This is a genomic window from Ruegeria sp. HKCCD6426 (genome assembly GCF_057221115.1).
The window spans coordinates 1-57,671 of sequence record NZ_JBWVBF010000009.1 but is presented as its reverse complement, the minus strand read 5'-3'; the positions used below and the strand labels follow the sequence as shown (position 1 = coordinate 57,671).

Genomic DNA, 57,671 nt, shown 5'->3' with positions numbered 1-57,671 from the left:
AATACCGCAACAGCAACGGCAGTTTTGCATTTTCCAACAAGGCCATATGAAACGCTTTGTGGGCGTCTTCGAAGTCAGGCGCACCCTTTTGACTGGCCTTTTTCATATGGTGATGGCGCAAGACTAGCCTGTCCTCCCAAGCGCCATCTGCATTGGCGATGGAAGCGCGCAGCGCTGTTTCCTCGAGGTTGCATCGCAGCAATAGGATTTCCTCGAAGTTGCATTTGCTGACCGGCGCCGCCCGAAATCCGCGCTGATCGATCCGCTCAACCAACATGTCAGAGGTCAGAAGGCTAAGCGCTTCGCGAACCGGGCTTGCGCCAGTGTCCAGCAAACCACGGAGTTGTTCGATCTTGAGCTTCTGTCCCGGAGGTAACTCGCCTGTCAGGATCATATCGCGCAGCCGTCGATATGCACCATGAGTGGCTGATTTCTCTTTGCCCTCGGTATCAAGCATGACGTCCATATCCGGCTATTCCTCTGTGAATGCGCATTCTTCGGGGTACTTTTAACTGAGGGCGCTCGTTCCGGTCGATAGGCTGACTGAAAGGTTCAGCGAACCTTCGTTGATCATCCAGCGCCGAAGTACAAAGTTGCGCGCACCGCTTTGGTGCATCGGATCGTCCTCGGCTAGTTTTCGGGCGGCCTCAAGACTGTCAGCACGATAGATAATCAGGCCCATTCCTTGCATGTGTTCACCAGTCTCATCCGACATTGGCCCTGCAAAAGCCAGCTGTCCCGCGCGTTCAAGCTGCGCCTGATATGCCAAATGATCGGGAAGCGACGCCTTCACATCTTCGGGTGCTTTGGCTGGCGTACTCATTGCAACATAAAGCTCCAAAGCCAGTGCGCCACGGCTCTTTGCTTCTGATTTGTAGTCTGCCCAGGCAACCATCAATCGCCTCCAAAAATATCGATATTATTTGACATATGGCAAAATAGTCGGCAAAAATCAAGCGAACTGACATGGATGGTGAAAATGAAATACGTGGTGGGAGAGACTCCGGAGGGCACAGCGGTATTTGCCGTGAACGGTGAAAACGCGGTGAATCTAACGGCTTTGGACCCTGCCGTCGGTCCTGATTTGATGGGTTTGATCGGCAAGCCTGAACTGGCCGAATCGCTGGCTGGAAAAATCGACTCTGCAGAATGTGTGCCTGTATCCTCTGTCGCGCCAGCGTTGCCCGTGGCGTCACCCGGCACGATCATTTGCATGGGTTTGAACTATACAGATCACATCAAAGAGGGCGGGTACGACATCCCGGAGTATCCAACGCTGTTTATGCGCGGGAAGAACTCGATCATGGCTGCAGGGCAACCTATGGTGCGGCCTGCGTGTTCGGAAAAACTCGACTACGAAGCCGAGCTTATGCTGATTGTTGGTAAACGTGGTCGTCATATCTCGGAAGAGGACGCGTTGGACTATGTTTTTGGTTACACCGTGTTCAATGACGGGTCACTGCGAGACTATCAGCGCAAAACCGTTCAATGGACGCCAGGCAAAAACTTTGATGACACGGGCGCGATCGGTCCCTTCACCGTAACACCAGACGAACTGCCCGAAGGAGCGTCAGGTCTGAAGATCGAAAGCCGTGTGGGCGATGAAATCCTTCAAAGCTCGAACACTGCCAACATGATATGGGGTGTTCGTCAGGTCATAGCGACGATTTCGGAGTACACCACTCTTGAGCCCGGAGACCTCATTGCTCTGGGAACACCACCGGGTGTTGGGCACGCCAAGAAGCCAAATCCTCGTTGGTTGAAGCCTGGCGAAACCGTCGAAGTCGAGATTGAAGGCATAGGCGTCTGCGCCAGCCCGATTATCGACGAAAAGGATGCCAGATCGAAGGTGGCCGCAGCATGAGTGCACCGACCGGGGCAGAACTGGAGGCACTTCGCGCCAAGGCGCAGCAAGATCATCGCGATCTGCGTGAGCGTATTCCACGTCTTTCAGACGACGCAATTGCCTTGATCCTGCGCGAATCCAGATCTCATTACGCTTGGACTGACAAGCCAGTTTCTGACGAACTGCTTGAAGAGATCTATGACATCACGATCAACGGCGCGACCAGCATGAATACGTTGCCCGCGCGCTTCGTTTTCGTGAAAAGTGCAGAAGGAAAAGAGCGGCTTGCCAAGTCGTTAAAACCGAAGAACGTGCCAAAGATGATGGATGCGCCGGTCACGGCGATCATTGCCTATGACAAAGACTTCTGGAAGGAATTGCCCTTTCTTTTCCCACACGAAGATCGTCGGCCATTGTTCGAAAACAATCCCGAATATGCAGCCGACACTGCGTTTCGCAATGGAACGCTTCAGGGCGCCTACTTCATGATCGCTGCCCGGGCTGTCGGGTTGGACGTTGGAGCGATGTCAGGATTTTCGAACAAAGTCGTCGACGATGAATTCTTCGCGGGCACGACACTCAAGTCGAACTTTCTTTGCAATCTGGGCTACGCGGACGAAACCGGTTTGTTTCACAAGCTGCCGCGTTTTCCGTTTGAAAAGGTTTGCTCTTATGCATGAGGAGGTTACGCCGTGGCAATGAAAGTGAAACCTGTCGTGACTTACCGGACGACAGCTCAGTGCCCGACACACGCGCGTACCGAGATACCTATTCGCGATCTGGAAGTGGTAATCGACGAGCCCCTCGAACGGGGCGGCACAAACCTTGGTCCGTCTCCGACCGAAACGGCCATGGCGGCCTTGATCGCGTGTACGAACGTCATTGGACACAAGAACGCGCACCGTTTGGGAATTGATCTTGGCACAGTGACGATAGACGCGAAATGCAGGTTGGATCGGCGCGGTGTTCTGATGGAGGAGGAGATCGTTGTTCCGTTTCCGGAAATCGAGCTCACCGTGAATTGCGAAACGCCCGCTAGGCAGGAAGAACTGACAATCGTGGGCGAGGAGACAGCCAAGTATTGCGCCATTGCAAAACTGTTTGAAGCGGCAGGCACCGACCTGACCGTCAACTGGGTCAAAGCAAACAAATAAAAAAGACCCGACTTTCTGGGAGGAGAGAAATGAAAAACTGGACCAAACGCAGTCTAATAGGTGCCGCTGTAGCTAGCGTTATGGCGCTGCCTGTTGCCGCGGAAGAAACCATTTCCGCTGTCGTGATAGATGGCTACCCCGATCGTGCGCTGTGGGTGAGGGAATTCACTAACTTCTTCATTCCAGAAGTGGACAAACGGCTGGCCGAGTCCGGTAATTACAAGATGAACTGGCAGGAGAACTATGGCGGTTCGATCGTAAAGCCCAAGGGCGTTCTGGAAGGCGTACAGCTGGGTTTGGGGGACATTGGCATCGTCACAACCATCTTCCATTCATCCAAGCTGCCTAGTCAGGGGATCTCGGGCTCGACACCATTCGTCGCGTCGGATGCCCGCGCGGTGGCCAAAGCCGTGGATGAGATCGCGCGAGAATACCCGGCTATGCAGAATGAGTTCGCTGCGCAAAATCAGGTCTATCTGGCGACGGGCGTTGTGCTCGACACATATCAGATGTTCTGCTCAGAGCCGGTCGAGAAAGTTGCAGACCTTGAAGGACGCAAGATCGCGGGAGCCGGCCTGAACCTGCGCTATCTCGAGGGTATCAAGGACGCGGCGGGCGTTCGCGGTGGCCTGACAGATTTCTACAACATGGTTCAAACCGGCCTTGTCGATTGCGTGATGATTTGGCCGGAAGCTTCCAAGACGTTCAAGATCGTAGAAGTGGCCCCTTACATGTTGAAGGCAGACCTTGGCGCAGTGAATACAAAAACAGTCACAGTCAACGCCGATTACTGGGCAAGTCTGCCTGACGAGGTCAAAGACGTACTCCAGGCTGTGGCTATCGACTACCGTGACCACGTGGCAGGCATTGCAATGGATCGAGCCGCTGCGTCACGAGATGCCTTTGTAGAAGCTGGCGGATCGATCATTGAAATCTCGGACGAAGACCGCGCTGCGTGGGCAAATGGGATGCCCAATGTTGCGCAGGAATGGGCTGCAACGCTCAATGAGAACGGCGAGCAGGGCACGGATATGCTGGTCGCTTATCTCGGCAAGCTTCAGGATGCCGGTTTCACTGGTGTGCGCGACTGGACGGCCGAATAATCGTTCGGCGACCCGAGAAAGGGGCCATACATGCTGAAGACCGCAGTTGCCGTTCTGTCGCGGGTCGCTAATTCGCTTGCAATAACTGCCAACGCTTTGGGCACGCTCGTCGTCCTTGCGTTGGTGGTCATTCTGAATGTCGACGTCGTTGCGCGCGGGCTGTTTTCGGCTCCGCTGCGCGGCACCTATGAAATGGTGCAGTTTTCGGTCGTGATGATCGTTTTCCTGCAACTGGCCGATGTGGTCAGAGTGGATCGGCTGACACGTTCGGACGGGTTCCTGAACCTGATGTACCACCGTCGCCCCGGCCTGACAGCGAACCTGCGGCGCATCATAAACGCCATCTCGGCGATCTTCATGGCATTGATTGCCTATGTGACATTCCCTGAATTTCTTCATATGTGGGAGACGCAGGACTACTTCGGAGTTCCGGGTCTTTTCACACTCCCATGGTGGCCGGTCAAATTGGTCATCGCGTGCGGTACTGCGCTTGCCTGCGTGATTTTCCTGCTCAAGGTCGTCACGGCGCAGGACCGCCCGCAACTTATTCGCACCCCAGAGCATGACGAGGCGGAAGAATGACGCCGATTGAGATTGGCCTGATCTCGGTCGTCGCCATCGTCTTTCTGATTTACGCGGGCGTCTACATTCCGATTGCTCTGGGCGTGGTCTCATTCGTGTCAATCTGGCTCATGCGGGACAACTTCACGCTTGCGCTCAACCTGCTGAAGGTAGCGGTCGGCGACAGCGCGATGGAATACAGTTTCGCGACCATTCCCTTGTTTACCTTTATGGGGCTCATCGTCTCAAAGGCAGGGTTAGGCAGGGACATCTACGAAGTCATGACCATGCGGTTTCGCAAGGTCAAAGGCGGTATTGGGATGGCAACCGTCGGGGCCAATGCCGTTTTTGCCGCGGTGACAGGGTCATCAATCGCCTCGGCATCCGTGTTCACCAAAGTTTCGGTCCCGCAGATGATGGCGCAGGCCTATAACCCGCGCTTTGCCGTCGGAGTAGTGGCCGGGTCCTCGGTCTTGGGTATGATCATTCCACCGTCGGCTATGCTGATCATCTATTCCTTTGTCGCTGAACAATCTGTGGGGGACATGTTTCTGGCGGGTGTCATTCCGGGGATCATGCTGGCCATCGCTTATGTCGGCGCGATCTGGATCATGGGACGCTTCACCCCAACATTTGTCGGTGGCCGGGTCGTTGCAGACACCGAATGGATGTCCGGTCGCGAGGTCGCCTCCAAGACACTGCCGACGCTGTTCATCATCACTATCGTTCTTGGCGGGATCTATACGGGTTGGTTGACCGCAGTCGAGGCAGGTGCCGCCGGAGCTTTTGTTGCGCTGATCATTGCTGTTGCCCGCAAGTCGATGTCACCGCGCGCGTTCTGGGATGCATTGCTGGAAACCGGTCACATCACGGCGGCGATCCTGTTTCTGATTACCGCCGCTTCGATCTATAGCCGTATGCTTGGTCTGGCTGGCTTGCCCAATCAGTTGCAGGACCTGCTTGCAGGGAACTCGGCATCCTTCTGGTCGATCATGTTACTCTACGTTGTGTTGATGCTATTTCTGGGAACATTGCTCGACACGGCGTCGATCATTCTGATCGTTGTTCCGTTGTTCCTGCCCATGGCCGAAGCCTTGGATATGTCACTGATCTGGTTCGGGATCATCACTGTTGTTGGAGCTGAAATCGGGCTTTTGACCCCGCCTTTGGGCATTTCGTGTTTTGTCATCAAATCCACGATCAACGATGACCGCATATCACTCAAGGACGTATTCATGGGCGCATTGCCCTTCGCGTTCGTCATGCTGATCGTTCTGTTCATTCTGATCGAATTCCCGATCCTCAGCCTTGCTCTGATTTAAGGAGGCCAAGATGCGCTCTGTCACCAAAGACAATATCACCGATGTCTTCATGGGTTATCTGTCCAAAGACACCGATCCACGGATGCATGAAATCATGGGCTCCCTGGTAAAACACCTCCACGACTTCGCGCGAGAAACCAATCTGACACATGACGAGTGGCGGGCCGGGATTGCGTTTCTGGAGGGCTGCGCCGCCGTGGAAACCGAGGACCGGCATGAATTTGTGCTGGCCTCGGACGTGTTGGGTCTATCGTCATTAGTCGATATGCTGCATTCTAGAACAGAAGCGACCAGTTCGTCTGTTTTAGGTCCATTTCACGTCTCGGGCGCACCCCCGCTGCCAATCGGTGGTGATATGAAGCGTCACTACGACGGGCCAGTTCTCCTTGCTGAAGGCGTGATCCGAGATACGGAAGGCAATCCGATTGCCGGAGCAGAACTGGATATCTGGCAAACGGCACCGAATGGTCTCTACGCAAGTCAGGACGAAGAACAGGACACCTATTCATTCCATGGTCTGATGACGGTTGGAGAGGATGGCCAATATGCGTTCACCACAGTCAAACCAGTCGAATACACGGTGCCATCGGATGGGCCCGTCGGAGACATCCTGCGGGCGTGTGGTCGCCATCCCTGGCGACCGTCGCACCTGCACTACATCGTCAAAGCTCCCGGCTATCGATCTTTGGTGACCGAGATATTCCCGGACGACGATCCCTATCTGGATCAGGATACCGTCTTTGGTGTTCGCGACGATCTGGTGATGACCTATGTTGAACGCCCGGCATCAGAGTTTCCCGATGGCATGGAGCTTTCCGGTAAGATCACCGAACCTTTCTTGCACGTGCATTTCGACGTGACGCTTGCCAGAGTCTGAACGATATTGAGGAGGCTTGAGGTGTTGAAACATTTCTTCATGATAGGTGCCGCGCTCTTTTGCAGTACCGCCATCGCAGAAGAGCGACCGATCTTTGACGTGCATATTCATTACAGCCACGATGCTGTCAAACTGGTTCCGCCCGAACAGGTGTCCAAAATCCTTCGGGATGCGGGCGTGCGAAAAGCCCTAGTTTCCAGCTCGGATGACAATGGCACTCAACTGTTGTTGGCCGCAGCACCCGATATCGTTGTTCCGGCGCTGCGCCCCTACCGTCGTCGTGGTGAGATCAACACCTGGATGCACGATGAAACTGTAATCGACTATCTGGAAGAAAATCTGGCAAACAACAAATACGAAGCCATCGGCGAGTTTCACGCTTACGGAGACGACATTAAGACGCCGGTCATCCAGCGTATGATTGCACTGGCTAAAGAGCGGAACCTAATTCTACACCACCACGGCGATCGAGAGGCAGTTGACCTGATCTTCGAAACCTGGCCGGAGGCAAGGGTATTGTGGGCCCACTCTGGCTTTGATGATCCAGCGAGTGTTGTTGACGCGCTTAACACGTATCCAAGGCTTTGGGCCGACTTGGCGTTTCGTTCGGACATGGCCTCACGAGGCGGTATCGACCCGGATTGGAAGGCGGCTTTCGAAGCCTATCCGGATCGTTTCATGGTTGGAACGGATACATTTGCCCCGGAACGTTGGTATTACGTAGGACCACATGCCGATTTTTCGCGCGAATGGCTGGATTTACTGCCGGACCAGATTGCGGACAACATCGCCTATGCCAACGCAGAACGTTTGCTGGCATCAAAATGACCCACTGCTCTGTCTGGTTTCTGATATGGTCCAGCGCGGCCGTTGCTTGTGAAGCGACGGGGCAACGCATGAGTTCGGAAGTTCAAAACGCACCCGAGATTTATCTGGCCGTCGACGAAATTCCGTTGGCCCAACCGTTTTCCGTTTTGGTTTCAGTTTGCGATGAAACTGCCGTGCGCCAAATGCGTGTGGATGCAATCATGCCTGCTCATCAACACGGTATGAACTATACTCCTAAGGTTACCGCATTGGGCGGCGGAGTGTTCCGAGTTGATGATATGCTGTTTCACATGCCGGGTTTGTGGGAGCTGCAAGTCGATGTTGACATCAGTGGCCAATCGGTCTTCTACACGTCAGAAATTGCTCTGAAATGAAGCTGTTGATGACAGCTGCGCTAATGGTCCTGACCGGCGCAGTGCGTGCAGAGGTCTTGTTGTCTGGAGACGAAATTGAACAAACGCTGTCCTTTGGGCCGTGGCCACCAACCTTCCAGTCGGATCCAAGCAATAGGGTTTCCAAAGACGCCAGAGCGATCAAGCTCGGACAGGCTTTATTCAACGATCCGGTGTTGTCAGTCGACGGTGCATTTTCTTGTGCAAGTTGTCATGAACCTGAACAGGCATTTACTACGCCGGAGGCGCGGGCACTCGGCCGTGTTCTGTTAAATCGAAACACACCATCACTGCGGAACCTTGCCGGACTTCGCTGGTATGGGTGGGGCGGAAAGAGCGATAGTCTTTGGGCAGCCAGCCTGCATCCGATTATCGAAGAGCAAGAGATGGCGCACAGTACCGAAAGCCTAAGAAAAGCTATCTCTGAAAGTATCTACATTGATGATTTTGAAGCCATATTTGGCAGCATCCGAGATCAAGGCCCAGAACTTGTTCTGGTGAATACTGCAAAAGCTCTTTCGGCTTACTTGGAGACCTTAACTACCGAACGGACGCAGTTTGACGATTTTCGCGATGCCTTAGAGCACCGAGATATTGCAGCGGCTAAGGAATACCCCGAAGCAGCCCAGCGAGGTCTTCAGCTCTTCTTGGGGCGCGGAAAATGTGTATTCTGCCACAACGGTCCGAGATTCTCCAATAACGAGTTCCACGACGCGGGCGCGCCATATTTTCTGAGTGAAACCGAAGTCGACGAAGGCCGGTTCGGTGGATTGAACTTTTTGCTCTCAAGCCCCTACACACTGGACGGCGACTGGAATGACGATCCGGATAAGAAAGGCGCATGGGCGGTTCGCAGTGTGCGCAGAAGCCATTCAGATTTTGGAACCTTTCGGACGCCCAGCCTGCGTGGTTTAGCCGAAACTGCGCCTTATATGCATGACGGCAGTTTGATCGAATTGGATGCGGTGATCAGGCACTACAACAAAATTGATGCAGAGAGACTTCACACCGATGGCGAAGCCATACTCTCAGAATTGAATTTGTCCGAGCAGGAGATCGCGGACCTAGTTGCGTTTTTGGAGAGTCTGTCCAGCGTCACGCCGCCTTGAGATGCTCCAACGCAGCCTGCGTGCCGCCTGTGTTATGAGGCACGCCGCTCTTGGCGAGACCCATTTCTACGCCTGAGAGTGTGGCCATCAACATCAGGTCGTTAAAGTCGCCCAAATGACCTATGCGAAATACCTTGTCGGCTACTTTGGACAGGCCATTTCCTAGCGAAATATCATAGTGCTCCAGCGCCGTCGCTCGAAACGCGTCGGCGGAGTGACCTTCAGGGACCTTAACCGCAGTCAAGACGCCCGATTCCTGACCTTGATGAGTGCACAAAACTTCAAGACCCCAGGCGCGCACGGCGGCCCGTGTTGCGGCTCCGTGACGGGCATGACGGGAGAAGACGTTGTCCAAGCCCTCCTCGTGCAACATGTCTATGGCCTCAATTAACCCATAGAGAAGATTGGTGCCGGGGGTGTATGGAAAGAACCCTTTCTGGTTTGGCCCGACCATATCCTGCCAATCCCAGTAACTTCGCGGCGTGGTCACGGACTTTGAATGTTCCAGTGCACGATCGCTTACCGCATTGAAGCTCAGACCAGGCGGTAGCATCAGCCCTTTTTGCGAACCGGAGACACAGACATCAACCCCCCAGTCATCAAACCGAAAATCGATCGACGCAAGGCCAGAGATGGAGTCCACGATGAGAAGCGCAGGGTGATCCGCCGCGTCTATGGCTCTGCGCACTTCCTCAATTGGTGAGACTGACCCGGTAGACGTTTCATTGTGTACGACGCAAACAGCCTTGATCTCGTGCTGACTGTCCGCGCGCAATCGGTCTTCAATCTGAGTAGGGTCCGCGCCGCCACGCCAATCCCCTTCAATAAGCTCTGGCCGCAGTCCGATTTTCTTGGCCAGGTTGTTCCACATAAATGCGAAATGTCCTGTTTCGAACATGAGGACTTTGTCGTCCGGCGACAGTGTATTCACTAACGCAGCTTCCCATGCTCCGGTCCCGGACGACGGGAAGATAAAGACGTTCTGTTTTGTCCTGAAAATCGTCTTCATACCATTGAGGGCCTTACTCCCCACTTCAGCAAAATCGGGTCCTCGATGATCAATGGTCTGCGTGCTTATGGCTTTCAGGATACGCTCCGGCACAGCACTTGGCCCTGGAATCTGCAAAAAGTGTCTACCCGCCTGACGCATTTGAACTGATCCTTACGCTGGTGCCAAAAGAGTGGCGCTATTACCTATTGCAAAAGTTAATTATGAATTCATTATTCAGTCAACGGTGAAGTGAAGCGTCTAACTGGGGCTTACAGGGAAGGGAAGGCGAACCTGATGGTAGAGAATGGATCGTTGTACCGCCGACTGTTGTCTGATGTACGGGGAGAGGTGATGTCAGATCCGGCATCGCTTGCTCGATACTCGACCGATGCCTCAATCTATCAGATGATGCCGGACGCTGTGGTGATCCCTCGATCCACAGAAGATGTCCAAGCCGTGATGTCCATTGCGCGGGACGAAGGAAGTTCGGTTCTTCCTCGCGGCGGCGGCACGTCGCAATGCGGGCAAACGGTCAATCAGAGTGTTGTGCTGGAAAACACAAAACACTTGAATCGTATTCTAGACGTAGACACTGAGAAGCGTATCGCCCGCGTTCAGCCTGGTGTTGTTCTGGATCAATTGAATAGCGCGTTGAAGCATCATGGTCTGTGGTTTCCGGTCGACCCCTCAACCGCGTCGCGCTGTACAATTGGGGGGATGGCGGCCAACAATTCTTCAGGCGGAAGATCTCTGCGTTACGGGATCATGCGAGACAACGTCAACGCAATACAGGCAATTATGGTTGACGGCATGGAAGCGCGGTTCAGCGCGGACTCGGCTGGGTCTGGTGACTATGGAAAACTTGTTGCCGATATGCGTGCTCTGGGACGTCGCGAGGCTTCCGAAATTGACGCATGTTTTCCCAAAGTCCAGCGCCGCGTGGGCGGTTACAATATCGACGCGCTCACCGGCAACGACGTCAACATGGCCCATTTACTCGTGGGGTCCGAAGGTACACTGGCCTATTTTACAGAACTGGAACTGAACCTTGCTCACTTGCCGGGCGAGAAAGTAACCGGTGTGTGTCACTTCCCAACGTTTCGAGCTGCAATGGAGGCCACCCAGCACATCGTTACACTCAACCCGCAAGCCGTTGAGTTGATCGACGACACCATGATCGCATTGGGGCGCGAAATCCCATTGTTCCGCGACACGATTGAGGCATTTGTCGAAGGCAATCCCGAAGCGTTGTTGCTGGTGGAATTCGCCGAGGGCAGCACCGAAGCCAATGCCGCAAAACTGGTCGAGCTTTCACAACTGATGGGAGATCTGGGATTTGCGTTCAACGGAGCAGCAAACCGCTGGGGCGGCGTTGTCTCTGTTACGGACAACGCCTTGCAGAATGCTATCGCTGAGTACCGAAAATCCGGGTTGAACGTGATGATGTCGATGAAAGAGGCGGGAAAGCCGATCTCCTTTGTCGAAGATTGCGCTGTCCCGTTGCCCGACCTTGCCGACTACACTGCTGGCCTGACCGAAATTTTTGCAAAACATGGTACGAAAGGAACTTGGTACGCGCATGCCTCGGTGGGATGCCTGCATGTGCGTCCTGTTCTGAACATGCGGCAGGACACTGACATCCGAACAATGAGGGCGATCGCCGAAGAAACCTTTGATCTGGTCAAGAGATACAAAGGCTCTCATTCTGGCGAACACGGTGATGGGATCGTGCGTTCGGAATTTCACGAAAAGATGTTCGGCCAGCGTATCGTAACCGCGTTTAAAGAGGTCAAGGCCCGGTTTGATCCCAACGGGCTACTGAACCCCGGCAAGATCGTGCACGCGCCTGCCATGGATGATCGCCGACTGTTCCGCTATGGCCCAGACTATTCGGTTCCGGAATTCGAAACGGCGCTGGACTGGTCCGCTTGGCCAGGTTCCGGAGGAGGGTTTCAGGGCGCCGTCGAGATGTGCAACAACAATGGTGCATGCCGCAAGCTCAAGGGCGGCGTTATGTGCCCTTCTTTCCGAGCAACCCGAAACGAGCGAGACGCTACACGTGGGCGGGCAAATACGTTGCGGTTTGCCATTAGCGGGCAGATGCCGGGGGGATTATCGTCAGATGTCATGTTGGACACAATGAAGTACTGCGTGTCCTGTAAAGCGTGCGCTCGGGAATGTCCGACTGGCGTCGACATGGCGCGAATGAAAATCGAAGTATTGTCAGCGAAACGTAAAAAAGATGGGCTGACGTTGGCAGATAAATTGATAGCTTACCTGCCCCGATACGCGCCAAAAGCCGCGAAAGTCGCATGGCTTATTAATATTCGAAACAAAATTGGACCCTTGCGTAAGCTTTTGGAAAGCCCGACCGGTATTGCAGCGCGACGTGACCTGCCACTGTGGTCTTCCGACCCGTTCCGTGACGCCGAGGTCCAAGACACTGACCCGCAGGTTCTTCTGTTCGCAGATGTGTTCAATCGGTATTTCGAGCCTGATAATCTACGCTCCGCTGTCCGGGTTCTTCGCGCGCTTGGGCTGCGGGTCGCCGTAGCACAGGATGACCAGACAGGAAGGCCGCTGGATTGCGGTCGCACTCTTTTGGCTGTGGGGTGCGTGGAGGAAGCGCGTCATGAGGCACAGCGCGTAATTGACGCGACACGAGAGGCAGTCGCAGAAGGGGTGCCGGTAGTCGGGCTTGAACCGTCCTCAATCCTCACTTTCCGGGACGAATATTTGGCTCTTTGCCCGGGACGGGAAGCAGAGTTGTTGTCGCAAGCCACCCATACCTTTGAGGAATTTTTAGCCAACCAGCCGGACATACCTCTGAAACGATTGGATCGCCCGATCTATGTGCATGGACATTGCCACCAGAAAGCACACGATGCTGTTACACCGTTGCTCAACCTATTAAAGCGTATTCCCGCAGCACAGGTTAACATGATTGAAAGCAGTTGTTGTGGTATGGCCGGGGCGTTTGGATACGCGGCCGATACTATCGACGTCTCGATCAAGATGGCAAAGCTAGACCTATTTCCAGCTTTAGACGCGGCACCAGTGGATGCAATTATTGTGGCAGATGGAACATCATGCCGGCACCAAATCACTGAGGGTACCCGACGGCAGCCCATGCATGTCGCGCGCTTGTTGGAAATGGTACTTGATGATTAGGAAGTGGTTATGAATCTGACGGATAGCATCAAGCGTACAACACTACATGAAGAGCTGGTCGAACGCTTGCGCAACCTCGTTGTCGAAGATGTTCTGAAGCCGGGAGAAAAAGTGCCCGAGAAACAACTTTGCGACTCGTTGGGGGTCTCAAGGACACCACTTCGGGAAGCCCTAAAGGTGCTTGCATCAGAAGGCTTTGTGGTACTCCAAGCCAACCGGGGAGCCCGCGTCGCAAGTGTCACGCGAGAGGAATTGGAGAATACGTTTCCAGTGCTTGCAGCGCTAGAGCAATTGGCGGGAGAGTTGGCGTGTCAGCACATGGATTCCGCTGAAATTGAACTGATCGAAAGTCGCCACGCCGATATGCTGAAAGCCTATAAATCACATGATCGACAGGCATATTTTAAGGCCAATCAGGACATTCATCAGGCTCTGATACGCGGAGCGCGGAACGATATCCTTGAAAGCCACCACACGCTGTTGGCCGCGCGGGTCCGCCGCGCACGTTTTATGGCCAACTTGTCAGACGAGCGCTGGGCGCAGGCAATTGACGAACATGAAACCATGATGGAAAAGCTTGAGACTCGCGATGCAGATGGGCTTGGCAAAACCATGAAACTTCACATGATGAACAAACTTTCTGCTCTTGTGAAAGCCCTAGACGCGGAGGAAGAGCCAATTGGATAATTCCCGATCAACAGCCGCGAGACGTTGCCTCAGTTAGAGCTGCAAGTCAGCGCCGAGGCTGGTAAACGGGAGATCCAATCCACAATCTAGAGCCAGTTTGTTGAGGTCACGGCAAAGAGCCAGGTTAAGCCTGACCCCGTCCTTGCGGCGGGCTTCGGCGGCGGCTGTTTTGCCATCGCCCGGCAGGCGTACCGGGTCATGGCCGGGCAGGGGCGCCGACGCGCGCATTTCGGAAAAGACGCGGGCTGCGTTAGAAGCAAAGTCTTTTTCAATCCCAAAGGCTGCAGGATCAAGCGCCATTACAAATTGCCCTGTGTTTGTGGACGACGTCGTGTCTGAGGTGAAGTTAACCACATCAGAGCCGAAGGCCGCACCGTTCAAGACCCCGGCCATCAACCCGATAGCTACAGACAGACCGAACCCTTTCGGACCGCCAATCGGCAAAAGAAACCCTTCTGACTTGAGGGCAGGGTCCGTCAATGGGTTTCCATCACGCCCAACCATCCAACCCTCGGGCATGGACTTGCCTTGCTGCAACAGGGTCTTGATTTTGCCCATCGCAGCGACCGTCGTCGCCATATCAAACACAAACGGGTCGGGCCCTTTGGCAGGGGCAGAAAAAGCGATGGGATTGGTGCCAAGAAGCAAGTCACTGCCGCCATAGGGCGGGACATGGTTTGCACTGCCCACCGCCGCGGCCATACCAAGCAACCCAGCCTCGGCTTGCGGACGCACATAAAGTGCGAGTGGTCCTGCATGGTTGCCGCGCCGAACACCGACCCAGCCGATGCCGGCCTCTTTTGCCTTTTCAATTGCAAGATCCCGCGCCGCCGACATAGCCAAATGGCCAAGGCCGTCGTCACCATCAATCAACGCGGTTGCGACAGTCTCATGCTCTACGGTGACATTTGGCGTGGCATTGCACCCACCCCCAGCTAATCGGGCAAGGTACTGGCGCAGGCGAAAGACACCGTGCGTGCCGTATCCGTATATGTCGGCCTCAACCATCAGCGAGGCCACCTTGTCCGCATCTGCTTTTAGTACACCCCGAGTTTCGAGTGCGCTTGCCACAAATTCACGCAAGGTCTGGCAGTCAATTCTCACAGGCTCAGAAATCATCTCTTCCCACCTGTTCTTTGTGCCAGAACACCAGTTTGCGCTGTGTCCAAACCACTGTTGCAAAGACAGCGAGGCCAACAAGACTGAGATACAGGATCAACGAGAAGACGCGTGGTGTGTTGAGCTGCGAAGCCGCAACACGGATCAACTCACCGAACCCTTTTCCTCCTCCCAGAAATTCTCCGGTGATCGCGCCAGCCATTACGCCGACTGCTCCGATCTTGAGGCCGGTAAAAATCTGCGGAAGGCCGGTCGGCAGCTTCATCTTTATCAATGTCTGCATCCGACTTGCGCCCATCGTCTTGAAAAGCATGCGCGCGTTTTCGTCGGCGGCGTGAAGCCCTGCCGCAGTACCTACCACGATTGGAAAGGTCGCGATAAAGGCCGCAAGGGCCACCTTAGATTCAATGCCAAATCCCAGCCAAGCTACGAAAAGCGGGGCGAATGCTACTTTTGGCATGGTATCGATAGACACCAGGTAAGGCATTACAGCCTTTTCGCCAAAAGCCGTTTCCCCGACAAGCACGCCAAGCGAAAATCCGATCGCAATGGCCAGCGCAAAACCATAGATCACTTCTTTTATGGTGATCCAAAGCGCACCAAGCATGTAGCCGCCTGACAATAGGTTTTGGCCCACGAAGATCATATCTTTGAGGGTTTCCAACGGCGTCGGCAGAATGATCGGAGAGACAAGTTTAAAGCTTGTCACCATTTGCCAAGTACCTACGAACACCAAGAAGACAAAGGTCATCGCCAGCCAACGAGGAACCGAGTCAATAAAGTGGACTTTCTGTTCCCATACCGTGTCTTCTGAGGTGTCAGCATCTTTGACGGAGGGTGAGTAATTCTGAACTTCGCTCACATTTCTTCTCCTTTATCCAGGAGGCTGCGAATGTAATCCACAATAGCGCCGAATTTGGGAGTCGTCATCATATCGAGCGTACGCGGGCGCGGCAGGTCGACCTCAACAATTTCGGCAATCCTGCCCGGGCGTGGTTTCAGCACGACGATCTCGTCGGACAAAATCACGGCTTCCTGAATCGAGTGCGTTACAAGAAATGCGGTGGCATCCTGTTCTCGACAAATACGCTGCAACTCCATGTTCATCATGTCGCGCGACAATTCATCGAGTGCGCTGAACGGTTCGTCCATCAATAGCACTGCTGGCTCTGTGATCAGCATACGGCAGATCGAAGCGCGTTGTGCCATACCGCCTGACAATTCGTTCGGGTATACGTTCTCGAACCCTTGCAAACCTACGATGTCTAAAAGTTCATGAGCTTTGCCCATAGCTTTTTTGGCCGCAGCTTTGCCGTCGCGAATCTCGATCGGCAAGACGATGTTTTCCACCGCCGTTTTCCAAGGAAATAGTGTTGCCTGCTGGAACATCATGCCAATGTCCCGGCGGGTCCCAGTGACTGGTTGCCCTTGAAGGATCACACGCCCTTTGGTGGGCGGGATCAGACCCGCCATGATTTTGAGCAGAGTTGACTTCCCGCAGCCGCTGGACCCGATGACGGATGTGAAACTGCCCTTCCGCAGTGACAGGTTTATGTCCTCGAGAGCGACAACAAGATTGCGTGCATAGGTCTTGCTTACGTGGGTCAACTCATAGACCGGCGTGCCCAAGGGCGCGCCGGAAAACTCATGTGTGACTACAGCGTTCATTTGCTGGCAGCCTCGTTGCCGATGGCAGCAAACTCGTTGGTCCAAGCAGCGCTCAGGTCATCCAGCGGCCCTGGGATTTCGCCCCCTGCAACAAGTGCGTCTTGCCATTCCTGCCAAACTTCGGCGGGGTACCATCCCAGACCATTGCTTGGATCTGCTGCTATGGTTTTCGATCGTACGGCATCGAATAGCGCTGACTGGAATTCCTTGTCTTCGCCTTCCTGCGGATTGCCGTCCGCCAGATGTTTCAGCACGGCTTCGCGGTTGGCATCATCGAGTGCAAAGGCATGACCACGTGCGAATGCGCGGCTCCAGGCTTCGACCAATTCGCGGTCGTTGGCGATTGTGTCGGCCATTGTGGCGATGCCATTGCCGAAGAAACGCCCGAATTCCGCAGGCGTGATGTCACGCACTGCCATTCCGCGCTGGTTCAGAATTGCCGTATCTGCGGTAGAAGCAGAATACGCGTCGATTTCGCCATTGAGGAAAGCTGCAGTCGCCGGGCCACCGTCGCCGACGGTCAGGAAGGTGTAGTCTTCCCCTTCTTTCATGCCTGCGCCGGTCATAACATTGCGTGCAAAGCCCACTTCTGCGCCATCGGCAGTGCCTGTTCCGATTACCTTGCCGCGCAGTTCCTCAACGTTTTGGATCTCTGAGTCTTCTGGCACGGCGATGCCGAAGTTGCTGCGAGCGGCAACGTTGTAGATGTGTACGGCATCCACATCGCGCGACCGCGCCGCTATCAGGGGACCGGGTCCGGGGCGACCAAAGTGCGCTTGCCCGGCGGATAATGCCTGAAGCACAGCTCCCGAGCCGTTGATCGCCTCGACGGTCACGTCCAAACCTTCATCTGCGAAGTACCCTTCGCCAATGGCGACAAAAACAGGAAATGAGTTGATTGCCGAAGGGCTTGGCTGGACGAAGGTTATTTTACGCACGTCCTGCGCAAAACCCTTTGTTCCTAGTGCTCCTGCGACCGGAACCGCCGAAAGCAAGGACGCTGTGAAAGTCCTTCTGTTCATCATTTTAGTCTTCCTCCCTTGCATGGTTGGCAACCCGCAGATTCAGCTATGCAGGAGCCATTTATACGGCGCGCACGGTATTCCTAAGCGCGCCGATTTCTGAAATCTCACAAACCACGGTGTCCCCGTCTTTCAGAAACTGTGGTGGATCCATTGCGTATCCGACACCAGACGGTGTACCGGTCGCGATTAGGTCACCTGGTTCCAGGGTCAGGCCTTCTGACAGGGATGCGATCAGCGTCGGAATGTCGAAAATCATATCCGACGTGGTTCCGTTTTGGCGCTGTTCGCCGTTAACTGTCAGTCCGACCGACAGAGCTTGCGGATCGCTGATGGCATCGGCGGTCACAATGCATGGACCAATTGGGCAAGATCCATCCAGTCCTTTGCCCTTGAAGTACTGACCGCCATGACGGCGCTGTATGTCACGGGCCGTTATGTCGTTCAGAATAGAATACCCAAACACGTGATTAAAAGCGTCTGCCTTGGCGATGTTGCGCCCGCGCTTACCTATCACGACTGCCAACTCGACTTCGTAGTCGATGGACTGTGAAACCGAAGGGAAAAGTAGGATGTCAGCGTCCGGTGCAACGACCGAGGTCGGCGGCTTGGTAAAGAAAACCGGATGCTCGGTGATGCCGATTTTCTCTTTTTGCGCCCGCTCACCTTCTGCGATGTGTTCAGCGTAGTTTCGCCCCACGCAGAACACGTTCTTACGTGGCGTAGGAATGGGTGACAGAAGCGGCGCGTCCTCGGGGATTAGCACGTCCTTAAGTTCGCCCGCCTCACCCGCAGCAATAACGGCATTCAATGCCTCCAGTGAGGTCTGGCCGCCTTCGATAACCAGCTGCATCGTGCTTACGTCAAGAGCCGTATCTGGCATGAGCATCTTAACCGCACGCGAAAAATCTAACCTGCTACCGTTGGCAAGTATTGCGACACAAACGGCGTTGCCATCTACAGAAACAGTCGCTAAACGCACTCGGCTCTCCTCCTACATGCTGGCGCCCACTTCGGTTACCGATCTTGGCAGGCGACTCGGATTTGGTTGTCACTTGCCCTTGAGTTTTTGCCGACTTGGAGTTTCAATCAATCAACCAATCACCAAATTGGGTGGAGATGTGAGCGAACCAACCGAACTCGCGCAACACGTACGCGACCTGATTAACAATGCTGGATACCGGCATAACGACAGGCTCCCGCCTGAACGCGAACTGTGTTCAAAGCTTGGAACGACCCGAAACCAATTGCGAAGAGCGTTGGCAGAGCTTGAGGCGCAGGGGCTCATTTGGCGGCATGTAGGTCGGGGAACTTTCGTTGGTTCCAGACCAGTTCTTAACCTCACAGACGTAACTTATTTGGGCAATCAAATTAAACCGGAGCAGGTTGTGTCGGTGCGATTCACGATCGAACCGCAGCTCAGCCGCCTTGCAGCGCTCCACTCCACCCGTTCAGATCGTGAGCAAATGAGGCTCTGCGCGGATAAATGTCGTACCGCAGAGGATTGGCGCACCTACGAAGCTTGGGACAACAATTTGCATCATGCGATAGCCCGCTCTACTCGCAACCAGCTCTTTTTGTACTTTTTTGAGACTCTGAATTCAGTTCGAAGATCTATTGTTTGGGGGCAGCCACGCGAAACCTTAAAGCCCGCAGAGGATTACTCCAGTTTTAGCGAACACGATGTGATCGTGTCTGCGATAGCAAAGGGCGACGAAGAACTTGCGGCCAGTGCTATGGTGGATCACCTGAAATCGGTTTATTCGCGTGTACTGCCAACGAGCATCCAGTCTGACGACTGAAGCAGCACCAACGCCCAACCAATTCTGGAAATGGTCGGGCCAGAAGGAGGCTGGAGCTCTTGCAAACTAGCCCCAATTTTGGCGATGACTTGGGAAGCGGCCACGTCTAATCGTATCTGGCGTGGCATCGATCGGAAGGTGTCTGACCGTTTGGAAATCCGATCATTGGCAATAAACGTTCAGGAGGAAGCGATGTCCGATCATGTCATTCCCGCGCCGCAGGTGCATGTAATACCCGTAGCGGGGGGCGGCACATTCCCGGTCCGTCGCGTTTACTGTATTGGGCGAAATTATGCGGCGCACGCAATTGAGATGGGCCATGACCCAAACCGGGAGCCTCCGTTCTTCTTTCAAAAAAACCCGAACAATTTAGATCCTTCCGGGGAATTCCCTTACCCTCCGCACAGCTCCGATGTGCATCACGAAGCTGAAATGTATGTCGCGCTCAAGTCGGGCGGTACGAACATCTCGGTAGACGATGCGTTGGATCATGTCTTTGGGTACGGTCTTTCGCTTGATATGACCCGTCGCGACCTGCAAGGGCAGATGAAGAAAATGGGTCGTCCGTGGGAAATTGGCAAGGCATTTGAGCGCTCTGCGCCATGCGGACCAATTCACAAGGCATCAGAAGTTGGGAATCTCGACAAAGGTCCGATTACTTTGACGGTGAATGGTGAAATTCGGCAGGAAGGTGACTTGAACCAGATGATCTGGAAAGTCCCTGAGATGATCTCCTATCTGAGCGATTACTTCGAACTTGCTGCCGGAGACGTAATCCTTTCGGGAACGCCTTCTGGCGTTGGCCCTGTCAACCGCGGCGATGTGATGGTTTTGGCCGTCGACAAACTGGGTAGCCTAACTGTCAACGTAACTTAGCAAGTACGAAGCCAAACCCTCTCTGCGAATTAGGCCAATGCTTTTTGTAAAGGGAACCCGGATGCCCCACTTAGTCGCTGAATTGATCGCACCCCATTCTGGCACTGCAAATGCTATCGGTGCCCCAGGTCGATCTTGGCTGAATTATCTTGGGCTTCGCGAGCTTTGCGCAAAGGTCAAGAAGGATCTCCATCAGATCGGAGTTGGTCGCGGCGACCGGGTGGCAATTGTGTTGCCCAACGGCCCAGAGATGGCGACGGCTTTCATATCCGTCGCCCAAGTGGCGACGACGGCACCTTTGAACCCGGCGTACACTTACGAAGAATACGTATTTTACCTCAAAGACCTGAAGGCCAAGGCTCTTCTTGTAAACGAAAACGAAAATGGACCTGCCGTAAAAGCGGCAAGGGACCTTGGCATCGCTATCTTGAGGGTGTCTCACGATAGCTTACATTCAGCCGGACAGTTTTACATTTTGCCCTGCGACCCAATTGGCACGGCTGACACATCCGCGCCGGGTGAAGATGATGTTGCCCTGATACTCCACACGTCAGGAACAACGTCGCGCCCCAAAATCGTCCCTCTGACGCAGGCTAATATCTACGCATCCGCGCGAAATGTGGCTTCGTCTTTGAAACTGACAATCGACGACCGCTGTCTGAGTATTATGCCGCTGTTTCATATCCACGGGCTGATTGCGGCTGTTGCCGCTTCTTTAGGTGCTGGATCTCAAATTAGCTGCGCCCCCGGGTTCAACGCTCTCAGCTTTTTCTCTCAAGTCGCTGAAGTTGATCCGACATGGTACACCGCAGTTCCGACAATGCACCAAGCTATTCTGACCCGAGCTGCACGAAACCAATCAATCATCGAGCAATCGCGGTTGCGCTTTCTTCGATCTTCTTCTGCTTCGTTGCCGGGCCCGGTAATGGAAGAGTTGGTGGCAACTTTCAATGCGCCCGTCATCGAAGCCTACGGGATGACTGAAGCCACACATCAAATGTGTTGCAACCCGTTTCCGCCCCAAGAGCAAAAGCCCGGATTTGTTGGAATAGCAGCAGGCCCCGAAGTCAGAATCGCTGACGAGAAGGAAAATGTTCTGATTTCTTCGCATGACGTCGGAGAAATCGTTATCAGCGGTCCGAACGTGACACCGGGATACGAAGGCAACCCGCAGGCAAATGCCGACAATTTCTTTAATGCGGACGGAAAACTCTGGTTCCGCACAGGTGACCAGGGTTCATTCGACGAAGAGAATTATCTGCGACTGACCGGACGCCTTAAGGAGCTCATCAATCGAGGTGGTGAGAAAATCAGCCCGCTTGAAGTCGACGCCATTCTATTGAGCCACCCGGACGTTGCTCAGGCAGTTTGTTTCGCTGTGCCCCACGAAAAACTTGGCGAAGACATCGCTGCGGCCGTCGTGCTCTCAGAAGGCGCCTCTATCGCGTGTCAGGAAGTTAGGGATTTTGTCGGTTCTCGGCTCGCTAAGTTCAAAGTGCCAAGTTCAGTGGTTATCCTCGAGGAGATTCCTAAGGGCGCGACAGGCAAAATACAAAGGATAGGCATGGCCGTAAAACTAGGGCTGGCAGAGGCTTAGACACATGAAAATTTGTATCTTTGGTGCTGGTGCAATCGGAGGTTTTGTTGCTGCAAAACTCGCGCAGACTGACACAGACGTCAGTGTTGTCGCGCGCGGGCCCCATCTGGCCGCAATGCAAGAAAAAGGGCTGACTCTTCTTGAGGATGAGCGGGATCCAATAAACGTCCCAATACGCGCCTCAGACAATGCTGCCGATCTCGGTCCACAAGATTATGTCTTCATCACTCTGAAAGCGCATTCCGTCCCAGCAGTCGTAGACTCAATGCAGCCGTTGATTGGGGACGAGACAACAATAGTAAGTGGAGTGAACGGGGTGCCCTGGTGGTATTTCCACAAACTGCGCGGCCCTTACGAGGGAACGAGGTTGGCGTCAGTCGATCCCGGCAACCTGCAGTGGAACGGTTTCGGGCCAGATCGAGTCCTCGGATGTGTCGTTTATCCAGCTGCTGAGGTCATTGCTCCTGGATCAATCAAGCATGTCGAAGGCAATCGTTTTTCATTAGGCGAACCTGATGGTTCTAAATCTGACCGTGCGGCCAAGCTTTCGGCTGCGCTGTCCACCGCCGAGCTTCGTGCGCCCGTTCGGCCAAGAATCCGCGACGAAATCTGGCTAAAACTATGGGGTAATTTGTCGTTCAACCCGATTTCCGCGCTTACCCACTCAACACTTGATGTCTTGTGTACTGACGAGGGTACACGCTCCGTGGCTCGCGGGATGATGCTTGAGGCACAGGAAATCGGTGAAAAACTTGGTGTAAAATTCCCGATAGACGTTGAAAAACGGCTCGACGGCGGAGCGGCTGTCGGTGCGCACAAGACATCTATGTGGCAGGATTTGGAGTTGCGCCGACCGATGGAAATTGATGCCTTGGTAACTGCAGTGCAAGAACTGGGACAACTTACAGGGATCGCAACGCCCACAATCGACACCGTCGCGTCACTGGTCAAACTGAGGGCAAAGGTCGCAGGTCTCTATTAAAGTTTCCTTGGGCCTTGTGACCAGAGCTTGGCTTGGGATGGATAAATGACACTGGTTCGAAAATGTCATACAGCACCTTCAAAATTTTATCCGCGCCTTCGACAACAAGCAGCCGCTCGTTTTGGGTCAATAATGCTTGACGTTTGGGTCAGAATTGAATGATGCGATTTACAGTTTGGCTGATGTTCTAGAAGTCAATTGAGCCAAGAATTGGTGTCGTTCCACAGTAATTGTGTTGAACGTCACACGAACCTGACCCAGCCGTCATAGTTGGACCAGAATGCGGTGGACGTTCGACATCAAATGGCACCCCCGATGTTGAACATCAGCTAAATTTGACCTTTTCGTCATAAATTGAACCAAATCCTCCATTTCGGACTCCCGCAGACAGTTTCGTTCGATCTGACTTACCTTTCGGAAAATCAGGGCTGATTTTCAGGTCAGACAGCGAAGCTGCCTGTTCCTGCTAATCTGCCACGTGGCAAACGCGGGAGGGGGCGAGGCAACGCTATTCGATATGGGCATCTCAATCCAAGAAAGCTCCTGGACGACGGAGACGCTCCTGAAGATGGAGAAGATGCTGAGGCCCCCGCTGAACCCTAGTCTCCCCTTAACGAAAGGGGAGACCCGTCAAGTTATGTTGCTCGGTTGGCCCGACTGTACACGACCATGCCACGTGATTTCTGCTCGGATCTTGAAATGCGATGGCCACATATCTGCTCAGCGCATTTGGACCAGTTGGAGACGTTGTCACTGCTAACCAGAGTGCCTCTGACCAAGCTGGAACAAGGAGCGGCCCGGTTGATTGGCCCTTGCCGGTATCTCGTCGGGCTTTCATCAGCCACCAATGGAACGCTACGCCGCGCTACGATCCGGATTTGTCCGAGATGTATTGTGGAGGTCATAGAGGCTTCTGACCCCAAGAACGCTTTTCAGCTTCTTGAGTGTTTGGTGCTACCGATCGGGACCTGCGCTAAGCATGGCGTTCCGCTGCTCCAACTTCCCAACGCCCCTTTTGCGCATCTCACCTATTATGTGGTTGAACAGACGATACGTCATAGGGATCTGATCTTTGAGGCGGCTCAAGACGGGGAGATACTTGGGAGATCCTCGTTTGAAACTTACTTAAGCCGCCGTATTGAATTTGGGGTCGCTGATAACTGGTTGGACCCACTGGTCCTAGGGGCGAGGCAAAGCTATTCGACAATAATGGTACGGCCCGCAGGCGTAGCCGAGGACACGGTTTTATCTAATAGGGTTGCCCGAGGGGGAAGGCAGCGCCTATCCGATCACAGCTGACAGGCCGAAACATCAGGCATGCCAAAGCAGGCGCATCACCACATTTTAGGTTGCAATGAATGCCAGCGACAGCAAAAGGCCGGAGGCCCCGGAACACGGCCGGTCCACCAGAACGTCCAGCTGTTCCAATGTTATCCTCACCCCACCGCATTCGACATTCGAAAACAACGTACTAAACATGTGACAGGACAATTCTGCGGAACCCAAGAGTGAGCCGGAAAACCATATTTCAGCCGGCAGGGACAATAGGGACAGAACCGCCATCCAAAGTGGCGAATGCGCTTTATCCCTGCCCAAGATGGGCAGATTTTGTTGAGATACTATTTACTGACGTCCTCGTCGCCATTGTTATCACGACTTGAGTCTGAAGCTGCGAGGACAAAAAAACCGGGCGATCCAAGATCGGACCGCCCGGTAACTTTGATCATTCTGCTAGCACAGCCGATTTCTCGCGCAGGCCGTCACGATAGAGTGCTTTGGCGAGGGAGATGCACATCAGCCCCATGATCACGGTGAAGGGCAGTGCGCCGATGATCATCGCGCTCTTCAGCGCCTCCATCGGATCAGCGCCGCCGTTGGTTTTGCCCGCGATCAACAAGGTCCCGATGACCAGCGTCAAGAGCACACCCCAGACGATCCGGTGCTTGATACCGGTATGTTGTTCACCGCCAGACATGATCGTGTTCATCACAAGGATGCCCGAGTCTGCGGAGGTGACAAGGAATGTCAGGATCAGCACCACGCACATCACAGTGATCCCGGCTAGAAAACCGCCTGAAAGCATGTGTTGCAGAGTGACGAACAGCTTGGCTGTGTTAGATGCGCCGATGATCGCGCCTTCTGCCGCGCCCGAGAGTTCGAGGTCGATAGCGGTACCGCCAAGAATGGCCATCCATGCAAAACAGACCATGGCCGGTGCGAATACGCAGCCGATGATAAACTCGCGCACCGAACGTCCTTTGGATATGCGCGCCAGGAACAGGCCGACAAAGGGCGAAAACGCGATCCACCAGGCCCAGTAGAACGTGGTCCAGCCCGCTTGCCATCCGAATTGGCGACCCGGCTCGCCGGCTGCATAGGCAGCAGCAAGAACCTCGTCGGGCAACGTTGCGGCATCGCCTTCCAGGCCGGATTTAAAGCCATCGAATGAACCCCAGGCATTGGTCGCGCCACCGCGCAGCGCATCGGCATAAGGTGCCGCCTCGCCGGGCAATGCCGCAGCAAAGTCTGCAGGAGATTGAGGGCCGAAGGCACCAAAGCTCAGCGAGACGTAGTGCAGGATGTAATCTGCGAACGCGCTGGCATAGGTGGTCATGGCAAATAGGAACGAACCAAAGACCACGAAGGTCAACAACAGGATGATCGACAGGACCAAGTTGAGGTTGGATAGGTATTTCACGCCTCGTCCTACGCCGGAAACCGCCGAAAGGATCGACAACCCCATGATAGCCACAAGCCCCGTAATCAGGCCTACTGTGCCCGGAGCTGGCGCATCACCGCTCATGTCCATCAGCCACTGCATACCAGTAATCGCGTACAGCCCGTCGATAAACTGCGACACTCCGAAACCAATCGTCACCGAGACACCCAGGATCGTCGCGACAACCCCAAGAACATCAACGATATGGCCCAAAAATCCGTTCATCCAGCGTCCGAACAAAGGCGTCAGAGCCGTACGGATGGTCAGCGGCATGCCACGAGTATAGGCGTAGTAAGCCAGCGACAGGCCGGTCACCACATAGATAGCCCAGGCGTGAAAACCGTAATGCAGGAACGTGTAGCGATAGCCTGACTTGATGGCGCCTTCGGAATTGGCCACGACTTCACCGGCTAATACCTCGGGGTTCGAACCCCACAGGCCCATTGGCTCGGCTGTGGCGAACACCATCAGACCCACGCCCAGACCAGCCCCGAACATCATGGAAAACCATGAAAAGGTCGAGAACTCAGGGACTTCATCCGGTGTTCCCATAATGCGGCTGCCGGTTCGGGGCAGCAGCGCGATCACCAGCAAAAAGAACGAGAACAGCCCCACTATGACGATGTAGAAGACGTTGAAATCTTCCAACAGACGCCAATTCAGGCTGCCCAGAACTCCGTTTGCATTAGCCGGCCACACCAGTGCCCAGATGACCAGTGCCACCATGATCAACTTGCTGAGCACAGCAATTTCGACGCTGTGCCCTTCGTAAAACCCACCGGCAGATTTCTTGATCTGCAACTCGGTGAAAGGTTGATTGATAGACATAAATTCCTCCCTGTTCGCGCGTATTCAGAGGCTTCTGGGTGTCCTGTTTTGTTGTCCGGGCACTGTTTCGGCCCTTACCCCAGAAGAGCTTCAATTTTTGCAAGTGTTGCGGTGTTCACCGCAACGCCGTCCTCACGGGCGGCCAGTCGTTTGGCACGGCGGCCGTCGCCGGGCAGATGTGCCCCGTCCTGAGAACGGATCGCTTCGACAAGGCCAGAAACGCCACTCTCAAACGTGCCAGCCGCGGTGGCAGCCGGGTCGATCGCTATGAAGAATTGGCCGGTTTTTGGTGGACCGCCAGCAGTTCCGGAAAACGGCGAGGCATTGATGCCCAATGTTGCCCCGGTCAGCGCCGCTGCCAGAAGCTCAGTCATTAGCGCGACGCCCACGCCCTTGTATCCGCCAGACGGAGCCATTGATCCTTTAAGGCCAACCTCCGGATCAGTGGTCGGGTTGCCATCGGCATCCAAAGCCCAGCCAACGGGAATCGGCTTGCCCTCGCGCGCGTGTTTCATGACCTCGCTCTTTGCGATGGTGCTGGCGCTTTGGTCGATAAGCAGCGCAGGCTCACCGTCAGTGCCCGGGGCAGCGACGGAAAACGGGTTAGTGCCAACGACCGGTTTGGAACCGCCAGAAGGTGCGATCGAAGCAGGAGCGTTGGTGAATGCCATTGCAACCAACCCTGCCTGCGCCAGACGGTATGTGTGATAGCCCAGAACACCGCAATTATAGCTGTTCCTGATGGCCAGAACTGCCACACCTTGTTCGCGGGCCGCGGGGATCAGCGTCTCAAATCCCAGATCGATGGCCGAATGGGCAAAACCGGTCGCAGAATCGACGGTCACGACGCCCGGCCTGGGGCGAGACAAAACTGGTGTCGCCTGCCCATCGACCTTGCCACATTGCACATGCTCGCAATAAATCGGGATATAGGCGAGCCCGTGGCTGGCGACACCATCCGCCTCGGTCGCTGCTGTGGCCACAGCCAGCGGGCGTGCGTTTGCCTCGGAAGTCCCCGCCGCCACCAGAGCGCGGAACGACAGATTCTCAATTTCGGTAAGGGAAAGGGTTCGTGTTTCGGTCACTTCAGTGTCCCTTCAATCATTGTCGGAAAGCCCGGCCCCTGCACCCAACAAGCGAGATTCCTCGGTAGCAGGAGCGTAGGTGCGATGGGCAAATTGGTTCAGAACTTCCCAGTCATCCGGGGCAGGGTGCGCGCGCGTGTGCTTTGCCCGCCGGGCGTCAGAGGTGCCACCTTGTGAAACGGTCACCCGCCGTGCGTTTTCTGGCAGGACATCGGGAGCTGTCAAATAGGTCTCATCGATCACCATCTGCAAATCGTCGAAGTCGACAACCAGTGAGCAATCCAGAACACGTGCGGTATTGGAGACAAAGGGCAACAACAGAGCAGGTGCAACAACATCCTGCATTTCGATCGGGCCCGTCGTGAGCAGATGGGCACAATCCGACAGAAGCGGCCCCGCCGACAACGGACACAAGTCCCCGTCACCCTGCCATGGACCTTCAAGGTGCCCAGGGCGGTGCGAGGCAAGGTTCGAAGCCAGCTCCAGTTTCAATAGTCGGGCCAAAATACCGGCGCCGTCCAAGCCCTGTGAGCAGAGCCAGCGGGCAGCCTTTGACGCCTCTTCAGCTTGTCCCCAGGAATAGCCCGCACCGCGGGTGGCACGTTTGGCAGTAGCCTCCATTTCATTCAGCGAAAAGCTCATGCTTGCACCTCCGGATAGACCCACAAATCGGCGTTTTCGCTGGTCAGATCCTCAGGGTAAGGAGCGCCGGCATACATGCAGATTCGCACCCAGCGGTCCGAACGCGGATCAAAATGCGTTGCACCAAAGAACGACAGTTTAGCTCGCAGCATGTCGAGGGGCGACACCGAAGCACTGATCGTGTTGTCGTGGATTTCGCCATAAGGAGCGGTACGGCTCATCTGCGCGCGGCGGATGGTGTGGCGATGTTCGGGATGGCGCAGTAGAAACTCGGCCACAGGCTTGGATGCGTCCCATTCGCCCAGCGCGGCCTGGGCAACGGCCGCATCGCGCGCGGGCGCTAGTGGTTGTTCATAGTCCGCAATCGGCTCTTCGAACCGTTCGCCCATCCGGGGTTCCAGCTTCTCTTCCGAGACATACCATGCGCGGGCGCAGTTTTCGGAGGCCTCCCAATCCAGGTCGAGCGCCCAGCCAAAGCTGTCGCGGATCAAATCGCAGACCTCGCTTATCGGCATCGCGCCATCGATCACAAATGCAGGGGCGTTGCTGTCGCCCATACAGGTGGCCAATTCGTCCACAAGGTCACCGTAAGGTTCCAGGATTAGTGACGCGATCAATTCCTGACCTTCTTCGCTGAGCGCGGTTTCAGACCAGACCACCAACCGGTTCCATGGGTGGCCACCAGTCAGATTATCCAGTTTCAGGTAATCTGAGATTGCCTGCAGGTCGGCATTCAATGCCGCCAGCTTGGAGATCTGGATGGGATGCTCTGACTGCCACCAGGACATTGAAAGCCTACTGCGTTCGAATACACCGCAGAAATGGCTGGCCTCGGCATCGGTAGCGGTTTCCAGCGATCGAACACGCGCAATCGCCTCTTCGCGCGCCATGATCCAGTTGTTGAACAAAACAGGATGGTTGACGATGAAGGGGGCCATGCCAAGGCCAGTGGAATTGCCGATCCCCAGCCAATGGGCAATGCTTGGATCTAATTGCACAGCCCGGTCGCCGCCCTTGGCATCAGCCATATGCTGGACCAAATCCCGTACAAAGGCCCGGGTCAGAAATACGGACAGCATTTCGGCCTGAAACGGCCCATTGGTTTCAGGGCGGTCGGCTATGTTCTCGCGATCCGCGGCGCCGAATTTACCCGAGCCGTACACGGCTGTGGTTCGCATCAGGTAACCAACCTGATAAATCTGTTCCAGATCAGGCTGTTGCCCCGATGCCAGAGCGTCAACGACATGCGCCCACAACCGCACCGAGCGGTTAGCGCGAGACAATGACAACTCGCTTTCGCTTACACGCCCAGCCTCTTGCAGCGGCACGTTTTTCGACAAGCGATCAATATCGGCCTCGGTCGGGATGCCGTCAAACAGGGCAAAGGTGGCATCCCAGGCTTCGGCAATCACACGGTCCGAGCGCATTTCAGGCGGCAAATCATGAGCAAATGCAACGAGTGAGTACGCACGCGCTGGCCCATGGGCGGTGTAGACGGCACACCCAACGCCATTGGCATCGATGTCGAAAACAGGCCGCGAAAACGACCAGTTTTCCTGCGCCATGCGGCGGGTCAGCTGCCGCATGAAGCTGAGGCGGCATTGATGCAACGACCCCAAACGTGAAAGCCGCATGACGAATGCAGGGTCTCGTCTGCCAATGTCTGTTTGCGCCAGTATTTCCATATGATTACCCTTGAGGGACGAAGTTATCGGCGAAGAACCTGTGCCAGTTCCCGCCCATGATCCCGGCCACTTCGTCATCGTTCAGACCGGTCGCGCGTAATCCTTGTTCGATATTTCCAAAATCCCGGCTATCCCGGAACCACCCCGGCATTGGAGGGAAGCCCGGATTGTTGGCAGACCCCTCGCCATAGTCGATTTCCTTGGTCCAGCGTCCAACCCGCATCCATTCGACGACGCTGTCGGGTTGATCCTGACATAAATCCGTGCCGATCCCGAGATGTTCAGGCCCGTACTTTTCCGCCGTACGGGCGATCATCTCGCAAAAGCTCTCCAACGAGCAGTCGGACTTGTCTTTCAGGTGGTGCGGATAGACTGAAAAACCAAGCATCCCGCCGTTTTCGGTCACCGCCTGGATCACCGTTTCGCGCTTATTGCGCAGGGCAGGCGACCAGTCGTAGGGGTTTGCGTGGGTGATAGCGATGGGGCGTTCGGACAGCTCGGCAGCGTCGATGGTAGAGCGGTCTGCCGAATGGCTCATGTCCACCACCAAGCCGACGCGGTTCATCTCTTTGATAACCTGTTTGCCCATGCGGGTGATGCCGGTATCCTCGGTCTCATAGCAGCCAGTGGCGAGCAAGGATTGATTGTTATACGTCAGCTGCATGAACCGTGCGCCCAGCGTATGCACGATTTCGACCAATCCGATATCGTCTTCGATAGGAGAGGGGTTTTGAAAGCCAAAGAAAATGGCCGTGCGCCCGGTTTCGCGTGCCTTATCGATGTCGCTGGCCCACAATCCCTTCATGATCAGGTCCGGGTATTGTTCGAACCAGCGGTTCCATTTCTCAAAGTTCAGAACCGTTTCGCGGAAGTTTTCGTGATAGGCGATGGTGACGTGAACTGCATCCACACCACCTTGGCGCAATTGCCGAAAGATCTTTTCCGACCAGTTCGCGTATTGAAGGCCATCAATGCGCATCAGAACGGCGTTCCCGCGCTGATATAAGCAGTCTTGACGGTGGTATAGAACTCGGCCGCCGCCTTGCCCTGCTCGCGCGGGCCATAAGAGCTGTCGCCGCGTCCGCCGAACGGCACGTGATAGTCGGTACCGGCGGTGGGCAGGTTCACGGTTACGACCCCTGTACGTGCGTTGCGGCGGAAATGCGTGGCGCGTGCAAGGCTTTGGGTGACGATGCCCGAAGTCAGGCCGAAATTGGTGTCGTTGACGACGGCCAGCGCCTCGTCATAGCTGCCCACTTTGATGACAGACGTCAGCGGGGCGAACATCTCTTCGCGGTTGATGCGCATATCGTTGGATGTGTTCAGGAAGACGCCCGGGCTCATGTAGTAGCCATCGTGAGGCATATCCAGGCGTGTACCACCGCAGGCCAGCTCGGCGCCTTCGGACTTGCCGAGATCGACATAGGCCAGGTTCTCAGCCAGTTGCTGTGCACTGACGACGGGCCCCATCTGGGTTCCATCCTCCAGCGCGTGACCCACTTTCATTGCTTGTGCACCAGCGACAAGTTTCTCAACGAAGGCATCATGCACGGTGCTGTGGACCACAAGCCGGGAGGAGGCTGTACATTTCTGACCTGTACCGCCAAATGCGCCACCCAGCGCCAGCGAAACAGCAAGGTCGAGATCAGCATCGTCCATGACGGCCAGCGCGTTTTTCGAGCCCATTTCCATCTGCACTTTGGTCAGGTTCTGTATGGCCGCGGCGGCAATGCCTTTTCCAACCGGGACCGAACCGGTGAACGAGATAGCGTTGACCTTTGGACTTTCCACCAGGCGCTGCCCAATTGAACGACCCGAACCCATAACGAGGCTGAACAGACCTTTGGGAATGTCCTGGCGGTTGATGATTTCAGTCAGGGCAACAGCCGAGGCCGGTGTGATATTGGCGGGTTTCCAAACCACCGCATTACCGTAGCACAGAGCTGGGGCAATCTTCCACGAGGCGGTCGCGGTCGGAAAGTTCCACGGGCTGATAACGGCAACGACGCCCACTGCTTCGCGACGGACGTCGACTTCGATATCAGGGCGCACGGAATCTGCGTTCTCACCGATCTGGCGCAGACATTCGGCCGCGTAATAGGTGAAAAACTGCCCGGCGCGATAAACCTCGCCCTTACCTTCGGCCAGCGGCTTGCCTTCTTCTCGGGCCAGCAGGGTGCCCAGCTCTTCGGCGCGCGCCATCAACTCGTTACCGACATTCATCAGTACCGCCTGCTTGCGCTCTAGCCCGTAAGCCGCCCATTCGGCTTGCGCGACACGCGCCTGATCCAGTGTGGCCTCAAGCTGATCCGCACGGGCTTGTGCGAAATGACCGATGAGGTCACTCAGGTCTGAAGGGTTGCGGTTTTCGATCTCGCTTTCGCCGGCCATCCATTCGCCAGCGATCAGGTTCAGTTTGGTCACGTCGGGCCCCAAATTCAGAATTGATTTGGGGCAGAGTGGACTTTGCAGACTGCATCAGTCAAACTCAAACAACTGAATTGAATTTCAGGAAAATTGAAGTATGGCTATAAAGATCGAAATGCTGCGCTGCTTTTGCACCGTTGCGCAGACAGGTAACCTAACCGAAGCAGCAGACCGATTGGGTCGCACCCAATCGGCGGTTTCCATGACTCTCAAGCAGTTGGAAGGTCACCTGGGCAAAAAGCTGTTCGAAGGAGAACGAAAGAACCATCTCTCTGCTCTGGGCGAGCAGGTGTTTGAAATGTCTCTGAAGCAGGTGCGCCAGTTCGATCAGACGGTGCAATCTATCGAAGCCGCAGCAGACGCAATACATGGATTGATACGAATCGTTTCTGTGCCTTCGGTCGCGGCTCTTCTGTTTCCTTCAACTCTGGAACACATGACTCGCCGCTTTCCTGGCCTGAAGGTCGAGTTGCGGGATACGGATACTCAGCAGGTGTTGGATGCTCTTACCGAAGGCAAGGCAGATATCGGGATAGCTTCGGGTTACCATCCGCTAAATGGTGTCAAAACCATTCCCCTGTTCGAGGATCAATTCGGACTTGTTTGCGCGTCCAACCATCCGCTTATCATGAGGCCGGAACCACCTACCATCGAGGATGTTGTCAATACGTCGTTTGTCCGAAATGCTTTATGCGATCTCATTCAGACGCCGCGATTTGTGAACGCGATCGAAAACGCTGATGTTACAATCCACAATACGCACTCGCTTATTACCATGGTACGGACTGGGGAATGGGTTACCGTTCTCCCTCAAACAGTTGCGCAGTTCATACCCGAATCCACCGCATTTCGCACCATTTCGGATCTATCCGACAAGAGGCAGGTCTATCTGTATGTGAAAGAAAGATCGCGGTTCGAGGAAGTAACGGCCGAGTGCAGCGCCTTTATGTTGAACTGCGATTTGGTTTGAAACAGAGGTTTAGGCAGGCTTCCTTTCCCAAAAGCCAATTCTGTTTTTGTTAACCCGGAAGTCCAGGTGATAACAGCAATCTGCGCTGCGGGATTTAAATATACTGTCACTCTGCAACGCCAGTGTCGGTAGGCGTTGCAAAAGTCAAATGTTGAGGAATGAACCCGGTCTGAGATCAGAGGAAGGACGGCGCTTAACACACTGACAAGGGGATAGGCAAATCGAACAGGTAGACCGATTTCGGCAAATGTCGTTGCACCTATGTTGTTCAAAATCCGGCTAAACCCAATTCCTTCCTGGACTGTGATGCCCGGGACTCCAGAATCGAAGAGTTCTGATCGTGCGCGACCGAAATGGCTTGGTCGAAAGCGCGTATCGCCCCCTCCTTGTCGCCGCGGGCCGAACAGATCTCTCCCTGGATTCTGTACAACTCCGCTTCTGCCCAACGTTCTCCGGTCGCTTTCTGCTCATCAAACGCTCGATCAACCGCTCTTTGCGCGGCATCGGGATTGCCGGATCTCAGCAAGGCTTTCGCCTGTATCGCCAGATAAAGCGTAACCCACAACCAGCAGCCTTTTTCGCGGTATTCCTCAAGTGCTTTATCCAGCTTTGCGTGGGCGCCGTCCTCATCAGCCATACAGGCAAATACCGCGTCATGGATGACGACGAAATTCTGCCACAGGGTCATATCGTGATCTTCAGATACCTTGCGCATTTCGTCGTTGATCTTGCGTGTACGATCAATTTCACCTGCCCAAATCGACAAAGTGACAACGTGCAACCCCGCATAACAGAAGGTGTTCGCGTGTTTCAGTTCACGCGCCCTGGCCATCGCTTTGTTGGCAGTTTCCCAGGCCCCACGTTCATCACCTGTCATCCATTGCGCCAGCAGAGTGTAACACCATATCTGAACGCCCGGGTCCTGCGCGAACTTGGTGGAAAAGTCCACAATCTCGGATGTCTGATAAAGCGAATACGCGGTCTTTAGATCCTCCAGCGCTTCGGATGATCGACCCATCGCGATAAGTGTTGCCGCTCTCATGCGCCGCGAGATCAAATGCGGAATCGGCTCAGGTTCGCTCGCCATTTCTGAAACAAGGCGGCTTACCAGGTCGAATGCACGATAGAGATTGTTTCCGATATACGGCGCAATCCATGTGCCGTAGTAGATCGCGATCTTCAACTCGGAATCCGAAGTCGCCTCGATCCGTTCCAGCGCTTGTGAAAAGGCTGCGCTGGCCTCGGTCGACGCGTAGCCGTCTTTTGAAATATGCACCTGTGCAAGCTGTACAAGCAGTGCAAGTTCCTTTTCCCGCCACTCTGGCTTGTCCAGCAGTTGCGTAACCACATCCAGGGCTGTTCGCAGGTGATTTGCAGCCTCAACATAGGCCGGGCGGGCCTGTGCATTTCTGGCAGCGTCCGCCCACAGCAACACGGCTTTTTCAGTTAATCCGGCAGCTGTCGCATGATGTGCCACCAATTCCGGCGGAACATTTTGATCCGCTTCGAACAGGTCTGTGAGGCGGTTATGTATTTCGATTCTACGGCGTCTGAGCAAGCTCTCGTAGGCGACATCACGAACCAGCGCATGTTTGAAGACATAGGTGGCATCCGGTGGTGTTCCGCGCCGAAAAACCAGTTCGCTGCGTTCCAGCTGCGCCAAAGCATCGTCGAGTGTCCGGTCATCAATCTGTGCAATTTTCGCTAATGAAGTACGGCTGAAATCGCGACCAATGCAGGCAGCGATCTGGGCAATTTCCTTGATCGGTTGAAGCCGGTCAATGCGCGCCATGAGAGAATCGTGTAACGTTGCGGGAATGCTGACCCGGTTGAGCGGGCCCGCCAGTTCAAAGCGGTTTTCGGTTTCGACCAGGTCCCCGGACTCGACGATTGTCTTTGTTAGCTCTTCGATAAAAAGGGGAATGCCGTCGGTCCGGTTGATGATTTCTGCCACCAGTTCGTCAGGCAGATCTTTGCCCTTGGTGATTTTCTTTAGGATGCCTTCGGTCTGATCAGATCCCAAGCGGTTCAGCGTCAACTTCGAAACGATGGGGTGGCCGCCAAACCCATAGGTAAAGCTGGGCCGTCCGGTAATCAGTATCATAACGCGCTCACCTGCAATTCGGTCCAGACAAGCTTCGAGCATTGCAAGTGTCGATGCATCGCTCCAATGTGCATCCTCGACTACTACCAATACCGGTTTTTCGCGCGATAACGCCTGAACTTCCGCAGACGTTTCATTCATAATTCGAACCCTGAGTTGCTGCGGTGTCAGCTCAGGTTTTTCGCCCTGCAAAGCGATGTCGATCTGCAGAAGCTCAGCAATTATCCGATAATCTGCTGCACGAAGCTGCGTACTCAGCTTCGCGAGCTTCTGATCCGCCGTATCGGATTCGAGAAGGTTCATTGCGTGCGAAAGCTGGCCAATGACTGGATAAAAACTCGAATCCGAATGGTAAGGAGAGCAGTGATAACTGATCCGATAGTGATCCTGGGATTTCAACTCGTCAGTTACCGCGCGCGTCAGCCGGGATTTTCCAATGCCGGCCTCACCTGTCAAAATAGTGACTTGCCCCTCGCCCGACTGGGCGCGGCGCCAATGTTCCAAAATCAACCCGAGTTCATTATTTCGCCCAATCATGGGGGAAACAGGGGCGGAATCTTGCGTCTCAAATCGGCTTTCAAGACTGCGTTCTGACGTTATCCGCCACGCGGCAGCTGAGTCTTCAAGGCCCTTGATTTCGAGCTGACCAAGGAACTCAAGCTCGAACGCGTCCGAGATAAGCTGCCGTGTTGCGTCGGACACAATGACCTGCCCGGGTTCCGCCTCGGCCTGCAATCGGGCGGCTAGGTTGGGTGTATCACCAACAACCGTTTCCTCCTGTGCGCTACCCTCACCGATGAGGTCGCCGACAACGACCATTCCCGTGGCGGCGCCAGCGCGCGCAGCAAGAAATGTCCCGTCCGGCGCACGCATGTCTGAGACTGATTGGGTGATTTCCAAGGCTGAACGCACCGCGCGCCTTGCATCATCTTCGTGGGCTTCTGGCCACCCGAAATAGCACAGAACGCCATCACCCATGTATTTGGCAATGTGGCCCTGATACCGTGTTACGATGCCCGCGACAGCATTCTGGTATTCTTTGATAATGTCGCTCATGTCTTCCGGATCCAGACCGGCAGACAACGCTGTTGATCCTGCAAGATCCACAAACAATGTCGTCAAATGGCGCCTTTCGGCCCCGCGCGAGCCATCCGGTGCCGCCATTGTGTCGTCTCCGGATAAACCGGTTTCTTTTGCCGTTATTGCAGCACGGAGCCTTTTGCGCGCTCCCAGAGACAAGCCTATTTCCCGCAGGTCGTCATTCGTCAGATCAAACAGGACGTCCAGATCGATTTCATTTTCGACGAGGCATTCCTCTAGGTTGCCAAGATTCCGCTGCGATAACCATTCACCAAGTTCTGACATACGTTAATGAGACCTTTTATTCTGGCTCTGACTCCAAAGAATTTTCGATCTTGCAAATTGTGGTCCCGATTTCTCAAGGGGCAAGTCTACTCACCGGGGGTCTACGCTAACACCGTAGACATCGGGCAAAGTTGCCGACTAGTCTGGCCTGAACCTTTTTTAACTGTGAGACAAAAATGGGCATAAACACAACGACATTTGAAAAGATGACCGAAGCGTATACCGCCGCATGGAACTCAGGCAACCCTGAGGCGGTTGCCGACTTTTACGCTCCAGAAAAGGGGATAACCATTAACCGAGGCGAAAACCAATTCGGCCGCGAAGCCATGATTGCGATGGCAGGCGGGTTCATGGCGTCATTTCCTGATCTGGTCTTGGTGCGGGATTTTTTTCGTCTGGCAGGCGGTCGCGCCGTTTTCGGATGGACGCTTGAAGGTCACCATGCGGACACGGGAAATTTTGTCAAAGCGAGCGGATGGGAGGAATGGGAGCTAAACGAAACTGGGGCGATTACAAACTCCTTGGGCTGGTTCGACGCTTTGGATTACGAGCACCAGGTCAATGGCGCGAAGCCAAAGACCTCTTAGAAGTATGCCACCCGCCTTTTAGTTTATTGATCGTACCGAAATCGGCCGCAGTGAGCTGAATGTTTCAGAGGCCACCGCGTTGTCATGCTTGCCGATGAGTGCTTCTAAACCAGTTGGAAACCAGCTTAAGAACAGTGTTTCCATATTTCTTCAGCCACAGGTTTATTGTGCCCGTGATCGGTTCTTGAAGTTTCAGTTATGCTATTGGCTTTGAAGCCAATCCAGAAAAGCCTGTACGTTTTTCTGTCTTTCATTTTGTTTCGGGCGGACAAGGAAATATCCGTAGTCGACGAGAGCGTGTGGCGACAGAAAAAACAGCTTCTGGTCTGCTATTTCGCGCTCGATCATTGAATCCATCAGGGCAATTCCCTGGCCGTCGATCACCGCCTGCACCCTGACATTGGGATCCGGGATGATCAGTGTATCCCGGCGTGTCTGATGCGGCAGGTTCGCGACATTCAGCCAATCGGTCCACGCGTTGCTGTCATCGTGATCCCGCAGTAAAATGAGTTCTGATATCGCCTGTTCAATACCCAGTGTCTTGACCATTCCCAGCGCGTCAGCATTGCCAACTGGATAGGCCGGGCAAGGCAGGAACGGGACGACCTCTGCGTCGTTCCATTGCCCGTTTCCCCACCTGATGGCGATATCCACGCCTTGTGCCTCCAGATCAAACAGTCGGACCATCGGTTGCAATCGCAACTGAATTTCGGGGTGCTCCTGCATGAATGACATCAACCGCGGAGACAACCATCGGGCAGCGAAGTAAGTTGAAACACCAACGGTCAGCGTGCTGTAAGATATCCCTTTTAGCGCCAGGATTTCGGCCTCAATTTCCGCATAGTGGCCTTGGCAAGAGGCGAGCAACCTTTGCCCATTGGCGGTCAACTCCACGCCGCGGGCATTACGCCGGAACAGTGGGAACCCCAAGTCCATTTCCAGCGTTTTGACCTGATAGCTGATTGCGCCTTTGGTCATGTTCAAAGATTCAGCGGCGTCCGAAAAACTGCGATGCTGGGCAATTTCGATGAACAGACGCAGAGTATCGTGATGGCGAAATTCAACAGTCATTCCTCAATCGTATGAAATTTTTGAACGCAGTGAGCAAATAAAATCGATTGTTGTTTCCCTGAAACCTAAAAATATAGGCGGGGTAGAAACATTTCTCGGAGTTAATGCGTTGGGGAGAATGAACACTCAAACGCACATTTCTCAACGCGGCCGAGTTCGTCAGGGACGGTTGACCCGACATAATGCAACCTTAGTGGCCCCAGTTTACAGTCGTCGCAAGATTCCAGCTTACAGTCTTCTGGATGAGGGCGCGCTAACCAGAATTGAAACTCAAGCAGATTGGATTTTGGAGCAGATCGGCGTCGAATTCCGCGGTGATGAAGTGGCGCTTGGATTGTTCTCGGATGTCGGTGCGCATGTCGAAGGAAACCGTGTTCGGTTCGAGCCCGGGCATGCAAGGCAGTTATGCGCGACCGCGCCAACCGAGTTTCAAATTCATGGGCGCAATCCGAACCGCACAGTCACATTGGGTGGTGACAATCTGGTGCTCATGCCGGGTTATGGTTCACCTTTTGTCACCGATCTTGAGCACGGCCGGCGGTATGCCACGCTGGAAGATTTCGAGAATTTCGTAAAACTCGCCCATCTTTCCCAGGCGCTGCACCATTCCGGCGGTACGGTGGTGGAGCCGACGGATATTCCTGTGAACAAGCGACATCTCGACATGGTGCGGGCGCACTTCACCCTTTCGGACAAGCCTTTCATGGGTGGTGTCACCTCGACAGTGGCCGCGCAGGACAGTCTGGATTTGGCACGGTTGGTTTTTGGAAATGGGTTTTTGGACGAGCACGCAGTAATGCAAGCCAACATAAATGTGAATTCACCGCTGATCTATGACGAGACGATGTCTGGTTCCTTGCGAATTTACGCTGCCGCCAATCAATGTGTGTGTGTTTCCCCTGCAATTTTTGCCGGTGCGATGGGGCCATTGTCCCCAGCAGCGGTAGCGGCGCAGACCCTAGCTGAAGTCATGGTTGGGATCGCCTTGACCCAGCTTGTGCGCCCGGGTTGTCCAGTCGTTTTTGGCAGTTTCCATTCAACTATGAACCTTAGAACCGGGGCTCTGACCTTTGGCTCGCCCGAGGCCAACCTGACCACCATGGCGGTTTCCCAACTGGGTCGCAGGCTTGGAGTTCCGGTACGCTCGGGTGGGGGTCAGGTTACCGCGTCGAATGCGCCTGATGGTCAGGCGATGCAAGACAGTGCAGATGCATTGTGGGCCACGCTTTTATCCGGCGGCCACCAGATCTGGCATGCGGCGGGATGGCTCGAGGGCGGGTTGGTGATGTCCTATGAGAAATTCATCATGGATCTCGACCACTGCGGCGCAATGCTCAAGATGTTGCAGGGGTTCGAAACGGACGATGAGGCCTTTGGACAGGATGCCTATCTTGAGGTCGGGCCAGGGGAAAACTTCCTCTCTACCAGCCATACACTGCGCCACTACAGCACTGCCAATTTTGAATCGCAGATTCCCGAAGCCGGTCCTTACGAGACATGGGCAGAAAACGGCTGCATGACGACCGATCAGCGCGCGACCGCACGTTGGCGGCAGATGCTGGCGGAATACGAACCGCCTCAGATGCAGGATTGCATCCGCTCTGCGCTGAACGACTACGTGGCAGAGCGAAAAGTCGCGATGCCTGATGAATGGTATTAGGAAAGGACAAGTCATGACCGAAGAACTGAGCCGCAAGTCTGCCCTTGCCTCACGCCACACGGCACTTGGATCGGGGTTGGAGGACTGGAATGGAATGGGCACTGCTTGGACTTACAGCTCGAATCCGAACGATGAGCACGATGCCGTACGCGAGCGTGCCGGGATGTTCGACATGTCACCATTAAAGAAGGTTTTCGTACGAGGCCCCGACGCGCAGGCGGTTCTGGATCATTTGACAACGCGAGACCTGTTCAAATTAGCGGCAGGCAAGGCGGCATACCTTTGCGTTCTGAACGATGCTGGCGGAATTGCTGATGATGCGATCGTGTCGAATAACGGCAATGACGAGTGGATGATCGTGCATGGGTCTGGCGAAACAATGGCATTACTCGAAGCATCGGCACAGGGGCGTGACGTCTCGATCGAGTTTACCGATGAACTGCATGACATTTCAGTGCAAGGCCCCGCTTCACTGGGGATTCTTGACGCACAGTGCGACATCGATCTGGCATCGCTGGGTTACTTCGAGCACAGCCCAGCCCGGCTTTTCGGTCATCCCTGCCGTATTTCGCGAACCGGTTATTCGGGGGAACGCGGTTACGAAATTTTTGCCGATGGCTCAGTGATCACTGATATCTGGGACAAGCTGGCGGAATCCGGAGTAACGCCGTGTTCGTTCACTGCGCTTGATAAGGTCCGGATCGAAGCAGGCCTTCTGTTTTACGGATATGACATGACAGAGGATAACACCCCTTGGGAGGTGGGCCTGGGTTTCACCGTCAGCGCCTCAAAAGGTGAATTTCGTGGAAAAGAAGCGCTGATGGCGGCAAAGGGAAAAGACAACGTCAATAATGTGTGTCTCGAAATTGATCACAACGACATGGTCGAAGGCGGTGAGGTGTTGAAGGTTGAGGGGGCTGAAGTCGGGATAATCAACAGCCCGTGCTATTCGCATCGTCTAAGCAAGTCTATTGCGCTTGCACATGTTCGACCGGGTCTTTCGGTTGGTACGAAATTGACCGTTTCGGGCAATGGTATCGACACGATTGCCACTGTTGTCGCAAGTCCTGTTTACGACCCTGACAAGTTGCGCCCGCGAAGTTAATCGGATCGGCGCAAGCGCAGAGATATTTTCAATGTCATTGCGTCTGTCAGGTGCTACCAGATTTGTCTGGCCCCGGTTGGGACGGCGGCGCCAACAGCTGCCGTTCAATGATGATTTGCTCTTTTGACTTTTCCAAAAGCATAATCGCCTCCACAATAGCCATGGAAGTTTCGGCAGTAGCTGATCTGAACTAGACATGCTCGAACGGAACATCGAAGCAGGCCTAACCACATGGATCTTTCGGAAACCCAAAAGCCAGCCACCACGCCACGTACAAGGGCGAAGGCACGGCATATTCTGGACAATTATTACATAGGCCCGGCCCGGGACGAGAATATCCTGGAAATCTGGGGCTATACCGACCGTATGACCTATTCGCCAGGTGATCGGTTGGAGCTGCGGGTTTCGACTACGGCTGAAAACTGGGATCTTGAGATAGGGCGCGATGGCGCGCAGTACGAACCGTTGCTCAGGAAAGCTGAACTAAGGGGAGTGCATCAGGAGACGTCTCTAGATTGTTCGGTGACTGGTTGCGATTGGGATGTCGGTTATGAATTTACCATCCCCGACGATTGGGTTGAGGGCGGCTATCTGATCACACTCAGCGCTGAAAGAGATGGTGACCGGGTCGAGGAGCACCATCTGATCCTGCTGAGCCGCGCGTCGGACAAGCCACCCGCGCCCTTTGTTTTGGTCTGTGCTACAGGGACTTGGCTGGCCTATAATTGCTGGGGCGGATCCAACCACTACGAAGGGATTGCCGGACCCAACGGCGATGCTTTTTCACCCGTTGTATCAACTCAGCGCCCCTGGACACGGGGGTTTTGCAAATTGCCCGAAGGCGCCCCGCGCACTGTATCGGACGTGCCGCATGTGCCCGGCAGCATGGTGCGCTACCCGTATATGGAATGGGCCTATGCCTATGGTTATTCGAAAAAATACGCCTCAGCCGGATGGGCCAGCTATGAACGCCACTTTGCCCGCTGGGCTGAGGCGCAGGGGTTCGAGTTTGATTTCGCAACCCAACATGATCTGGAAGCTGATCCGCATCTGTTAGAGCGATATAGATGCGCAGTTTTTGTGGGCCATGATGAATACTGGTCCGCAAACATGCGCCATGCCGTGGATAGATACACCGAAAATGGAGGGCGCGTCGCTCGGTTTGGTGGAAACTTCCTGTGGCAAACGCGGATCGAGGATGAGGGCCGTACACAGGTTTGCTACAAATACACCGCCGATCAGGATCCGCTGGTCGGTACGGATCAGGAGCATCTGGTGACGGCTGCCTGGGAGGTCGCGCCGGTGAACTGGCCCGGCGCCGAAACATTTGGTGCCAATGGGTTGAAGGGTGTTTATGCCAGTCTGGGTCGTTGCGTCGGGCAAGGCAGTGGCGGCTTTACCATCTATCGCCCCCAACATTGGGCGTTGAAGGGCGTTCAACTGGGTTATGGTGATCAGTTGGGCGCACAATCCCGTATCTTTGGCTACGAGGTGGATGGCGTGGATTACCGGATGGAAGACGGTCTGCCCTTTGCCACCGGTTCTGATGGGGCCGATCCAAATGTAGAGATTCTAGCTCTCGGGTTGGCAACGAGCATCGAGCCCGAGCATGGTATTTGGGGTGAAACCGTTTATATCGGTGACGCGGATGCGACCTTCAAAGCGCAAGCCCTGTTTGGCGACGTAACGACCGAGACGGTGGACCGCAGCAGTCGCGGCAACGGTGTCATTCTGCATTGGCGACGTGGAAAGGGTGAAGTTTTCAATGCGGGCACATGTGAGTGGGTCGCGGGTCTAACCCGGCGCGACTGGCAAGTTGAACGCGTCACCCGGAATGTGCTGGAAAGGTTTGGCGCTCCGAATTCAGATGACCAACCACTATTGTAGGCGCCAGATCATCGGCTTCACCTCAATATCGATGAAGGCGTTGGTTGGTTGGCCCCCGGCCAAGCTCGTATTTGCTTTCGTGCACTGTTCCGACTGATTGCTCAGCGAGTATTAGTCTCGTTCCGACTACTTTGGGCCGACAGCCAACCCACCACTTTTCGCACTTCCGGTCGCGGCTTGCTGCCGTTCCGGACCTCGACGAAGTATCCATGGGTAGGTGCGATATCTTCTTCGAACAATCTAATCACCCTTTTTTCCGCCAGATCCTGATCAATTAACGGTAGCCAGCCGACAATTACTCCCTGTCCTTCGGCCGCGCCGCGTAAAAGCACATTTGCGTCCTCGAAGATTGGACCTCGTAAGCGATTGACGTTCGGCACATCCATCGCAGCGAACCAATCCAGCCACCCCCAGTGATTTCTCTGATGCATCAATGGCAAATCCATCAGGTCCTCGGGGGCCCTTATGGGACCATGACTGTTGGCGAAATCTTTGGATGCGATCGCCACAGGGCTGAGCTCAAGCAGCTTGATGGCATCGGCTGGCATCTCGGCCATACGGTCCCAGCGGATCACGATGTCTACGTTTTCTCGATCATGGGTGTTTGGTCTGAATGCTGGCAGTACTTCAAGTTCGATGTCACGATGTGCCTCCCAGAAGTCGCTGATCCGGGGCATGAGCCAACGGGCCGTAAAAATCGGCCCCGCAGAGACGCGTACGACTTTGCGAGAGCTGCGATGCAAGGTGCGGACCGCGGATTCCAGTATTCCGAAAGCTTCCGCAGTCGCCTCTGACAATCGCTTGCCGTCCTCAGTCAGCACAACATCGCGCCCCGAGCGTTCAAACAGTTTGACACCCAGCTGGTCTTCCAGTCCACGGATATGGTGACTGACCGCAGTAGGGGTGACGATTAGCTGTTCGGCCGCGGCACGATAACTTCCCAGTCGGGCTGCGGCGTTGAATGCGCGCAAGGCGGGCAGGGAAGGTATCAAGCGAACCTCATAGATAACTTTAGCTCATCATTCGCTGAGAAAACCGCTTTTGTAAACTGATTGCATTGAGCGCAAAGTCGAAGGCGTAGAAAATTCGACTCATGAGTTCATGTCAAAACAAGCCCGACGGCGCGGTCGCAAAGATCGCCTAGCACAAACGACATCCTCAGATTCTACCCCGCCCGTTTGGCCTGGGGTCGCTGGGGGACGCCTGAAACCTCTTTCATCTGAGGAAGTAAAGCGGGTTGAAGACGCTGCATTTTCGCTTTTGGAAACGCTGGGCCTGAGCCAGGCAACCCCGTCGATGATCGCGAAGGTCGTTGCGGCTGGCGGGGCGCTGACTGACGATGGTCGGCTGTTTTTTCCAGAAGACATGGTGCGATGGGCAATTGATGGGGCACAGCGCGGGTTTATCCTGTGTGGTCAGCTGCCAGAGCGCGACCTGAAGATTGAAGGGTCCAGCGTGCACATGTCAACCGGAGGTGCGGCGCCCGGTGTGTTCGATCTGGAGACACACAACTACCGCGATTCCACATTGCAGGATCTCTATGATGCCGCGCGGATCGTGGACCGGATGGACAACATCCATCATTTCAGCCGGTCAGTCGTTGCGCGGGATATCGAAGACAACGCGGTGATGGATCTCAATACGGCCTACGCCTGCCTGTCAGGTACATCCAAACATGTTTCGATCTCGATTACAGAACCACAGAACGTCGCCGAAATTGCGCAACTCTGCTACAGTCTCGCTGGCGGCGAAACCGCGTTTCGTGCCCGACCTTTTCTAACCGTCATGGTTTGCCACGTGGTGCCGCCGATGCGGTTTGCCGAAGAAGCCTGTGACGTTCTGGAACTGGCCATCAGGGCCGGGTTCCCTGTGCAATTGATCAGCGCAGGTCAGGCCGGTGCAACCAGCCCGGCTACGATTGCCGGCTCGTTGGTGCAGGCCGTGGCAGAGACCCTGGCCGGGCTGGTTTTTGCGCGGCTGGTCGATCCGGAGGTCAAGGCAATCTTTGCGCCAAAGCCTCTGGTTGCTGACTTGCGAACTGGTTCGATGAGTGGGGGTGGAGGTGAACAAGCCATTCTGATGGCGGGCGCGGCGCAGATGGGACGACACTGGGACCTGCCCACCAGCTCGATTGCAGGCATTACCGACGCCAAGCGGTTGGACGCACAATACGGCGCCGAGAAATCGCTGGCCGTGACCATGGCAGCGCATGCGGGATCAAATATCGTCACGCAGGCGGCGGGCATGATGTCGAGCCTTCTGGGCGTCAGTCATGCGGCCTATATTGTCGACAACGATTTGTTGGGAAACATCCTGCGCACGATCCGAGGCATCGAAGCGACGCCAGAGAATATCGCCGCTGACGTCATTGCGGCAGTGTGCCGGGGCGAGGGACACTATCTGGGCGAACAGCACACCTTCAGTCGAATGAAGTCGGATTACTTTTACCCGGAGGTCGGCGATCGCCGTGCGCCGCGTGAGTGGCAGGATGATGGTGGGCAGCGCGTTGGCGAGGTAGCACGGGACAAAGCCCGGGAAATCCTGAGCAGCTACTTCCCGGACCACGTGCCCGACGATCTGGACAAGGCCATCAGGGAAAAATTCGATATTCGCCTAAAACGGGCTCAAACCGGAAGACCGGAATGAAAAACCAAGACCAAAGCAGTCGCGCTCGCGCAGCTCTGCCCGGGGGCGTTAGCCACGAATTACGCTATCGCGACCCGCATCCAATTTACATTGAACGTGCATTCCGGGCCGAGAAATGGGACGCCGAAGGACAGCGCTATATCGACTTCAAGATGGGTTCGGCCAGTCAGATGCTGGGCCATTGCCATCCGGCTATCGTCGAAGCGATCCAGAAACAGGCGGAGCGTTCGATCTTTTCTGCAGATTGCCATGTGGCCGAAACCGAATGGGCTGAGTGGATCAACCGACTCTATCCTTCTGCTGAACGGACCCGTTTTACGTCGTCCGGCACAGAGGCCACGATGCTGGCGCTCCGGCTGGGGCGAGCTGTTTCCGGGAAAGATCATGTTCTGCGCGTCGATGGGCATTTCCACGGCTGGCACGACCATGCGTTGAAAGGGGCGAAGCCCGGTAGCACGCAAGCTTCATCGCTTGGAATTCCCGAGGTGATAAATGACCTGATCCACATCTGCGCAGCCAAGCCCGAGGCAATGGAACGCGCGTTGCAGGATGATCGCATCGGAACGGTGATCATCGAGGCTTCGGGTGCGAATTACGGCTGTGTGCCGCTGGCCACCAACACTCTGCGGGCTCTGCACGATGTGGCGCGGGACGCTGGGGTCGTGTTGATCTTTGACGAGATTATCACCGGCTTCCGCTGGTCACCGGGCGGACGGCAGGCACGGGATGGGATCGTGCCGGATTTGACCACACTGGCCAAGATCGCCACCGGAGGTTTGCCGGGGGGCGCGGTTTGCGGCCGGGCAGAGATCATGGAACTGATGAATAACACCACGACCCGCAACGGGTTTGCACCGGCGGTGAGCCACAAAGGCACATTCAACGGCGCGCCTCTGATCGCAGCCGCCGCCTGCGCAGCAATGCCGTTATTGGCAAGTGGCGAGGCACAAGCGCAGGCGGATGCGATGGCAAATCGGATGCGCGAGGGTATGAATGCGGTGCTGGTAGATCAGGGTGTTCGGGGCTTCGCCTATGGCGATAGTTCAGTTTTCCACGTTTTCTTCGGTCGCGACACGTTGGAAGGGCTCAGCCCCGCCGAAATTCGCGGGATGCCCAAACCGATTGTCAAAGCCTATCGCGATGGGATGTTAGCGCGCGGGGTGGATGTGATGTCCTACACCTCGGGTCTGACGTCTGCCGCCCATACGCCCGCTTTGATTGATGAGGCGCTGGAAGCTTTCCGCGAAACTCTATCCGATATGATCCACGATGGAGTGTTGATATGACCCTGCCGACCCAGGCGCGCACTGTCATCATCGGCGGTGGTGTAATCGGCTGTTCAATCGCCTATCACCTCGCACGTGAAGGGCGCAGAGATATTGTTGTGTTGGAACGGTCGAAGCTGACATCTGGTACCACGTGGCACGCTGCCGGGCTGGTGCGCCGCCTACGTCCATCGGCCACGCTTACCAAGCTGATCAACTATTCAATCGACCTGTACGGTGAGTTGGAAATTGAGACGGGACAAGCAACAGGTTGGACGCAGACAGGGTCGCTGACGCTGGCTACTAACCCTGATCGGCTTACCAATATTAGACGGCAGGTTTCGCTTGGTCGGGCCTTTGGACTTGAAGCCGAAGTGGTCGACGCCGCGCGCGCCAAGGAGTTTTGGCCTCTGATCGAGGTGGATGATGTGATTGGCGCGGTCTGGTCGCCGGCGGATGGGCGGGTCAACCCGTCGGACGTCGCGCTGGCGCTGTCGAAAGGTGCCCGGGCGCGCGGGGTGAATTTTTTTGAAGACACTCGGGTGACCGGGTTGCTGAAGAAAGGTGGCCGGGTCTCAGGTGTGGAAATTGAGTCCCATGTCATCGAGGCTGAAGAAGTGGTGATCGCCAGCGGTCTGTGGTCGCGCGAAGTTGCGGAAATGGCAGGCGCGCACATGCCGCTCTACGCTTGTGAACACTTCTATATCCTCACGAAGCCGCTTGCCGAGGTGCAGGCACTGGGCAAGGGCGCGCATCTGCCCACACTCAACGATCAGGATGCCTATCTATATGCCCGCGATGACGTCGAGGGGCTGTTGGTCGGCTCTTTCGAGCCTCATGCCAAGGGTATCTCCACCAAAGATCTGCCTGCGGATTTCTCTTTCGACTTGTTGGACGAAGACTGGGACCATTTCATGCCGATGATGGAGAACGCGCTGCGCCGCATTCCCGCGCTGGAAACAGCCGAGGTGCGAATGCTCTTGAACGGACCCGAGAGTTTCACGCTCGACAGCCAGTTCATGCTGGGCGAAAGCCCGGAGGTTCCGGGGCTTTTTCTGATGGGAGGGATGAACTCTACCGGAATCGCCTTGGCCGGAGGTGCGGGAAAGGCGATGGCAGAATGGATCATTGCCGGAGAGCCGACTATGGAGCTGAACGAAGCCGACATTCGCCGCTTTAGCCCGGAAATGAATGTGCTGGGGGCGCTGGAGGCACGAATTCCTGAAGTGTTGGGGCGGCACTATGACAACCCCTATCCGGGCCGGTCAATGGATACCGCCAGGGGGCAGCGCCGCTCACCGATCCATGTCGGGCTGGTCGCCGCTGGTGCGCGGTTCGAGGGGCGCGGCGGTTGGGAGCGTGCTGCGCATTTCGGTGGCGAGGCTGCTCATCTTCCGCTCACCTTTGGCACGCCGGCCTGGCGTGACCAGGTGCGGCAGGAAGTTGAAGCCTGCCGCAGTGGGGCGGCTATTTTGGACCAGTCGGCATTCGGCAAGATCATGGTGCAGGGACCGGATGCCTGCGCCTTCCTCAATCGTCTTTGTGCCGCGCAAATGGATATTGAACCGGGTCGCATTGCCTATACGCAGATGCTCAACGCACGCGGCGGTGTGGAAAGCGATCTGACTGTGCAGCGGCACGGGCCGGACACATATCTGATGGTTGTTGGTGCTGGCGAGGTTGTGCGCGACCTGAAGCGGATGCGCGACACCAAAGGCAAATTTCGGGTTGAGTTTACGGATGTGACCAGCGGCTATGCCATTCTGGGGCTCTGTGGTGCCAAGGCGCGCGATGTGTTGCAAGCTACATCGAATACACCCTTGCCCGATCTCAAGCGCTTTGGTTTTGCCCCGATCGAGGTTGGATTTGCCCGCGGCTGGGCGGGTCGGCTGAGCTTTACAGGCGAAGAGGGGTACGAACTTTATATCCCGTCCGACATGGCAATGGCGGCGCACGAGGCACTTGTCGCAGCGGGTGCTACCCATGCTGGCCTCTACGCCAGCGGATCGCTTCGGATCGAGAGCGGATTCCGCGCGTTCGGTCACGAATTGACGCCGGGGATCACGCCGCAGGAAGCCGGGCTGGGTGCCTTCTGCGCATTCGGCACCGGATTTGTCGGTGAAGACGCCCTGAAAAGAGCCGGAACACCCACCCGACGCGTCGTGTCACTGCTGTTTGATGACGTTGAGGCCATCCCAATTCATGACGAGCCGGTTTATTTCGATGGCAAGGTTGTAGGGCAGATAACTTCGGCTGCGTGGAGCTACCGGTTTGGGCGCTCGGTGGCGCTGGCATTAATCGGCGCGCCACTGGAGCTGCTGGTCGGACGAGATGTCGTGACCGGTTTCCAGGTCGACATCGCGTGCACCCTTTTTGATGCAACAGTTTCTCTCAACCCTGCCAAGGAGGCGTTCTGATGTCGGACACGATCCGCACCACACAGGTCGCCATCATCGGCGGCGGCATCATGGGCGTTGCTGCCCAGTATCAACTCGCTGAAAACGGCTGGACGGACACGATCCTGTTCGAAAAGGCAGAGTTGACCAGCGGCACAACCTGGCATGCTGCCGGACAGATCGCCCATGCGGTCGGTAGCAGGGTTATGGGCTGGGTCAACAAGACCTCCATCGAAACCTACAAACGTGCCGAACAGGAAACTGGCCAAAGCATCGGTTGGCACGAAGTCGGCGGGCTGCGTATCGCGACCACGGATGATGAGGTTGACTGGATGAGGTCAATCATGGGCGTCGGCAAGTTGCTCGATTTGCCGATGGAACTGGTTGGCCCGGAAGAGATCGCCAAGGTCAACCCTTTCTACAAGGTGGATGACGTCAAGGCAGCCGTGCGTACTTTTGCGGATGGGCATATTGACCCCTCGGGTGTGACCATGGCGCTGGCAGCGGCCTCACGTGCACGGGGCGCGAAAATCGAACGGCGAAATCAGGTTTTTGGAGCGAGCCGCAAGGGCGGTATGTGGCTGCTGCGTACCGAGAAAGGTGATGTGCTGGCCGAACATGTGGTGATTGCGGCTGGATCTTACGCCAATCAGGTCGGCGAATGGTTCGGATTGAAAGTCCCATCGGTCAGTTGCCTGCACCATTATCTGGTCACGGACACTGTGCCGGAATTCGAAGGCCGCCCCGAACTGCCCGTGATGCGCGACAACGCCTTTGGGGGCTATATACGGCAGGAACAGAAATCCGGACTCATCGGGATTTATGAAGGCCATGTCTGCCCGACCGTCTGGGAAATGCCCGAAGGCGCCCCTTGGGCGGCCGAGAATGAGCTTTTCGAGGCTGACTATGACTCGATCGGCGATTTTCTGATGATCGCTTTCGACAAAATGCCGATCCTGGCCGAGCTGGGGATCAAACGCGTTGTGCGTGGCGCCATAACGCACACACCTGACGGGGGTATGCTGGTTGGCCCCTCCGGCGCTTCGAATGTCTGGCTTTCCTGCGGGTCGTCCATTGGTCTGGCCTGGGGCGGCGGCGCGGGCAAGATCTTGGCCGATTGGATGGTCCATGGTGAAACCTCAATCAACACGCGGAGTATAGACCCCCGCCGTTATGGCGATTTCACCAACGACCGTTTCATTGTCGAGCGCACCAAAGACGAATTCATGCGCCGTCATGACACGCCTTGCCCGGGCAAACAATTCAATGCGCTGCGTCCGGTCAACCGTCACCCGCTATATGACCGGTTGGCGGATAAGGGCGCCGTGTTCGGTGAGGTCGCCGGCTGGGAACGTCCTCGTTACTTCGGCGACATCGGTGAAACCGAAAAGATCGGCTGGGGTCACCAACCCTGGCACCTAAACGCTTTGCGCGAGGCCCAAGCGACGCGTGAAGCAGCGGGTGTGATAGACCTGTGCGCGTTTGCGCAATTCGAGATCACCGGCAAGGATGCAGGTGCCTTGCTGGATCGGTTGTCGGCCAATCGGATACCGCGCACGGACGGCCGAATGAGCCTCAATCATCTGCTGACGGACAAGGGTCGGTTCGAGACCGAGATCACCATTTGGCGTATCGCTGAGGACCGGTATTTTACGGGTTCTCCGATCGCTCGGGCCAATCCTGATTTCGACTGGATCCGAAGCCATATTCAACCCGGTGAAGACGTGCAGATGACCAACTGCAGCGCCGATTGGGGGATGCTGGCCCTGTCCGGTCCGGCCTCGCGCCGCATCCTGTCGCAGCTGACAGATGCTGATCTCTCCAACGTGTCTTTCCCGTGGCTTTCGGGACAGGAAATAGCCGTGGCGGGCGTGCGCTGCTACGCGCTGCGCGTATCTTTCGTCGGTGAACTTGGCTGGGAACTGCACGCACCGTTGGACCGCATTGCCGAGGTCTACGACGCTCTGTTTCAGGCAGGTGCCGCGCATGGGCTAACCGATCTCGGCTCTTACGCCTTCAACGGTATGCGCATGGAAAAAGCATTTCGCGCCAGCGGTGAGCTGACCACCGATATCGGCCCATTCGATGTGGGGCTCGAGCGTTTTGTTGTATCCGATGGCCGTGAATTTCTAGGCAAGGAGGCGTTGCTTGCGCGCGACCCCGAATGGGAGCTGTTCTATGCGGAACTTCACGCCAATGACATCGATATTCGAGGCGGCGAACCGGTTTTGCTGAACGGTCAGCCCGTGGGCCTGACCACGTCGGGCGGTTACGGCTACACTGTCGACAAGTCTCTGGGTTGGCTTTTTGTGAAAAAGGGCGCGCCGCGCGAAGGTCTTAGCGTGCAATTGTTGAACAAGGTCTATCCCGTGACCGTACATAACGCCCCGCAATACGACCCTGACAACCAGCGCCCAAGATCCGAGGACTGAGACATGACAACAATTACAGGCGGTGAAGTCGTCTATCGCGTATTGAAAGCCAACGGCATCGACACTGTGTTCGGTCTTTTGGGTGGCTCAATGCTGGAACTCTATGATGCCATGTATAAGGGCGGCCAGATCAACTATGTCGGCGCGCGGGATGAACGCGCGGCGGGGCATATGGCGGATGCCTGGGCGCGTATGACCGGTAAGCCCGGCGTAGTGCTTGGGGCGCAGGCCGGGCCCGGGGTGGTAAATATCGTAACCGCTGTGGCCGAGGCGCATCTGGCTTATTCTCCGATGGTGGTGATTGCCGGGGCAATTACTCGCGCTGATCAGCACAAAGACACCTTTCAGGAGGTCGATCAGGTCGCCCTGTTTGCACCAATTTCCAAACGCTCGGTTATGGTCACCGATTCGTCGCGGTTGGCGCCCATGCTCGAAGACGCCATCCGGTTGGCCAATACTGGTCGTCGCGGCCCGGTCGTGCTTCATGTGCCGCGTGATCTTTTTGCCGCCGACATTCCCGCCATAACCCCGAAACCGCTGAAAATTGCCCGTCCGGGGCCAGCTGCACCAGTGGATATCGCAGCAATTTCCGAGATGCTGACCGCGGCCGAACGCCCGGTGATATTCGCCGGTGGCGGGTTTAAATGGGGCGCTGGGCGCGATGCTTTGACAGCCCTTGCGGAAAAGCTGGAAGTGCCAGTGGTTTCCTCGACCGGCCATGCGGATGTGATGCGCCACAGACACCCCTGGTTTGCCGGTCAAGCTGGTCCGCGCGGCAATCGTGTGGCCAGCCGCCTGACGAAAGAGGCCGACGTGATGGTCGTGCTGGGCGCGCGGCTTGGATTCAATTCGACCTTCCACAGCAATGACTACGTCGGATCAGATACGCGCATTGCGCATGTGGATGTCGAAGGTTCTGCCGTGGGGCGGTATTTCCCGGCAGAGATTGCGGCACAGGGTGATGCCCGATTGACGGCCGAGGCGCTGACGTTTGCGACCCCAAAACCATGTTGCGACGCCTGGCGTGACAGCTTCCATGCGGATATGGAAAGCCTTTGGGCAGAGCGCGCGGAAGAGGCGGCCATCTCCAGTCTTCCCATGCATCCGCGCCGCGCTCTGGCCGAGTTGCGTGATGCGCTGCCCGAGGATGCAATCGTCACACTGGATACGGGCAATACCTGCCTACAGGCGGCCGACCGCCTTGCCCATTACACGCCGATGTCGTTGATCACGCCGCTTGACTTCGGTCTGGTAGGCTTCGGTCTTGCCGCGGCTATTGGTGCCAAGGCTGCTGCCCCAGATCGCCCTGTTGTCGCGGTTATGGGTGATGGAGCCATCGGCTACACAATGATCGAAATTCAGACAGCTATCTCGCACAATTTGCCCGTAACTATTGTTGTTCTGGACAACGAGGCCTGGGGTGCCGAGAAAGCCTATCAGCAGGAATTCTATGGCGGGCGTCTTTTGGGTGCAGAAATCCAGTCACCGCGCTATGACAAATTCGCCGAGCTTTGTGGTGGCAAGGGCATTTGGGTCGAAGGACCAGGCGGAATGGCACCGGCCTTGCAAGAAGCCATCGCATCGAACCAAACCACGATTATTCAAGCCAAGATTGATCCCGGCGCCTTGATGACGCTACGCAAGGATCTGTTCAAGGCACCGCAGGAAGCGACATAGGCGTTTGCACGCAAGATACCGCCATTTTAAGTGCCGGAGCGAGTGGATAGGCCGAAGACATGGAACGAAAAATGACGGCGAGTAACGTTTCATCACCTGACAGGAGGTCGGCCAAATGGGCGACCCCTATGATCGAAACATACGCTCGCGCGATCTTCATCGACTGGTTGCCACGGTGAGCGCACTAGGAATCGCCGGAGTGCCTGGTGACATACGAGAAGCCGCCACGGCCTATGGGGCTACCAAGCGGTTCCTGTTATCCAAAGTGGTCCAGTCGTTGGCGATGCGGTCGATCATGACCGGAGCAGACCAGACGCTGCTGATGTGCCTGTCGATGGTGCGGGATCGGATTGTTCAGGGCGAAATTGAAGGGACCAAGGGCAGATAATCCTAAACGTGAGCGGCGGGTTAAGTCCATACCATCGAAATTGGTCGCGTCCGCAGATGCTCTAACTTGCAACGCTCACACGCTCTTTTGTAGTAATCCGGCAATCTCGTCGATCTCCGGTCGCCGTCTCGACTTGTGCGGAAGTTCCAAGATCAACGAGCGACCGCTTGAACACGATTTCTGGGAGACCCTGCAAAGGTGACCAGCCGCCAGAGCCTGTTCTATCAAATACGCGTGCCCTATCAAAAGACCAGCTCCGGCTTTGGCTTCTTCAACGGCCAGACTGTAAAGCGAGTAATGAGGACCATTTTGGGGATCATCCAGCGGGACACCGCATTTTTTGGACCAATTCGACCAATCGCCCAGCCATGTCCGATCGTGCAGCAAAGGAACGGACTCGAAGGGAAGGCCGTCCCCCAGATGTTTGGCGATTTTTGGAGAGGCGACCGGAAACAGGATGTCCGGAGAGATCACGATCTGATCTGCGTCTTCATCCGGTATACCGAAGAATATGGAAAGATCGAACAGCTCTCTTGTCAAGCTGGGAGGTGTTTCCAACGCGGTTACTGAAAAACTGATGTCCGGATATGCCTCTCGGATTTCTCCAAGCCGCACCGGTAGCCAGAGTTGTGCTATCGACGGTAGGGCAGCGATCTGAATATCAACGTTGGGACGCAGATTTCGAAGATTATGCGTTGCAGCTGCCAGTGCATCAAAGGCATGGGTGAAATCTTTTGTCTGGCTTCGCCCTGCCGGCGTCAACTGTACGCCTTGCGCGTTTCTCTGAAACAACGCGACGCCTGCCCAAGCTTCCAGCGCCTTGATATGCTGCGAAATTGCACCCGGCGTCACACTCAATTCGTCAGCGGCGGCGACAAAACTTCCCAGTCGCGCGGCTGTCTCAAAGGCACGCAATGCGTTCAGCGGAGGGCCTTTGGGGCGGGGTGGTGAAACGGTCATTTTCTTAGCCTTAGTTTTTCTACGCCAAGAAATAGCAAATCTGAGTTGCGAAGTCATTCGATCTGATCACACTTGTCGTGAATTGGAGGACACTGACATGACCATCGAAACCAGGAATTGGGTTCCGACTGCTTGCGAAACATTAATTCAGGACATCGCGGAGCAGACCTCGCGCGCATCGTCGAATTCTGTGCTGGAGCGGATTGAACATCTTGCGGAAAGGAACCGGGAGATCCACGAAAAGGAGTGTTTCAATCTCAATCCTGCGACAAACGTCATGAACCCGAAGGCTGAGGCGCTGCTGGCGTCCGGGATCGGTTCGCGCCCGTCACTAGGCTATCCCGGCGACAAGTACGAAATGGGTCTGGAGGCTATCGAAGAAATCGAAGTCATCGCCGCAGAACTCTGTGCCGAGGTCTTTGATGCGAAATATGCGGAAATCCGGGTGCCGTCCGGAGCGATTGCGAACCTCTATGGCTTTATGGCCACCTGTAAGCCGGGTGATACAATTATTGCCCCACCGTCTTCAATCGGCGGGCACGTGACTCACCATGTAGGGGGGTGCGCCGGGCTGTTCGGTCTCAGGACCATCGATGCGCCGACGGATGCCGACGGATATACAGTCGATCTCGGCCGGCTGCGTCAGATCGCACTGAAAGAGCGGCCCAAGTTGATCACGGTTGGCGGTAGCCTGAACCTGTTTGAACACCCGGTTGCAGAGGTGCGGGCAATCGCAGATGAAATTGGGGCCAAGGTAATGTTCGATGCTGCCCATCAATGTGGGATCATTGCAGGAAAGGCTTGGCGTAATCCCCTTGCCGATGGCGCGCATTTTATGACGATGAGCACGTACAAAAGTCTCGGCGGACCTGCGGGCGGGCTAATTGTCACCAATGACGCTGAGATCGCAAAATCGCTTGATGCCATTGCCTTTCCTGGGATGACGGCGAATTTCGATGCCGCGAAGTCGGCGGCTCTTGCTGTGACAATGCTGGATTGGCGTGACTACGGCGCTGAATACGCGACCGAGATGGTGAGCATGGCCGCGGCATTGGCCGCAGCTCTCGATGCAAAGGGGGTACCTGTATTCTCTGGCAGGGGCGGATTCACCGCGTCACACCAGTTTGCAGTGTTGGCTGAGCGTTTTGGCGGCGGGCAGGCCGCGTCAAAACTGTTGAGGAAAAGCGGATTTCTGGCCTGCGGTATTGGCTTGCCAGTGCCCGAGGTAAACGGCGACATGAACGGGTTGCGCATGGGCACCCCCGAGTTGGTTCGCTGGGGCATGACAGTAGGCGACACGGATCGGCTGGCTTCTTTGATAACTGATGGGTTGGCCGGAAAGGACATTGCGAACCAAGTGGCAGATTGGCGGCAGGAGTTCTCAAAGATGCGTTTTGTCCACTAGGTCAAACGTTAAGTGGATGAGTTGGCCTCCGATCATGGGCCAGCTTTGGGGACAGGATCGGATTGGCGATAACTACTTGGTGCAAGCAGGCGGGCGCAAAGGCAATCGGAGTCTGGGCTTGCAGATGTGCGAGAGCCAATCGGCATCGCACATCCGCATTTCACGCCAGAACAGCTCAGGCCGCTGCGATCTGGCCAGCCTTTTCAACCAGTACTTCTGCCTGACGGATTGAGGCATAATCGATCAGCCGACCATCCAATGACACAGCGCCTTTGCCCGACGCTTCTGCTTCGGACATCGCGACTAGAATGCGCTGGGCTTTGTTCACTTCGGCATCAGACGGAGACATGACTTCATTGGCCAACGCAATTTGGCTGGGGTGAATGGCCCATTTGCCCTCGCAACCCAGAACTGCAGCGCGTTTGGCGGCCGCGCGATACCCGTCCGGATCTTTGAAATCGCCAAAAGGTCCGTCGATGGGGCGCAAACCGTTGGCACGTGCTGCGACCACCATTCGGGCCAGCGCGTAATGCCACATGTCACCCCAGTGCGTCAGGCGGCCCCCTTCCGGGTCCGCGTCAGTCAGAACAGAGTAATCCGGGTTTACGCCACCGATGATCGTGGTCCGTGCGCGGGTTGAGGCGGCATAATCCGCAACCCCGAAATGCAGGCTTTCGTTGCGCTTTGACGCGGCAGCAATCTCGCTGACATTCTGCATGCCCAGTGCCGTTTCGATGATGTGCTCGAACCCGATCCGCTTCTTGTAGCCTTTGGCGTCCTCGATCTGGGTCACCAGCATGTCGACCGCATAAACGTCAGCGGCAGTTCCAACCTTAGGGATCATGATCAGGTCCAGCCGTTCACCGGCCTGCTCTACCACATCCACCACGTCGCGGTACATATAGTGGGTGTCCAGCCCGTTGATCCGCACCGACATGGTCTTGTTGCCCCAGTCGATGTCGTTCAGCGCTTCGATGATGTTCTTGCGGGCCTGCTCCTTTTCGTCAGGCGCGACGGCGTCTTCCAGATCGAGGAAAATGACGTCCACATCTGATTTTGCGGCCTTTTCAAACATTCCCGGCTGACTGCCGGGGACGGCCAATTCACTACGGTTCAAGCGGGCAGGGGCTTGGTCGATGTTATGAAAGCTCATGATTTGGTGTCCTTCGTCTTACAGGTTCGGATACAGGGGGAATCGTGCGCAGAGGTCTGCGACTTCGGCTTTGACCTTGGCCTCGACCGCGCCGTTGCCGTCCTCGC

Annotated in this window: 47 protein-coding genes and 1 pseudogene (1 of these 48 running past the window's edge); 29 read left to right on the top strand and 19 right to left on the bottom strand. The window is 55.6% G+C overall.

Annotation, left to right across the window (positions count from 1 at the left end):
• Both AC2TDA_RS20430 and AC2TDA_RS20425 read right to left on the bottom strand, forming a co-directional pair.
• Positions 1-466, bottom strand: partial view of a GntR family transcriptional regulator gene (locus tag AC2TDA_RS20430; RefSeq protein ID WP_480880615.1) — the 5' portion only. The gene continues 200 nt to the left of window position 1, outside the view; only the first 466 of its 666 coding nucleotides appear in the window; it begins with the start codon at positions 464-466; the stop codon falls past the left edge of the window.
• 42 nt (positions 467-508) lie between these two features.
• Entirely contained in the window at positions 509-895 is a 387-nt protein-coding gene (locus tag AC2TDA_RS20425; protein WP_480880614.1) for a YciI family protein, read from the bottom strand.
• An 84-nt stretch (positions 896-979) separates the two neighbouring features.
• Here AC2TDA_RS20425 and AC2TDA_RS20420 point away from each other — a divergent pair, with 84 nt between their 5' ends.
• The 10 genes from AC2TDA_RS20420 (at position 980) to AC2TDA_RS20375 (ending at position 9,192) form a co-directional block, all read left to right on the top strand.
• Complete coding sequence (locus tag AC2TDA_RS20420; protein WP_480880613.1) at positions 980-1,864, top strand: fumarylacetoacetate hydrolase family protein; 885 nt, start codon at positions 980-982, stop codon at positions 1,862-1,864.
• Positions 1,861-2,526, top strand: coding sequence for a malonic semialdehyde reductase (locus AC2TDA_RS20415; protein WP_480880612.1), 666 nt, complete (start codon positions 1,861-1,863; stop codon positions 2,524-2,526). Before AC2TDA_RS20420 ends, AC2TDA_RS20415 begins: the two co-directional genes overlap by 4 nt.
• Before the next feature lie 18 nt (positions 2,527-2,544).
• On the top strand, positions 2,545-3,000 hold the full coding sequence (locus AC2TDA_RS20410; RefSeq protein ID WP_480850605.1) for an OsmC family protein: 456 nt from the start codon (positions 2,545-2,547) through the stop codon (positions 2,998-3,000).
• A 29-nt stretch (positions 3,001-3,029) separates the two neighbouring features.
• Entirely contained in the window at positions 3,030-4,103 is a 1,074-nt protein-coding gene (locus tag AC2TDA_RS20405; RefSeq protein ID WP_480880611.1) for a C4-dicarboxylate TRAP transporter substrate-binding protein, read from the top strand.
• A gap of 30 nt (positions 4,104-4,133) precedes the next feature.
• Positions 4,134-4,685 carry a TRAP transporter small permease subunit gene (locus AC2TDA_RS20400; RefSeq protein ID WP_480880610.1) on the top strand — a complete coding sequence of 184 codons (552 nt, stop codon included), beginning with the start codon at positions 4,134-4,136 and terminating at the stop codon, positions 4,683-4,685.
• Complete coding sequence (locus tag AC2TDA_RS20395; protein WP_480850540.1) at positions 4,682-5,986, top strand: TRAP transporter large permease; 1,305 nt, start codon at positions 4,682-4,684, stop codon at positions 5,984-5,986. Before AC2TDA_RS20400 ends, AC2TDA_RS20395 begins: the two co-directional genes overlap by 4 nt.
• 10 nt (positions 5,987-5,996) lie before the next feature.
• Positions 5,997-6,863 carry a dioxygenase family protein gene (locus tag AC2TDA_RS20390; RefSeq protein ID WP_480850542.1) on the top strand — a complete coding sequence of 289 codons (867 nt, stop codon included), beginning with the start codon at positions 5,997-5,999 and terminating at the stop codon, positions 6,861-6,863.
• A 21-nt stretch (positions 6,864-6,884) separates the two neighbouring features.
• Positions 6,885-7,691 carry an amidohydrolase family protein gene (locus AC2TDA_RS20385; RefSeq protein ID WP_480880608.1) on the top strand — a complete coding sequence of 269 codons (807 nt, stop codon included), beginning with the start codon at positions 6,885-6,887 and terminating at the stop codon, positions 7,689-7,691.
• A 68-nt stretch (positions 7,692-7,759) separates the two neighbouring features.
• Complete coding sequence (locus tag AC2TDA_RS20380; protein ID WP_480880606.1) at positions 7,760-8,065, top strand: FixH family protein; 306 nt, start codon at positions 7,760-7,762, stop codon at positions 8,063-8,065.
• Between the two features lie 8 nt (positions 8,066-8,073).
• Entirely contained in the window at positions 8,074-9,192 is a 1,119-nt protein-coding gene (locus AC2TDA_RS20375) for a cytochrome-c peroxidase (RefSeq protein WP_480880604.1), read from the top strand.
• Here AC2TDA_RS20375 and AC2TDA_RS20370 read toward each other — a convergent pair.
• Positions 9,179-10,342: a pyridoxal-phosphate-dependent aminotransferase family protein gene (locus tag AC2TDA_RS20370; RefSeq protein ID WP_480880602.1), complete on the bottom strand. Its 1,164-nt coding sequence runs from the start codon at positions 10,340-10,342 to the stop codon at positions 9,179-9,181. The genes AC2TDA_RS20375 and AC2TDA_RS20370 overlap by 14 nt on opposite strands.
• Before the next feature lie 135 nt (positions 10,343-10,477).
• Between AC2TDA_RS20370 and AC2TDA_RS20365 the strand changes: the two genes are divergently transcribed.
• Both AC2TDA_RS20365 and AC2TDA_RS20360 read left to right on the top strand, forming a co-directional pair.
• Positions 10,478-13,354, top strand: a complete 2,877-nt coding sequence (locus tag AC2TDA_RS20365; RefSeq protein ID WP_480880600.1) for an FAD-binding and (Fe-S)-binding domain-containing protein — start codon at positions 10,478-10,480, stop codon at positions 13,352-13,354.
• Between the two features lie 9 nt (positions 13,355-13,363).
• On the top strand, positions 13,364-14,041 hold the full coding sequence (locus AC2TDA_RS20360; protein WP_480880599.1) for a GntR family transcriptional regulator: 678 nt from the start codon (positions 13,364-13,366) through the stop codon (positions 14,039-14,041).
• Positions 14,042-14,074: 33 nt separating this feature from the next.
• Here the strand turns inward: AC2TDA_RS20360 and AC2TDA_RS20355 are convergent, their stop codons facing one another.
• The 5 genes from AC2TDA_RS20355 to AC2TDA_RS20335 are packed head-to-tail and all read right to left on the bottom strand — an operon-like array spanning position 14,075 to position 18,733.
• On the bottom strand, positions 14,075-15,160 hold the full coding sequence (locus tag AC2TDA_RS20355) for an Ldh family oxidoreductase (RefSeq protein WP_480880597.1): 1,086 nt from the start codon (positions 15,158-15,160) through the stop codon (positions 14,075-14,077).
• Entirely contained in the window at positions 15,150-16,022 is an 873-nt protein-coding gene (locus AC2TDA_RS20350; RefSeq protein WP_480850558.1) for an ABC transporter permease, read from the bottom strand. The genes AC2TDA_RS20355 and AC2TDA_RS20350 overlap by 11 nt, the downstream gene beginning before the upstream one ends.
• Positions 16,019-16,828, bottom strand: a complete 810-nt coding sequence (locus AC2TDA_RS20345) for an ABC transporter ATP-binding protein (RefSeq protein ID WP_480850560.1) — start codon at positions 16,826-16,828, stop codon at positions 16,019-16,021. Before AC2TDA_RS20345 ends, AC2TDA_RS20350 begins: the two co-directional genes overlap by 4 nt.
• A complete protein-coding gene (locus tag AC2TDA_RS20340; RefSeq protein ID WP_480880596.1) occupies positions 16,825-17,853 on the bottom strand; it encodes an ABC transporter substrate-binding protein in 1,029 nt (342 codons plus the stop codon). Before AC2TDA_RS20340 ends, AC2TDA_RS20345 begins: the two co-directional genes overlap by 4 nt.
• A gap of 58 nt (positions 17,854-17,911) precedes the next feature.
• Positions 17,912-18,733 carry a fumarylacetoacetate hydrolase family protein gene (locus AC2TDA_RS20335; RefSeq protein ID WP_480880595.1) on the bottom strand — a complete coding sequence of 274 codons (822 nt, stop codon included), beginning with the start codon at positions 18,731-18,733 and terminating at the stop codon, positions 17,912-17,914.
• Between AC2TDA_RS20335 and AC2TDA_RS20330 the strand changes: the two genes are divergently transcribed.
• From AC2TDA_RS20330 to AC2TDA_RS20310, 5 genes and pseudogenes are all read left to right on the top strand, one after another.
• A complete protein-coding gene (locus AC2TDA_RS20330; protein ID WP_480880593.1) occupies positions 18,732-19,652 on the top strand; it encodes a FadR/GntR family transcriptional regulator in 921 nt (306 codons plus the stop codon). The two genes, AC2TDA_RS20335 and AC2TDA_RS20330, sit on opposite strands and share 2 nt — an antisense overlap.
• 192 nt (positions 19,653-19,844) lie before the next feature.
• A complete protein-coding gene (locus tag AC2TDA_RS20325) occupies positions 19,845-20,528 on the top strand; it encodes a fumarylacetoacetate hydrolase family protein (RefSeq protein WP_480880591.1) in 684 nt (227 codons plus the stop codon).
• A gap of 61 nt (positions 20,529-20,589) precedes the next feature.
• On the top strand, positions 20,590-22,125 hold the full coding sequence (locus AC2TDA_RS20320) for an acyl--CoA ligase (RefSeq protein WP_480880590.1): 1,536 nt from the start codon (positions 20,590-20,592) through the stop codon (positions 22,123-22,125).
• A gap of 4 nt (positions 22,126-22,129) precedes the next feature.
• On the top strand, positions 22,130-23,107 hold the full coding sequence (locus AC2TDA_RS20315; RefSeq protein WP_480880589.1) for a 2-dehydropantoate 2-reductase: 978 nt from the start codon (positions 22,130-22,132) through the stop codon (positions 23,105-23,107).
• Between the two features lie 642 nt (positions 23,108-23,749).
• Positions 23,750-24,406, top strand: a pseudogene (locus AC2TDA_RS20310) (TniQ family protein); the annotation flags it as partial.
• Positions 24,407-24,830: 424 nt separating this feature from the next.
• On the opposite strand, the gene AC2TDA_RS20305 reads toward AC2TDA_RS20310, so the two are convergent.
• From AC2TDA_RS20305 to AC2TDA_RS20280, 6 genes are all read right to left on the bottom strand, one after another.
• Positions 24,831-26,654, bottom strand: a complete 1,824-nt coding sequence (locus AC2TDA_RS20305; RefSeq protein ID WP_480880587.1) for a BCCT family transporter — start codon at positions 26,652-26,654, stop codon at positions 24,831-24,833.
• Between the two features lie 74 nt (positions 26,655-26,728).
• Complete coding sequence (locus tag AC2TDA_RS20300) at positions 26,729-27,739, bottom strand: Ldh family oxidoreductase (RefSeq protein ID WP_480880585.1); 1,011 nt, start codon at positions 27,737-27,739, stop codon at positions 26,729-26,731.
• A gap of 12 nt (positions 27,740-27,751) precedes the next feature.
• Positions 27,752-28,381 (bottom strand): DUF3726 domain-containing protein, encoded by a 630-nt coding sequence (locus AC2TDA_RS20295; protein WP_480880583.1) that lies wholly within the window; start codon positions 28,379-28,381, stop codon positions 27,752-27,754.
• Complete coding sequence (locus AC2TDA_RS20290) at positions 28,378-30,066, bottom strand: hypothetical protein (RefSeq protein WP_480880582.1); 1,689 nt, start codon at positions 30,064-30,066, stop codon at positions 28,378-28,380. The genes AC2TDA_RS20295 and AC2TDA_RS20290 overlap by 4 nt, the downstream gene beginning before the upstream one ends.
• Before the next feature lie 4 nt (positions 30,067-30,070).
• Positions 30,071-31,045: a membrane dipeptidase gene (locus AC2TDA_RS20285; protein ID WP_480880579.1), complete on the bottom strand. Its 975-nt coding sequence runs from the start codon at positions 31,043-31,045 to the stop codon at positions 30,071-30,073.
• Positions 31,045-32,457 (bottom strand): aldehyde dehydrogenase family protein, encoded by a 1,413-nt coding sequence (locus tag AC2TDA_RS20280; RefSeq protein ID WP_480880718.1) that lies wholly within the window; start codon positions 32,455-32,457, stop codon positions 31,045-31,047. The genes AC2TDA_RS20285 and AC2TDA_RS20280 overlap by 1 nt, the downstream gene beginning before the upstream one ends.
• A gap of 133 nt (positions 32,458-32,590) precedes the next feature.
• Between AC2TDA_RS20280 and AC2TDA_RS20275 the strand changes: the two genes are divergently transcribed.
• A complete protein-coding gene (locus AC2TDA_RS20275; protein WP_480880577.1) occupies positions 32,591-33,463 on the top strand; it encodes a LysR family transcriptional regulator in 873 nt (290 codons plus the stop codon).
• Positions 33,464-33,731: 268 nt separating this feature from the next.
• On the opposite strand, the gene AC2TDA_RS20270 is transcribed toward AC2TDA_RS20275, so the two are convergent.
• A complete protein-coding gene (locus tag AC2TDA_RS20270) occupies positions 33,732-36,932 on the bottom strand; it encodes an ATP-binding protein (protein ID WP_480880576.1) in 3,201 nt (1,066 codons plus the stop codon).
• Positions 36,933-37,108: 176 nt separating this feature from the next.
• On the opposite strand from AC2TDA_RS20270, the gene AC2TDA_RS20265 reads away from it, so the two are divergent.
• Positions 37,109-37,519: a DUF1348 family protein gene (locus AC2TDA_RS20265; RefSeq protein ID WP_480880575.1), complete on the top strand. Its 411-nt coding sequence runs from the start codon at positions 37,109-37,111 to the stop codon at positions 37,517-37,519.
• A gap of 201 nt (positions 37,520-37,720) precedes the next feature.
• Here AC2TDA_RS20265 and AC2TDA_RS20260 read toward each other — a convergent pair whose 3' ends face one another.
• Positions 37,721-38,590, bottom strand: a complete 870-nt coding sequence (locus AC2TDA_RS20260; protein WP_480880574.1) for a LysR substrate-binding domain-containing protein — start codon at positions 38,588-38,590, stop codon at positions 37,721-37,723.
• Between the two features lie 118 nt (positions 38,591-38,708).
• Here AC2TDA_RS20260 and AC2TDA_RS20255 point away from each other — a divergent pair, with 118 nt between their 5' ends.
• From AC2TDA_RS20255 to AC2TDA_RS20245, 3 genes are all read left to right on the top strand, one after another.
• Positions 38,709-40,250, top strand: a complete 1,542-nt coding sequence (locus AC2TDA_RS20255) for a trimethylamine methyltransferase family protein (RefSeq protein WP_480880572.1) — start codon at positions 38,709-38,711, stop codon at positions 40,248-40,250.
• A 13-nt stretch (positions 40,251-40,263) separates the two neighbouring features.
• Positions 40,264-41,355, top strand: coding sequence for an aminomethyl transferase family protein (locus AC2TDA_RS20250; RefSeq protein ID WP_480880570.1), 1,092 nt, complete (start codon positions 40,264-40,266; stop codon positions 41,353-41,355).
• A 231-nt stretch (positions 41,356-41,586) separates the two neighbouring features.
• The gene (locus tag AC2TDA_RS20245; RefSeq protein WP_480880568.1) at positions 41,587-43,242 is read left to right on the top strand and encodes a N,N-dimethylformamidase beta subunit family domain-containing protein; all 1,656 of its coding nucleotides are present in this window, start codon (positions 41,587-41,589) and stop codon (positions 43,240-43,242) included.
• Between the two features lie 101 nt (positions 43,243-43,343).
• Here AC2TDA_RS20245 and AC2TDA_RS20240 read toward each other — a convergent pair whose 3' ends face one another.
• The gene (locus AC2TDA_RS20240; RefSeq protein WP_480880566.1) at positions 43,344-44,234 is read right to left on the bottom strand and encodes a LysR family transcriptional regulator; all 891 of its coding nucleotides are present in this window, start codon (positions 44,232-44,234) and stop codon (positions 43,344-43,346) included.
• A gap of 109 nt (positions 44,235-44,343) precedes the next feature.
• Between AC2TDA_RS20240 and AC2TDA_RS20235 the strand changes: the two genes are divergently transcribed.
• The 6 genes from AC2TDA_RS20235 (at position 44,344) to AC2TDA_RS20210 (ending at position 54,046) form a co-directional block, all read left to right on the top strand.
• Positions 44,344-45,888, top strand: coding sequence for a trimethylamine methyltransferase family protein (locus AC2TDA_RS20235; protein ID WP_480880564.1), 1,545 nt, complete (start codon positions 44,344-44,346; stop codon positions 45,886-45,888).
• Complete coding sequence (locus AC2TDA_RS20230) at positions 45,885-47,174, top strand: aspartate aminotransferase family protein (protein WP_480880562.1); 1,290 nt, start codon at positions 45,885-45,887, stop codon at positions 47,172-47,174. Before AC2TDA_RS20235 ends, AC2TDA_RS20230 begins: the two co-directional genes overlap by 4 nt.
• Positions 47,171-49,570: a GcvT family protein gene (locus tag AC2TDA_RS20225; protein WP_480880560.1), complete on the top strand. Its 2,400-nt coding sequence runs from the start codon at positions 47,171-47,173 to the stop codon at positions 49,568-49,570. Before AC2TDA_RS20230 ends, AC2TDA_RS20225 begins: the two co-directional genes overlap by 4 nt.
• Entirely contained in the window at positions 49,570-51,981 is a 2,412-nt protein-coding gene (locus AC2TDA_RS20220) for an FAD-dependent oxidoreductase (protein ID WP_480880558.1), read from the top strand. Before AC2TDA_RS20225 ends, AC2TDA_RS20220 begins: the two co-directional genes overlap by 1 nt.
• Positions 51,982-51,984: 3 nt before the next feature.
• The gene (locus AC2TDA_RS20215) at positions 51,985-53,658 is read left to right on the top strand and encodes a thiamine pyrophosphate-binding protein (protein ID WP_480880556.1); all 1,674 of its coding nucleotides are present in this window, start codon (positions 51,985-51,987) and stop codon (positions 53,656-53,658) included.
• Between the two features lie 115 nt (positions 53,659-53,773).
• Positions 53,774-54,046, top strand: coding sequence for a hypothetical protein (locus AC2TDA_RS20210; protein WP_480880554.1), 273 nt, complete (start codon positions 53,774-53,776; stop codon positions 54,044-54,046).
• Between the two features lie 75 nt (positions 54,047-54,121).
• Here the strand turns inward: AC2TDA_RS20210 and AC2TDA_RS20205 are convergent, their stop codons facing one another.
• Positions 54,122-55,006, bottom strand: a complete 885-nt coding sequence (locus AC2TDA_RS20205) for a LysR family transcriptional regulator (RefSeq protein WP_480880552.1) — start codon at positions 55,004-55,006, stop codon at positions 54,122-54,124.
• 97 nt (positions 55,007-55,103) lie between these two features.
• Here AC2TDA_RS20205 and AC2TDA_RS20200 point away from each other — a divergent pair, with 97 nt between their 5' ends.
• Positions 55,104-56,411: an aminotransferase class I/II-fold pyridoxal phosphate-dependent enzyme gene (locus AC2TDA_RS20200; protein ID WP_480880551.1), complete on the top strand. Its 1,308-nt coding sequence runs from the start codon at positions 55,104-55,106 to the stop codon at positions 56,409-56,411.
• Between the two features lie 175 nt (positions 56,412-56,586).
• On the opposite strand, the gene AC2TDA_RS20195 is transcribed toward AC2TDA_RS20200, so the two are convergent.
• The gene (locus tag AC2TDA_RS20195; RefSeq protein ID WP_480880550.1) at positions 56,587-57,564 is read right to left on the bottom strand and encodes an HpcH/HpaI aldolase/citrate lyase family protein; all 978 of its coding nucleotides are present in this window, start codon (positions 57,562-57,564) and stop codon (positions 56,587-56,589) included.
• Positions 57,565-57,671: the final 107 nt, after the last annotated feature.

What these genes read in the sequence shown, in the direction of transcription:
- AC2TDA_RS20225 (WP_480880560.1), top strand. Translation starts at nt 47,171, where the DNA reads ATGACCCTGCCGACCCAGGCGCGCACTGTCATCATCGGCGGTGGTGTA.
- AC2TDA_RS20410 (WP_480850605.1), top strand. Translation starts at nt 2,545, where the DNA reads ATGAAAGTGAAACCTGTCGTGACTTACCGGACGACAGCTCAGTGCCCG.
- AC2TDA_RS20250 (WP_480880570.1), top strand. Translation starts at nt 40,264, where the DNA reads ATGACCGAAGAACTGAGCCGCAAGTCTGCCCTTGCCTCACGCCACACG.
- AC2TDA_RS20220 (WP_480880558.1), top strand. Translation starts at nt 49,570, where the DNA reads ATGTCGGACACGATCCGCACCACACAGGTCGCCATCATCGGCGGCGGC.
- AC2TDA_RS20290 (WP_480880582.1), bottom strand. Translation starts at nt 30,066, where the DNA reads ATGGAAATACTGGCGCAAACAGACATTGGCAGACGAGACCCTGCATTC.
- AC2TDA_RS20260 (WP_480880574.1), bottom strand. Translation starts at nt 38,590, where the DNA reads ATGACTGTTGAATTTCGCCATCACGATACTCTGCGTCTGTTCATCGAA.
- AC2TDA_RS20405 (WP_480880611.1), top strand. Translation starts at nt 3,030, where the DNA reads ATGAAAAACTGGACCAAACGCAGTCTAATAGGTGCCGCTGTAGCTAGC.
- AC2TDA_RS20390 (WP_480850542.1), top strand. Translation starts at nt 5,997, where the DNA reads ATGCGCTCTGTCACCAAAGACAATATCACCGATGTCTTCATGGGTTAT.
- AC2TDA_RS20305 (WP_480880587.1), bottom strand. Translation starts at nt 26,654, where the DNA reads ATGTCTATCAATCAACCTTTCACCGAGTTGCAGATCAAGAAATCTGCC.
- AC2TDA_RS20210 (WP_480880554.1), top strand. Translation starts at nt 53,774, where the DNA reads ATGGGCGACCCCTATGATCGAAACATACGCTCGCGCGATCTTCATCGA.
- AC2TDA_RS20400 (WP_480880610.1), top strand. Translation starts at nt 4,134, where the DNA reads ATGCTGAAGACCGCAGTTGCCGTTCTGTCGCGGGTCGCTAATTCGCTT.
- AC2TDA_RS20280 (WP_480880718.1), bottom strand. Translation starts at nt 32,457, where the DNA reads ATGGCCGGCGAAAGCGAGATCGAAAACCGCAACCCTTCAGACCTGAGT.
- AC2TDA_RS20365 (WP_480880600.1), top strand. Translation starts at nt 10,478, where the DNA reads ATGGTAGAGAATGGATCGTTGTACCGCCGACTGTTGTCTGATGTACGG.
- AC2TDA_RS20275 (WP_480880577.1), top strand. Translation starts at nt 32,591, where the DNA reads ATGGCTATAAAGATCGAAATGCTGCGCTGCTTTTGCACCGTTGCGCAG.
- AC2TDA_RS20215 (WP_480880556.1), top strand. Translation starts at nt 51,985, where the DNA reads ATGACAACAATTACAGGCGGTGAAGTCGTCTATCGCGTATTGAAAGCC.
- AC2TDA_RS20195 (WP_480880550.1), bottom strand. Translation starts at nt 57,564, where the DNA reads ATGAGCTTTCATAACATCGACCAAGCCCCTGCCCGCTTGAACCGTAGT.
- AC2TDA_RS20315 (WP_480880589.1), top strand. Translation starts at nt 22,130, where the DNA reads ATGAAAATTTGTATCTTTGGTGCTGGTGCAATCGGAGGTTTTGTTGCT.
- AC2TDA_RS20325 (WP_480880591.1), top strand. Translation starts at nt 19,845, where the DNA reads ATGTCCGATCATGTCATTCCCGCGCCGCAGGTGCATGTAATACCCGTA.
- AC2TDA_RS20255 (WP_480880572.1), top strand. Translation starts at nt 38,709, where the DNA reads ATGAACACTCAAACGCACATTTCTCAACGCGGCCGAGTTCGTCAGGGA.
- AC2TDA_RS20200 (WP_480880551.1), top strand. Translation starts at nt 55,104, where the DNA reads ATGACCATCGAAACCAGGAATTGGGTTCCGACTGCTTGCGAAACATTA.
- AC2TDA_RS20360 (WP_480880599.1), top strand. Translation starts at nt 13,364, where the DNA reads ATGAATCTGACGGATAGCATCAAGCGTACAACACTACATGAAGAGCTG.
- AC2TDA_RS20205 (WP_480880552.1), bottom strand. Translation starts at nt 55,006, where the DNA reads ATGACCGTTTCACCACCCCGCCCCAAAGGCCCTCCGCTGAACGCATTG.
- AC2TDA_RS20265 (WP_480880575.1), top strand. Translation starts at nt 37,109, where the DNA reads ATGGGCATAAACACAACGACATTTGAAAAGATGACCGAAGCGTATACC.
- AC2TDA_RS20380 (WP_480880606.1), top strand. Translation starts at nt 7,760, where the DNA reads ATGAGTTCGGAAGTTCAAAACGCACCCGAGATTTATCTGGCCGTCGAC.
- AC2TDA_RS20355 (WP_480880597.1), bottom strand. Translation starts at nt 15,160, where the DNA reads ATGATTTCTGAGCCTGTGAGAATTGACTGCCAGACCTTGCGTGAATTT.
- AC2TDA_RS20335 (WP_480880595.1), bottom strand. Translation starts at nt 18,733, where the DNA reads ATGCCAGATACGGCTCTTGACGTAAGCACGATGCAGCTGGTTATCGAA.
- AC2TDA_RS20245 (WP_480880568.1), top strand. Translation starts at nt 41,587, where the DNA reads ATGGATCTTTCGGAAACCCAAAAGCCAGCCACCACGCCACGTACAAGG.
- AC2TDA_RS20420 (WP_480880613.1), top strand. Translation starts at nt 980, where the DNA reads ATGAAATACGTGGTGGGAGAGACTCCGGAGGGCACAGCGGTATTTGCC.
- AC2TDA_RS20235 (WP_480880564.1), top strand. Translation starts at nt 44,344, where the DNA reads ATGTCAAAACAAGCCCGACGGCGCGGTCGCAAAGATCGCCTAGCACAA.
- AC2TDA_RS20285 (WP_480880579.1), bottom strand. Translation starts at nt 31,045, where the DNA reads ATGCGCATTGATGGCCTTCAATACGCGAACTGGTCGGAAAAGATCTTT.
- AC2TDA_RS20330 (WP_480880593.1), top strand. Translation starts at nt 18,732, where the DNA reads ATGAGCATCTTAACCGCACGCGAAAAATCTAACCTGCTACCGTTGGCA.
- AC2TDA_RS20345 (WP_480850560.1), bottom strand. Translation starts at nt 16,828, where the DNA reads ATGAACGCTGTAGTCACACATGAGTTTTCCGGCGCGCCCTTGGGCACG.
- AC2TDA_RS20320 (WP_480880590.1), top strand. Translation starts at nt 20,590, where the DNA reads ATGCCCCACTTAGTCGCTGAATTGATCGCACCCCATTCTGGCACTGCA.
- AC2TDA_RS20340 (WP_480880596.1), bottom strand. Translation starts at nt 17,853, where the DNA reads ATGATGAACAGAAGGACTTTCACAGCGTCCTTGCTTTCGGCGGTTCCG.
- AC2TDA_RS20230 (WP_480880562.1), top strand. Translation starts at nt 45,885, where the DNA reads ATGAAAAACCAAGACCAAAGCAGTCGCGCTCGCGCAGCTCTGCCCGGG.
- AC2TDA_RS20395 (WP_480850540.1), top strand. Translation starts at nt 4,682, where the DNA reads ATGACGCCGATTGAGATTGGCCTGATCTCGGTCGTCGCCATCGTCTTT.
- AC2TDA_RS20295 (WP_480880583.1), bottom strand. Translation starts at nt 28,381, where the DNA reads ATGAGCTTTTCGCTGAATGAAATGGAGGCTACTGCCAAACGTGCCACC.
- AC2TDA_RS20415 (WP_480880612.1), top strand. Translation starts at nt 1,861, where the DNA reads ATGAGTGCACCGACCGGGGCAGAACTGGAGGCACTTCGCGCCAAGGCG.
- AC2TDA_RS20370 (WP_480880602.1), bottom strand. Translation starts at nt 10,342, where the DNA reads ATGCGTCAGGCGGGTAGACACTTTTTGCAGATTCCAGGGCCAAGTGCT.
- AC2TDA_RS20270 (WP_480880576.1), bottom strand. Translation starts at nt 36,932, where the DNA reads ATGTCAGAACTTGGTGAATGGTTATCGCAGCGGAATCTTGGCAACCTA.
- AC2TDA_RS20425 (WP_480880614.1), bottom strand. Translation starts at nt 895, where the DNA reads ATGGTTGCCTGGGCAGACTACAAATCAGAAGCAAAGAGCCGTGGCGCA.
- AC2TDA_RS20375 (WP_480880604.1), top strand. Translation starts at nt 8,074, where the DNA reads ATGACAGCTGCGCTAATGGTCCTGACCGGCGCAGTGCGTGCAGAGGTC.